We start from the raw sequence: 46,016 nt of genomic DNA, 5'->3' as shown, positions 1-46,016 counted from the left end.
GTCCGTTCCCGCTCCCAAGTTTCATCAAATTCCGCCGCGTAGCACTCACTGAGCAGGTCTGCGAGCATTGTCCCAAACAAACTCTACGACCTGCTCGCTTCTCAAACTGGCCTAACTAGACAGTGCCCCACTGGGCAAGTTATCAAGAAGGGGGAATATTTAGCCGTCTCTACGGTGACGGGTACAGACAATTCATCGATGAGGGGCTCCGGCTAATAACATTCGTGGGACTAACAATCGCTGAAGTTGGTCTAATTTACTCACTTGACTTTTCGCGTGTCTATAGCCAATACCGGAGATACGCTCGGAGCTGTCGAGACGGTGTTGAAGATGGGTTGGAACTAATTGAGCGTCGAATGAATGTCTACGAACAGGCCTTCTCTGAATAAGATAGTAGGACAATCGATAGGTGGTAAATACGATTGGAGACATACCTACCCGAGAGTTTTTGAAACAGGTGTTTGAATCGCGGCATATGCCGAATCCACTCTTTTCCACATACACACAGGGCGAGAACCGGGTTACATCAACGGTTATCGCCGTTCTTGAGCACGTCAACAACCAGTTAGCGGAAGATATTCTGGAAGCACTAACCGACGAATCCGACTTGTCACTCGTCTCGTTCGATAATCAAGTGACGGGCGTTGACTCGGTGCCGGATGCGGCAATCAAGAGTTCGACCGCGCTCTGGTTCGAGACGAAGACGAGCCGGGACGCTGTAGACAAAGAACAACTTGAGAACCATCTTCATGCACTCAACGAGGACGAGGCGGAATTACAGCGTCTCATCGTCTTGACGCCTGATGCTCGGTTCCCTGATGAGGTGGCTGAAATCAAAGACGAGCGTATCGTATGGGCCAACTTCGACTCACTCATTGACACCATCGAGACGGTGCTTGAGCGAGACGTAGGGAACGCCGAGGCGAGTATGTCCGTCCCCACAGAACGTGAAGCGTTTCTACTACGCGAACTCAGTCGCTTCCTTTACGACGAAGACCTTGTCAGCGGAAAAGAGGATCGCGTGTTGGTCGTCGCGGCTCGCAAGGCATGGCCCGAGTATCAGGAGCACGGTCTATACTTTTGCCAGGCGAATCGATCGTTCAAACCCGTCGACCACCTCGCGTTCTACACTGAGGGCGAAATCAAAACTGCAGTTCCATCAGTAACGGATGCTATCGAGAGTATCGAACTCACCGAGGAGACAGTGCAGAACCATGCAGACCTCTCGCAGCCACAACGTAACCAACTGCTTGACGCAGTCGCGCAGTTTCGCAAGGAGGATTCAGAACGACATGGTGAGACGGAGAAAGTCATCTTCCTACGGGACGGTATCGAACTCGACCGCCCCGTGAAGAACGACAAGACTGCGAGTGATTCTGACCGGACGGTTGCCTTCGTCCAAGGCCACCGCTACGTCTCATTCTCGAAACTCCGGGAGAATCCCGAGTACACTACGGAATTAGAGGATTCAGACTGATTACAATCTTTTGGCGACATTGTCTCGTTGACGGTGTTCCAGAGAACAAATCCACCATCAAGATTAGGTCACTAGCCAACTGACAATTACAAAAGAGCAGAACCGACTATGCGAAAATTCAGAGCACCGATCAAGATTGTTCTCTTCCTGAGTTCATACGTTCCGCTATTCTTCATTATGGCGTTGAAATTCGGCAAGGTTCCTCCACTCCTGATTGCGGGTTACAAAATACCTCTTATCGACTTTCCTTACATTGATTTCCGGCTATACATTTCGTATCTGTCCATCGGGCTTCTGGTGCTTTGTGTATTGTTTACTGCACTTCTGTACCGGATGGTCACAGTTCATTCCGGTCGTGCTACCACTCAAGAGCCAGTTGATAAGTACCAGAAGCGGAGTGAACTGCTTTCGATGTACCTACTAGTCTACGTTTTTGTTTTCGCAGGTCTGAATTTCACGACCCTGCTCGACCTCGGTATCTTCCTAGTGTTCTTCGGTATATTGGGAGTTCTCCAAATCAACTCGGAGATATTGCACGTCAACCCGATGTTGGGGCTTCGAGGATATCAGGTATATGAGGTCACAAGTGACGAGCAGGTGTTATTGGTAATTAGTAAGTCCTCACTTGAGGAAAAAATGATACTCCCTGAGACAAAAGAAGTCGACAACCCCCGAAAAAAGATCGAGGTTGTCTCCCTCGGTCGAACCACATACCTCGCACCATAATATGTCTGGAAAACTGAATCCCGCTGAAAAACTCAAGGAAGCCCGGGAGTTTGCGGTGGGACGAACGGAAGCCGCGTTCTTGCTTGTGCGAAAACAGGGAGACTCCCCGGATGTGGGGAAGCTTCAGCTTGGACGCCCTGTCCAACAGGAGATTGCCCAAACCGTCGCAGACGCCCTCACAGAACAGATTAACGACCTTCGTGACGGTCGGACACGGGCACGTCCCCTAGATGTTGCAAACACAATCAGCGAGGAGACGGTAATACAGTGTGTCAGGATAGAGGATTTGCCTGATTCCGAGCTATTCGAAATTCTGAACTCCAGAGACAATGACGGGACGACGACGTACTCGGAAGAACCTGAGCCGAATTTTCAACTCATCCGCATCAGTGAGCCAGACGGGAAGGTTCTAATTGGGGTTCAAAACTACAGTAACGCGAAATTGGTCGACACGACAAACGAACTCACACTCTGGTATCAAAATGAGGAATACGAGCGTTTTCAGGGGGACCTATTAGTTATCCGTCCGAATCTCAACGCCATCTGCTACGACGGGTGGGTGTTCATTATCACTCCGAAGTCGTTCGAGAGCATGTTCGACATGCGTGAGGAGTACAGAAAGCGAGCGGAGGAAGCTATCGAGGCGTTCGAAGATGCAGGGATCACCTTTGCTGACCGCGAGACGACGACTGGATGGATGCTGAGCCATATCAATATGCTTCGAGGGATGTACGAAATCTATGATAACGGTATTCACGAGGAAGCCTCGCCCGACAAAATCGAGGCCATGATCCAAAAATACAATTTGAATACCCGCTTCTCGCTCGACTACGCTCGTCGAAACGGTCAAATCGAGTTGGGGGTAGATGAATACCAGCATACGTGGAAGCTGATCAAGCTGCTAGCGGCGAAATATGCTGAAGACGATATCATGGGCGAACAGTGGGAAATTGATAGCGGACAGCGGCTTTAGTCGAGGGTGAGAGTAAGAATTAGCGTCATCAGAGTGTAGGTGAATTATGTCCCGTCGAAATCGTTCCGTTTGGCGTGAATGCCCCGAGTGTGGTGAGAATCAAAAGGTGAAACAAGGTGGATGGGCAACGTGCCGAAACTGCGGCGAGAACTTCCACGTATAGCCATCTCTGGGCTGCGACGGAGGAAGAGGAACGTACGAACCTTGATACTTCGAGGTTCGGAACAGTTCAGTTAACATGACTGAGCGAGCGTTCATGGTTCGCGCCGGGAATGACAACGAGTTAGTCGAGGAATTCGAGTCTCGGTCTCTGGTCGCTATCGGATGGGAAGAACTGGGAGATGTGTCCGATGTCCGGTCATACGAGGAGATGAAGGCCCGATTCAATTCGACCGACGAGTATTCCGAGCACAATAGCCGGCGTCTCGCCCAGAACGCGGGGCAGGTGAATCGATTCGCGCTTGAGATGGAGGAAGGGCATCTGGTTCTGAGCTACGACAAGACGGAGCGCGAGTATCTCATCGGGGAGGTCACTAGCGGGTACGAGTGGAAACCAGGTGATCACCCGCCGGGGTATCCACACGTCAGACGTGTCGAGTGGAAGGACACGGTTTCCCGCGATGAGTTTACGACCTCAACGAAGAACACGCTCGGAAGCACGCTGACAGTGTTCTCGCTCGACGACTGCATTGACGAAATCACAGGCGTTCTAAGCGGGGAGACACCCGAAGAGAGCGAGGACGATGAGGACACCGTACCATTCGTCGATGAGGTAGAGAACCAAGCAGACGAACTCATCTCCGACATTCTGGCGAACATGGACCCGTTCGTCTTCGAGGAACTGGTCGCCGCAGTCCTACGAGCGATGGGATACCACGCGAAGAAGACGCAGGACAGCCAAGACCGCGGTATCGACGTAGTCGCTCATCCCGACTCGTTGGGGTTCGAATCGCCGTATATCAAGACCCAGGTAAAGCGCCAACAGAAGAAGGTCGGCTCCCCGGACATGCGTGCGTTCACCGGAACCCTCGGGAATGGTGAACGGGGCCTGTTCGTGTCGACTGGTGGCTACACCAGCGAAGCGCAGGATGCAGCACGGAACGCCGAACAGCGGGTCACACTCATCGACCGGGATGAGTTCATTGACCTCCTGATTGAGCACTACGACGACCTTGAATCCGAATATCAGGCGACAGTACCGTTGAAGCAGGTCTATATTCCATCACAGGATCCACCACTGGAGGAATAGCAAAACGAGTGAGCGGACTATGGATCGAGCGTACTGGCCTCGGGAAACCGTGGATCGAATCTCTGCTAGTACTTTCCAGATCTTTCCCCCCATTTTACAATAACTGGTCTGGAACCGATGAGGTATCTAAATGTTGTCGCCAAGGCAGTTCCACGACCTTACCGAGCAAATGGGGAAGCAATTCACTGAGAACCCGGGAGACTTCGTGACCGAGACGGATTTACAGCTCCTGATGGTTTCCGAGATCCGGAAAGCCCTCAGTGGTTCCTCGGGCGGTAACAATCCACGGTTCAAGATCGATAGTGGCTCAATTTTCAAACAGGCATATATCGACGCTGTTGAGGGCGGATACCACCATGAGGGTATTGACCCCGTTCACACAGAGGTGAGTCTTGAGAAGGGCGAACGGATCGATATCGGTGTGTTCGGTACCACACAACCGACCGCACACTGGGACAACGGTAGCAAGAAATTTGACGCCCAGGACTTCGACGCGCTCTTTGAGCTGAAGTTCGTGAAGAATCAGAAGAAGCCTCCGACAACGACTGGATTCACACCGTATCAGGACCGGAACACCCACTACGGACAGAGAACGCTCCAAAGCGCGATCGACTGGGAGGACATCGGCGTGAAAGAAGATATCGAGGCACTGGGTGAACGAACATCGGTCCCCTATCGAGCGGTGCTAGTGTTCTCGAATTTCAATTACTACTACTACCAGCCAACCCAGAAAGAGGTTAATCACGCTCCGCTGTATGAGGATCTCGGAAACGCAGCGTGGGACATGATGCAGAGGGTTGGGAGCGATATGGATGTTAACGTGCTATACGTCGCACCTGAGTTACCCGGTGCTGGACGCAGTGGGGGCTCTTGCGGAGGACTCGCGTGGATCCATGAGGCCATTTAAATATCAAAACACTTGTAGGTTGACAATGATGGATCTTAGACTCGCTAAAATGATAATGTATGGAGGATAAGACATGACATCAATATATATAGGAAATTGGTATCTGTTTTCAGGGGAGATCGGCGATATTGAACTGCCGAAAGTCGATCCAGAATTTACTTCAGGTCGGTCAGTAGGTGTTTGGCCGATTCCAGATTCTATTTCTACGGATATTCCAAATCCAGGGGATTATGTGATCTTCACGTCTGGTGGTGACATATACGGGATAGGACGGATTGGTGGGATATCAACTCAAGAATCCACCATTGATTATGTCCTGCAACTAGTTGATCAAGATGAAATCTACGAATCCGTTGGAGCCGTAGCTACAATTGTCCAGTACCAAGAAACAGATTTCCAAAGCCGGGGTGGTCGGCCGAATTTGGAAGCTGTCTTCGAGGATGTTGATGCGAATGATTTGGATGAGGCGCTGCCTACAGGATTTCCTCCGGGGAGGAACTGGATACTACAGAAAGTCCCAGATCAGTTCTGGAGCGATCATACCTCCCCAAGCATCCTGCTTGGAAAGGTTCAGGGTATAAATACCTCTGAATTCTATACTGACCCCGGTGGAGGGAGAGGCCCCAATCGAAACAACCCTTCTGATGAATTCGACGACAGTGGAAGTGACTTGATTGTCGATCGAACTGGGACCTTGCTTGAGCAAGCTTACGCGAGTAGATCTTTAATTCAGGATTCTTCTAAATCCAGTCTCCAAATTGCAATTCTGTTATTTGGTATCATTGTGGCATCAGTTTCAGTATTCCGTCAGGAAATCGAATCGGGGCTCGTCAATGTCCAAAATTCCCTGATCTGGGGCGGTTTATTAATTGCGACCGGAGTCATCCTCGCTGCATTCGTATTTATACACACGACTGGGAGTCCCCGGCCATATGCAGAGCAAGTGGCGGACCAACAAAACAGATTGAACGAGAAATTACCGGAGATCAGTGAAGAGGGTGAGAAGCGTCTCACAGCGGAGTTTTCTGACATATATCATGATGTCGTAAATCGGGTTAGAGTTGGAAACAGAATCTTAGGCGGAGTAGTAGGAGCGGCAGTTGGGTTGTCACTGGGAGGAGTCTTCTTGAGTACTTTGTCGATACTATTCCAGGTCGGTATGGAGAAAACAATCACTGGCAAGGCGATTATGGGAATTTCAATTGTAGTCGTTATTCTAATTTTGTATGGATCCTACTTCGCATATGATGGTGTTGAAAAATTTGAACGTGATTGGAGAAAATAACAATTTGAAGAGCGTCTCCTGGAACAACTACCTCTTGAAGAAGAGCAATCTATGAATTAGATATGAACGAAGAAGAAGCACGAGAGGTATTGTCGAGTGCTCTTGAGAGATTCGTCAAAGAGGATACTGACTTACTGAGGTACGATGTAAACGAGAGAAGTATCACCCATAGATTGGCAGTTTACCTTGAAGAAGAGGTCGGCAGAGAATGGGATGTTGATGTAGAATATAATCGCGTGGGGGAGGATGAGGTGAGTAAAGCAGTTTCGATGGAGCACCTCAAAAGTAAAATTCCGGATGACGTTGACCTAGAGGACCTTGGTGCAAAAACAGTCTATCCAGATGTTATCGTCCATATTAGAGGGGAACGCTACGAGAACCTACTGGTAATTGAAGCAAAGAAATCGGGACGGTCAGGCAAATATGACCGCGAGAAAATCACCGCCTACAAAGAGGAGCTGCGATATGAGCACGGGGTGTTTGTTACATTCACAGGAGTCAGACCCAATGGGGACCCCGGATATCACTGTGACTGGCACCCATTCGAAAAGTAGTAAGACAGAGAGAGTGGATTACGGATTGAACGGCGTCTATAGTCCTGCTAAACACATTCACTATGGATAGATTATGAGTCGTGAGTGCCGAGGCCAGCTTTCTGTCCATCCAACTTCGAGTTAGTGTGGACGAACGCAGAGAATCACGTCTGCCACGTTCTGAAAAAGTAGCCAGAGCCAACAGGCGAACAGCGTTCACTTCGAGATGTCGTATCCGCTCGGTAGTTTCGTCCACGAAACCTCCTGACCAGTCGGGAAATTTATACTTTATCAGCTCTCCCGGCATAGACAGAGTGGAACGAAACCAATGACTGCACTCACAGATTCAGACGCTGGGGAGACGGAACGGAAAGTTGCACTCATCACCGATGCTTCGTCGGGTATCGGGAGATCGACGGCTGAGGCACTCGTTCGGAAGGGAGTTCGTGTCGCACTCGCCGCTAGACGGAGCGACGAGCTCCAGGAACTCGAGGACCGTATTGAGTCCGAGGGTGGTACTGCACTCGTCGCTGAGACTGACGTCACCGACGAGGACCACGTACAGGAGACCATAGACCAGATAGAGGATGGATTCGGCCGCTACGTGGTCCGTCTTGGAGAACCAGTGGCGGAGTAAATATCTCGAGACGCTCGGTAAATGTACCCACTGTGAGTCGTGAGTGCTGGAGGCTCTCCACCCACATCCGTTCGAGCGCCCTGCGGTACTTATTTATCAGATGATTTCTATCAGCGAGTGTATGGACGTTCGGAACCTGGCCACGGCGCTCATCTTCCTGCTTTTCGGGCTCGGAGTTCTCGGCGGCGTCGTCTACTCCGAATATCCGAAGTACGAACAGCGGACACAGAGCGTCGCTGTCGATGCGGAAGTCCAGTCGTCGGAATTTTCTAGCTATGCTGGCGGGCCAGATTCAGCGGACCAGGAGTCTCATTCCGTCACCGTCGTGTACACGTACACGTACGAGGGCCAGAAGTACGAGAGCGACAGCGTCTTCCCCGGCGGCACGAACGCGGTCTCGTCGGGGAGCAGGGCCGAGGAGGTCGCGGGGAACTACGCCGCTGGCGACCGGATTACGGCCTACGTCCTTCCGAGCGAGCCCGAGCAGTCGTATCTGCTGGAGAAGGGGCACAACTACTGGAACTATCTGTTCGTCCTCGTCGGCGCGCTCATGGCCTTCGCCGGACTGCGGCATATGGTTCGGACGATTCGTGGTAATACACTGGATGTGTAATCCGGGCCGGTGCTGTCAGTGCGCCGCGCTGCAGTCTGGGACGAGTATCGATTTTTAGTTCCCGGACAGGTCGACTGTTCGACCTCTACCCAATACTGAAGTTTCGGAGTGGAAATATAAAGATTGGATACAAATGGGGTTCAAGAAATTCGTTTACGATCTGTTCGAGTGGCTCTGGATAGTCGTCTCTGGATTCGTCTTACTCGCTATTTACACTGGGAACGCAGAGCCGTACGTCGCTGCGTCCCAACTTCCCGGCGGGGACGCAACGCTCCCGAATATGTACATGTTCGGGACGATTGCGCTGGTGAGTCTCGGACCCCCACTCCTTGCGAAATTGCGCAGCCGGGGTAAGTGGTCGCAGATACGGGACGAGACGTCGCTCACCCTGGAGGATGGCGTGTTCTCGGGCTCGATACACGGGCGACCGGTGCGTGCCCGCACGGAGCGACGGAAGGTCGGTGGCGACTCCAGAAGCTCGAACTACGCTACCTTCACCATCGTCGAAGCAGACCTGGAAGCGCCGACCGCCGAGAGCATGATATTTAGTGTCAAGAGCTCAGACGGTGGGTTGGCGGAGTTCGGTGAGAACATCCCCACGGAGACTACGGTCGTCGACGACGAGTTCGTGGTACTGGGCGAGCCGTCAGACACGCTCGCCAGCGAGATTCTCACGGCGCGAACCAGAGACGCGCTTCGGGCCGCCGAGGATGACAGCGTGAGCATCGGTGCTGCGGAGGAACATATGGTGGACCACATGCCCGATATGTCGGACTCGATCGTCGGGGGGCTGTTCAAGGGGAAGTTCGAGGATGAGTTCAGCAAGCAGTTCGGCGGGACGCCGACGACAGTGGCTATGAACACGAAGGGGCGGCTCGGTGACCCGGACGAACTGGACCGGCGAGCGGAAGCCGTCGCCGCCGTTGCGGACGCCTTCGAGGACGCCAGGGGTGCCTGAACCCTCGTCGGTGTCGCCACACTGCGTGACTCAGCATCCCTCGATGCCCATCGACTCCCCGAAGCGACCCTCTGTCAGTGGGCGGCGGCTGGTCCTGCGCCGCGCCGGCGTCGAGCGCGCCGTTGACCAGAACCATCTGGCTAAGCGCCTGCGCATTGCTCGATAAAGACGGGACGGTAGCACTCGTGTGAGCACTCCAGCGTGAGACGAGCCTCTTTGTGAGCGAGGCGGTGATGGAACACGGCGTCCAGATGCTGGACGAACGGTAACGGAACAAGCGGGCCCGATAGCCGTGCTAAACACAGTCACTATGGATAGATTGTGAGTCGTGAGTGCCGAGGCCGACTTTCGGTTTCTGGTGAAAGGAGAGACTTCGAATGGCCTCGGTCACCCTGACTGATCGTCCAGGCCGGCCAGTGCAATCGCCGTCCCGAGTAGCGCGACGTTTTTCAGAAAGTGGATCTGCTGTTGTTGTTTCTCCTGCGGATCGTCGAGATTCCAGAAGTCGTGCATTACGGGCGTCACGCTCACGAAAAAGGCAGCGATGAACCCTGCGGCGAGTTTCGGAACGCGTCCCAGCACCGTCGCCACGGACCCCACGAGGAGAAACGAAGTCGTCATCGGGACCGACAGGTCGGCCATCGGCGTGCCTTTCGAGTTCGCGTACTCGATCCGCTCGTCGAGGTTCTGAACGTTGTCGAAGGCCATGACCCCGAGAACGACCCCGTACACTGCGCGCCCGAGGGAGAACAGGGATGCGTTGGTTACTGTCGATTCCGTTCCGGCGGTCGTCTCCGCTTCGGTATTGATTGTCAAGCGTTCCGTCTCTGAGTGTTCGGTTTTCCCCACCACACTCGGCCGACGGGTAGCAGACCCTTAGCTCTATGTTGGCGTCGTCGATCCGGGGTCAGCGACAGGCGGAGACGACTCGACTGAGACGGGTCGTGCTACTGCTCCGAACTGAACGCCCGTAGCATGTCTCGCTTGCCCGACTCGCTGTCGACCTGCTCGAAACCGCGTTCGGTGAAGATGCGTTCCCAGTTCCGATAGTAAAGCGGCACGTCGTCGTTGACGTAGTTCACTTCGGGGTCGCCCTGCGGTCGGTCCGTCGCGCCGCCTTCGTTTTCGACGGTGATGAGTAGCGAGTCCGTGATCCGGGCGAGGTCATCGAACACCCACGCGGTGTCGGGATGGAGGTGTTGCAGGGTCTCGACCGAATAGACGACGTCGAACTGACCGTCATCGAAATCGGTGACGGCGTCCTCGATGGCGTCGACACGGAACGTTCCGTCGGCAGCCAGGCCCGGATACATCTCGTCCATCACCTCGAAGGCGTCCGGGTTGATGTCGATGCCGTACAGGTCTTCGAACCCGTTCTCGTGGAGGTGGGCGAGATGCCGTCCCGAACTGCAGCCGAGTTCCAGAACCGCGGCGTCGCGAGCCACGGACGAGTCGAGAACCTCGTGGATCCACTCGCTCGACTCGTTCGGTCCGTAGTGGGCGTAATAGTCCGGCGAGTACTCCCCCTGCTGGTCTTCCCAGAGTCGACGGACCTCGGTAGAATCCATTGGCTAGCCGTAGTACATCACGCGTGAAACGTGCTTGGAATCAGTCAGGGGGCGACTGACGCCGCGTGGACCGAGACTTCCCGTTCGGTAGCGTCGCTCTGCAGTCGGGGTCGAACGAGTACAGCGGAACTGACGCGTTGCTCGCGGTTCGGGTTACGAAGAACAGTACGCTATCGCAGAATCAGTCGATGTGACCTTCGCGGCGGAGCTGGTCCGCGTCCTGGCCGGAGTAGCGCCACTCGATGTTGGCTTTCTCGTCCTGCCAGTCCCACGGTTCGACGAGTACGACGTCGTCCTCGTTGATCCACGTTCGGTATTTCATTCGGCCGGGGATCCGGCCCATCCGGTTCTTGCCGTCCTCACACCGAACGCGGACGTGGTTGCCACCGTTGTGTTCGGTGACGACCGCGAACAGTTCGTCGTCGTCGGGCATCCGCAGGTTCCGCCGCTCTGAATTTTCACTCACTACCGAAGATAGGTTCTCCTCACGTATAAGTCATTGGAGAGTGACGATATCATTTACCACACCCGGCGGAGTCGGCTGAGCAAAGAATGCTTCCGTCGAGAACCGACCAGTGACGGTAGTTCGCGCCTCAACCGTTTAGTCAGTACCATCCACGCCCCAGTTCCGTTTCATAATTCCATAGCCGCTGCGCACTTTCACCCCCGAAGGAGCGGTACTGAAACCTCTCGCACCCGGACGAAGAGGGCACACGAGCGCGTCAAACGTATGTAATCCAAACCACTAGAAGGTGCCATGTCTGACGATCCTTCGACAGAACCCGTCACCGCAGATCGACCCGACAGTCCGATCCACGTCACCGGAACCGACCACATCACGCTCATCGGGAGCAACGAGGAGGAGACGATAGAGTTCTACCGCGACGTTCTCGGAATGCCGCTCGTACTCCGGCAACCGAACCTCGATGACCCGGACTCGACGCACCTGTTTTTCGACACCGGCGATGGCCGCATCATCACCTTCTTCGTCCGCGACGACCGGCAGTCGAACCCGCAGCCGCACCGCCACCGCGCCGGGTCGGTCCATCACCTCTCGTTCAGCATCGACCCCGAGCGCTTCGGCGAGGTCAAGCAGGCACTGAACGATGTGGGCCGCGGCTACAACGAGTTCGACCGCGGTATCTTCCACTCGCTGTACACGCAGGACCACAACGGCATGGTGATCGAACTGTCGACCGACAAGTACGACATCCCGAACGACCGCCGCGGCGAGGTGCTGGCGACCGCCCAGCGACTCCGCGTCGAGGATGGGTCGGACTTCGCCGAGGAGGAACATCTCGCGGCCGCGCTGGACGAACTCGGCATCGACAGCGACCCTGTCGAACTCCCCGACGCGCCGACCGGGTCGGGGGTGGAGTAAGTCCCCCAGCGCGTCGAATTCAACCCGAACAAAGCGCGATCTCGAACGATTCCCGTTCCGAACGGTTCATCTCGAACGGTTCATCTCGAACGGCGGATACCTCCACGAAATCGTCGAATGGGTCAACGAGCGCAGTGATTAGCGGTCGTTCGAGACGGGTGAGCGGTCGCACGGCGTCGGACGGGCGATAGCGTCCGTCGACCGAAAACCATTGCCGTTCGTCGCCCCACTCTCGTCGTGATGCGACTCGCACGGATCCGGACTGACGACGGCGTGCTGACTGGCGAGTACGAGGACGGGACGGTCCACACCGACGGCGAGAGCTACGACGTCGGCGACGCCGTCGAACGCGGCTCAACGGACGCTCGTTCGCCCGCGTCTCGCGGAGGTTCCGCCGGAACGAGTTCCCGCGACCGCTCGGTCGCTGACACGCCCGAATCCGACGCGGCCGAACTGCTCGCTCCCTGTGACCCGACTGCGGTGTACTGCATCGGTCGCAACTACGCCGCGACGCTGGACCAGATGGACTACGAGCGCCCGGAGCAACCGGACTGGTTCATCAAGCCGCCGGCGTCAGTGCATCCGCCGGGCAACCCGGTCGCGTACCCGTCGTGGACCGGCGAACTGACCTACGCCGGCGAACTCGCCGCGGTCATCGACCGGGAGTGTACGGACCTGGCTCCCGGAGACGTGGACGATGTCGTCCGCGGATACACGATACTGAACGACCTCGACGCGCTGGACCAGCCCGGACGGACCGCCCGGAAGGCGTTCGACGGGTCCGGTCCTCTCGGCCCGTGGATCGAGACGGATGTCGACCCGTCGGGCCTCGATATGACGACCCGCGTCGGCGGCGAGTTGCGTCAGGAGGCAAACACCGAACTGATGCTGTTCCCGCCGCGGGAGACGATAGCGTTCCTCTCCGAGCGGTACACGCTTTGGCCCGGTGACGTGGTCGCGTTCGGCAGTCCGGCCAACCCCGGCCTGGTCGAACCCGGCGACGACGTCGAGATCTGGTACGAGGGGATCGGAACGCTTCGAAACGCCGTCGTCGGGGGCGAGTAGAGCTGTACAGAGGTATCAGTGCGCGGCGTAGACGGGACGCTACTCTACCGGTGCAGTCATCGCAGAAGAGATGAGACACGAACCGTTCGCGGTCGCCTCATAGGACTGACGTAAATCAATTCGGTAGTTCGCCGACACGGGGTCGGCGAATACCGGAAGCAGTTACAACGGCCCTCTCAGTCGTCGCTTTCGCTCGGGACCCGACGGGGGTATCCGTCCTCGTCGGGACTTTCGGCGGGCGTATCCGCCTCGCGCTGGTTGCGGAGTTTCGCTACCACGTCGTAGCCGAAGATCAGCGTTCCGATGATTATCAGCGTGTCACCCGGCAGTCGGGCCCAGAACAGCCACTGGATGATGTCCTGGTTGTAGAACGCCAGGCCGCGTGCGGTCGCGTAGTTCTCGACGAACGCGGTTTCGAGCTGCAGGAAGCCGACGGGCAGGACCGACACGAACACCATCAGGGCGAGGCCGACGTTCCACGCCCAGAACGCCCATCGCAGCCGACGGCCGCTCCAGTCGGCCGTCGATATCTGGAGCATGTAGATCGCCATGCCCAGAGCGAGGAAGCCGAACGCGCCGAACATGGCGGCGTGTGCGTGCCCGACGGTGAGGTACGTACCGTGTTCGTAGTAGTTGATCAGCGGGAGGTTGATGAAGAACCCGAGGACGCCCGCGCCAACGAAGTTCCAGACGCCGCTCGCGATGATGAACATGAACGGGAGCTTGTACGGGAACTCTTTCCCGCTCGCGTCGAACGTCCGATACTGGCCGAGTGCCTCGTAGAGGATGAACACCAGCGGGATCAGTTCCAGCGTCGAAAACGCGCTGCCGATGGGAACCCACATGTCCGGCATGCCGACCCACCAGTAGTGGTGTGAGACGCCGATGACGCCGGTCCCCATGACGAGGAGCGATTCGACCAGGACGGCTTTCTCGGCGGAGCGGTACGAGAGCAGGTTCATCGACACCAGCGTGAACGCGACGACGGCGACGATGAAGAACTCGAACGCGCCCTCGACCCACATGTGGACGACCCACCAGCGCCAGAACTCGGTGACAGCGATGTTGGTCGTCGGCGTGAAGAGGAACCCGGCGGTGAACAGGAGCCCGATCGATCCGCCTGCGTAGAGGATCATGTGGGCGAGTCCGTACCTGGATTCCTCCACAAGGAGGGGCTTGAGTGCTCGCGCGACCAGAACCGCCCAGAGGGCGAACCCGACGAGCAGGCCGGCCTGCCAGAACTTCCCGATCTCGAGGTACTCCAGTCCCTCGTTACCGAATATCCACCAGAGGTCGCCGCCGATGTACCCGTTCGCACCGAGCCAGACGCCTGCCAGTCCGCCGACGGCGACGACAAGCAGCGCGCCCAGGAGTCCGCGGACGTAGGTCTGCTGGCGTTTCGGCTCGTAGCGGGTCACCAGCGCCGGCAGGAACAGCCCCGCGGCGATCCACAGCGTCGCGATCCAGAGGATCGCAAGATCGAGGTGCCACGTCTTGGCCATCGAGAACGGCAGCACCTCGACGATGTTCACGCCGAAGAGCGTTGTCACGCCGAAGAAGGCGTCCCGTTCGACGTAGTAGTGCGCGAGGAGTCCGCCGAGAGCGACCTGTCCGACGAACAACAGCGCGGCCACGGGGATGAACTTCACCGCGGTCTGCTGGCTCGGGTACAGGTCGAACTCGCCGGGGGACGGAACGTCGAACCCCTCAGTGTCCGGTTCGGGGAGTTCGATCGACTTGTAGAGCCAGACGCCGAACCCCGCACCGGCGACGAGAAGTACCATCGATATCACGCTCCACGTCATCGCGGCCCCGATCGGGTTGTTCCCCGAGAGCGGCGCATAGGGCCAGTCGTTCGTGTACGTGTGCGTGCTTTCCGGACGATCCGTATGCGCCGCCCAGGCGGTCCAGAGAGCGAAGTCAGCGAACTGCGACGCCTCCTCCTCGGAGTCGATCATGCCCGCCGGCACGCCGCGTTCCGAATCGCCCTCGTGGTACCGCTCGACGTAGTCCTGGCGCACCGCCTCGTGGGCGTACGCTTCCGCCTCGGAGTACGGTATCGCGTTCTCCGACGGCTGGTCGTTGCCGAGGTCTTCCGTGACGCGCTCGTCGACGGCCGCGCGCTCACCCGCTTCGAGGTCGTCGTACGCCGTTCCGTACCGCTGGTCGGCGTAGTACTCCTGCATATACTGGGTCTTCAACTCCAGGGCGTCCGCCGTGTAGTCAACGCCGTAGTAAGCGCCGTTACCCAGGATCGACCCGTGGTTCATCAGCCCGTACTGCTGGAAGGCTGCCTTTCCGTCCTGAATATCCGCCGTGGTGGCGACCGTCTCACCGTCCGGTCCGTGAATCCGGTCCGGCATCGGTGGCGCCTCTTCGTAGGCGAACCACGCACCTGCGCCCATCACTGCGAGGTTGAACACGAAGACCACCACGAGGATCTTCGCGAGTGTCTGTCTCTGAACTCTCATCGGTAGTTGGATGTACAGTATCGACACAAAATAGGTGACAGACGATTCTCGACAACTGGGAAGGGAACGAGCGTTCTCAGTACCTCGTTTCGCCGGCGCGGTGTTGCTGCTCGCGGAGGCACGAGCGGACGCTACGGCGTCCTAATCGGGATAACTCGAAGGAGAAGTGCGCTGGCCGAGATTTGAACTCGGGTTGTGACCATGGCAAGGTCACGTGATACCACTACACTACCAGCGCCCGTTGCATTTGCTTCTAATTCTCGGATGTCGTATAAGGCTTCCGGATCTGGACACCTTCGACCCGTCGAACCACGGTACGGTGACACATACGCAAACCGTCGTGAAACCCTACTGAAACCCGTGTGAACGGCCCACAGGACAGATCCGATCCGCTATCCTTTTACGACCCGGACGGAAAACATCGGCACAGTCTAGTGGCGAGGCGTCGAAGCGTCACGGCATGACCGTCAGCGTACTCGTGCCGTCGTCTCTCGTCCGGGAAGCCGAAGACAAACGCGAGGCAACTCGCAAGATCGGTTACGTCGCCCGCGCGGCGACGGTGTTCCGGGCGGACCGCCTGACCGTCTTCCCCGATTCGGAGGGGGAGCGCAGGTGGGGCGGCGGGTTCGTCGAAACCGTACTTCGGTACGCCGCAACGCCGCCGTACCTCCGAAAGGAGGCGTGGGGCAAGCGGGACGAACTGGAGTTCGCGGGCGTACTGCCGCCGCTCCGCGCCGCGTCGCAGACCGGCTCCGGATCCGACGATTCGGGGTCGTTAAGACAGGGAATCGTGACCGAGGTCGGACCTGAAGGGCGCGTACGGGTCAATTGCGGAATGCAACACCCAATTTCGCTCGTCGTCCCTCCCGAAACGGAGGTCAACGAGGGGGAGCGCGTTACCGTCAGGATCTCTTCGAGAGAGCCGGTCCGTGCGAAGATCGTCGACACCCCCCTTCCGGGGCTGTCGGTCGACCGCGCGGACCTTTCGGCAGCGCTCGGCCGTGAGGACGCCGGTGTCCGGATCGCAACGTCGCGCCACGGTGAACCGCTCACCGCTGGCCGACTCGGACAACTGGCCGGTCGCATCGAGGGCGACGGAATGACCGTCGCCTTCGGCGCGCCCGAGAGAGGGCTGCCGGCGATGATCGAGGGCGTGACCGCGGAGGCGGTCAGGTCCTCCCGGACTCCCGACGAGGGAGCCGTTGAGACCGAACCGGCGGACGGGACCGACTCGTCCGCGGTCGAACCAGGCGTACCCGGCCGGTTCGACCTCTGGCTCAACGCGATTCCGAATCAGGGCAGCGAGGTCGTGCGAACGGAAGAAGCAATGTTCGCCGCCCTCGGCTGCCTCACACTCACAGAGTGAGACAACAATGCCACAACCAAGCAGACCACGCAAAGGCTCGCTGGGGTTCGGTCCGCGGAAGCGCGCGGAGAGTGAAGTTCCGCGCTTCAATTCGTGGCCGGACGATGACGGACAGCCAGCGCTCCAGGGTTTCGCCGGCTACAAGGCAGGCATGACCCACGTGGTGATGATCAACGACGAGTCAGACTCCCCCCGCGAAGGGATGGAGGAGACCGTCCCAGTCACCATCGTGGAGACGCCGCCGATGCGCGCCGTCGCCCTGCGAGCGTACGAAGACACCGCGTACGGAAAGAAACCGATAACGGAAGTCTGGACCGACGAGTTCCACGACGAACTCGACCGCGTCCTGGACGTTCCCGAGGAGTACAACGCTGACGCCGCGGAGGACGAACTCCGCGACGCTATCGAGGCCGGCGACGTCGCCGACATCCGCGTCATCACCCACACCGTACCGGACGACGTACAGAGCGTTCCGAAGAAAAAGCCCGACGTGATGGAGACGCGCGTCGGCGGCGGTTCCATCGAGGACCGCGCCGATTTCGCCCTCGACATCGTGGCCGACGGCGGCGCACACGAGATGAACGACGTGTTCCGCGCCGGCGAGTACACGGACGTCAGCGGCATCACGAAAGGGAAAGGTACCCAGGGCCCCGTCAAGCGATGGGGCGTCCAGAAGCGGAAAGGGAAACACGCCCGTCAGGGCTGGCGGCGCCGGATCGGTAACCTCGGCCCGTGGAACCCCTCCCGCGTTCGCTCGACGGTCCCGCAGCAGGGCCAGACTGGCTACCACCAGCGTACGGAACTGAACAAGCGCCTCATCGACATCGGTGACGGCGACGACGCGTCGGTCGACGGCGGCTTCGTCAACTACGGCGAAGTCGACGGCCCGTACGCGCTCGTGAAAGGCTCGGTCCCCGGTCCGGAGCAGCGTCTCGTACGCCTCCGACCGGCCGTCCGACCGAACGACCAACCGCGCCTCGATCCCGAGGTGCGCTACGTCTCTACCGAATCGAATCAGGGGTAAACAATGCAAGCAACAATCCGTAACCTGGACGGCGAGGACGACGGCACGCTCGACCTCCCCGAGGTGTTCGAGTCGGCTTACCGACCGGACCTCATCAAGCGAGCCGTGCTCGCCGCCCAGGCCAACCGAAAACAGGACTACGGCGCGGACGAGTACGCCGGCATGCGAACGCCCGCCGAGTCGCAAGGGAGCGGCCGCGGCATGGCCCACGTCCCGCGCGAGAACGGACAGGGGCGACGCGTGCCCCAGACCGTGGGCGGCCGCCCGGCCCACCCGCCGAAGTCCGAGAAGGATCGCTCGCTAGATATCAACGACAAGGAACGGAAACAGGCAGTCCGCAGCGCCATCGCGGCGACGGCGGACGAAGACGTCGTGGCCGAGCGAGGCCACGAGTTCGACGACGACCTCGACCTGCCGCTCGTCGTGGGCGACTCGTTCGAGGAACTCGTCAAGACCCAGGCGGTCGTCGACACGCTCGAATCCCTCGGCGTTCACGAGGACATCGAACGCGCCGACGAGGGCCGTTCAGTCCGTTCCGGTCGCGGGAAGACCCGCGGCCGCAAGTACCAGACGCCGCGGTCGATCCTCTTTGTCACGTCCAACGAGGCCGGCCCGTCGAAGGCCGCGCGTAACCTCGCTGGCGCTGACGTCGCGACGGCGGCCGAGGTCAACGCGGAAGACCTCGCCCCCGGCGCGGAAGGCGGTCGACTAACGGTGTTCACCGAGAGCGCCGTTGAGGAGGTGGCCTCCCGATGACGGGAGACATCATCGTCCACCCGCTGGTCACCGAGAAGGCGATGAACCAGATGGACTTCGACAACAAGCTCCAGTTCATCGTCGACCTGGACGCCGCCAAGCCGGAGATAAAGGAGGCCGTTCAGGAACAGTTCGACATCAACGTCGAGAAAGTCAACACCCAAGTCACGATGAACGGGAGAAAGAAAGCGACCGTCCGACTCGCCGAAGAGGACGACGCGCAGGAAGTCGCCTCCCGTATCGGGGTGTTCTAACAATGGGACGGAGAATTCAAGGACAGCGACGCGGTCGCGGTGGCTCGACGTTCCGAGCCCCGTCGCATCGCTACAAGGCGGACCTGACGCACAAAAAAGCCGAAGACAGCGACGTGATTTCCGGCACGGTCGTCGACATCGAGCACGACCCGGCCCGGAGCGCACCCGTCGCTGCCGTCGAGTTCGAGGACGGCGACCGACGCCTCATCCTCGTCGCCGAGGGGATCGGCGTCGGCGAGGAGATCCAGATCGGCGTTTCGGCCGAGATCAAGCCGGGCAACACGCTCCCGCTCGCCGAGATCCCGGAAGGGGTTCCGGTCAGCAACATCGAGCGTCAGCCCGGAGACGGCGGCAAGTTCGCCCGCGCCAGCGGGACGAGCGGCGACCTCATCACCCACGACCGCGACGCCGCGGTCGTCCAGTTGCCGAGCGGCGAGGTCAAGCGACTCGACCCCGAGTGCCGGGCGACCGTCGGCGTCGTCGCCGGCGGTGGCCGCACCGAGAAGCCCCACGTCAAAGCGGGGAACAAGTACCACAAGATGAAAGCCCGCGGCACGAAGTGGCCCAACGTTCGTGGCGTCGCCATGAACGCCGTCGACCACCCGTTCGGTGGCGGTGGCCGCCAGCACCCGGGCAAACCGAAGAGCATCTCCCGCAACGCCCCGCCGGGCCGCAAGGTCGGCGACATCTCGTCCCGGCGCACGGGACGCGGAGGTGACAACTGATGTCTGATTCCGAATACCGAACCGGCCGTGAAGGTGAGTTCACCTACCGCGGTCACACGTTGGACGAACTGCAGGACATGAGCCTGGAGGAAGTCGCGGAACTGCTCCCCGCTCGACAGCGGCGAACCATCAAACGCGGCCTCACCGTGCAGGAGGAGAAACTCCGCGAGGAAGCACAGACGAAAGGCGACGAGGAGTCGGCGAACGACCCCATCCGCACGCACCTTCGCGACATGCCGGTGCTGCCGGAGTTCGTCGGGAAGACCTTCGCCGTCCACAACGGCCAGGGCTTCGAGCGCGTGCAGGTCGAACCCGAGATGATCGGCCACTACCTCGGCGAGTTCCAGCTGACGCGGACCTCCGTCGAACACGGTCAGGCCGGTATCGGCGCGACACGCTCCTCGAAGTTCGTGCCGCTGAAGTGATACAATCATGGGAATCAACTACAGCGTCGACGCGGACCCGGACGAGACGGCGAAAGCAATGCTCCGGGAGCGTCACATGAGTCACAAGCACAGCAAGGCGATCGCCCGAGCTATCAAGGGCAAGACCGCCGCCGAGGCCGAGGAGTTCCTCCAGGCGGTCGTCGACGGCGACCAGTCGGTCCCGTTCAAACAGCACAACTCCGGTGTCGGTCACCGGTCGGATATCGACGGCTGGGACGCGGGTCGCTACCCGGAGAAAGCCAGCGGCGAGTTCCTCGACCTCATCGAGAACGCCGTTGCCAACGCGGACCATCAGGGGTTCGACGGCGAGGAGATGGTCATCGAGCACGTCGCCGCCCACAAGGTCGGCGAGTCCCAGGGACGCAAGCCCCGAGCGATGGGCCGGGCGTCCGCGTGGAACACGCCGGAGGTCGACGTCGAACTGATCCTGGCGGAGGAGGGTGACGAATAATGGCAGACGAACACCAGTTCATCGAAGACGGCCTGCAGCGCTCCCAGATAGACGAGTTCTTCGCGGACGAACTCGGTCGCGCCGGCTACGGCGGGATGGACGTCGCACACACGCCGATGGGTACGCAGATCGTCCTCAAGGCCGAGAAGCCGGGGATGGTCATCGGCAAGGGCGGCGAGAACATCCGGAAGATCACCACGGCACTCGAGGACCGATTCAACCTCGAAGACCCGCAGATCGACGTTCAGGAGGTCGACGAACCCGACCTGAACGCCCGGATCGTCGCCGACCGCCTGGCGAACGCGCTCGAACGCGGCTGGTACTTCCGGAAAGCCGGCCACACCACGCTCGAACGCATCATGGATGCCGGCGCACTGGGTGCCGAGATCGTCCTCTCGGGCAAAGTGACCGGCGCGCGCTCGCGCGTTGAGAAGTTCAACGACGGGTACATCAAGCACAACGGTGAGCCCGCCGAGACGATCGTCGACCACGGTCAGGGCGTCGCGGTCATGAAACTCGGCACTATCGGCGTGGACGTCAAGATCATCCCGCCGGAGGCTCAGCTCCCCGACGACTTCCGCATCGAGGAGGACGCCGACATCGAAGACCTCGTTCCCGAAGACATCGAGGCCGACGAGGGCGTCGAAGCCCTGCTCGACGAGCCCGAGGAGGGCGAGGTCGCGGAGGACCTCGGCGAGGCCGAGGCCGAAACCGACGAGACCGCCGAGCCCGACGAAGAAGTCGTCGAGGAGGAGGTCATCGAGGAGGCTGCGGAGGCCCCGACCGAGGAGTTCGAGGACGAAGACGTCGAGGTCCCCGGTGGCGAGGAAGAAGACATCGCCGAGGAACTCGAAGAACTCGACGAGGAAGTCGAGGAGGAGGCCGACGAGCTGATGGACGAGATGGACGACGCGGAAGCGGAGTCCGACGACGAAGACGAGGGAGGTGACGCCTGATGGCTATCCTCTACACCGAAGAGATCCGCGAGATGACGCCCGCCGAGCGTGCCAGCGAGCTTGAGGAACTCGAAACCGAGCTTCTCAACGCGAAGGCCGTGCAGGCAGCGGGTGGTGCGCCGGAAGACCCCGGTCGCATCAGCGAGCTGCGGAAGACGATCGCTCGCATCAAGACGATCCAGCACGAAGAAGACGACGACACGGACGCAGAATAATGGCACTGACACCAGAGACGCTCCCACGACACGAACTCAACGGCCTCCTCGTGGAGGTCGTCGACGCCGCGAACCCCGACCTCGTCGGGATAGCGGGGCGTGTCGTGATCGAGACGACGCAGACGCTGCATATCGAGAGTCGCGACAACGGGGCGTCTCAGGTGCGACAGGTGCCGAAACAGGACTCGACGTTCGAGTTCACGCTTACAGATGAAGCCGCCGCGTCCGAGAGGACTGCGGGGACTGCGTCGGAACCGGGTCGTCCCGACGAGGACGACGAACGTGCCGAGGGGCACGCAGACGGTGCCAACGGGCACTCCGGCAACGACGCGGCCCACGTTACGGTGGATGGAGCACGACTGCTCTCACAACCCGCCCGACGAAGCGAGAACACAGGAGATTCATTATGGCGATAGGACTGAATGTACCGGAACCGGAGGAAACCTGCTCCGACGAGAACTGTCCGTTCCACGGAACCCTTTCCGTGCGCGGCCAGATCCTCGAGGGAGAGGTAGCCTCCACCGACATGGACAAGACCGTGATCGTCGAACGAGAGTACGACGTCACAGTGCCGAAGTACGACCGTTTCATGAAGCGACGGTCGCGCGTTCCGGCCCACGCACCCGAGTGCCTGGGTCTGGAAGTAGGCGACACGGTCCGTATAGCAGAGACACGACCACTTTCGAAGACGAAGAGTCACGTCGTCGTCGAGGAGATCCCAGCGGAAGCCGGAGCTGCCGGCGAGGGAGGTGACGACTGATGGAAGCACTCAAGGCTGACGTGACGCAGGGACTGGAGAAAGGTTCCCTGCTGACCTGTGCCGACAACACGGGTGCGCGCGAGGTGAAAGTCACCAGCGTGTCGGGGTACTCCGGCGCGAAGAACCGCCACCCGAAAGCCGGCATCGGCGACAAGATCACGGTTTCAGTCACCAAGGGGACGCCCGAGATGCGTCGCCAGGTGCTCGAGGCCGTCATTGTTCGTCAGCGCAAGGCGATCCGTCGACCCGACGGCACCCGCGTGAAGTTCGAGGACAACGCGGCCGTCATCATCGACGAGAACGAGGAGCCGCGCGGGACCGAGATCAAAGGCCCCATCGCGCGGGAAGTCGCAGAGCGATTCGGAAGTATCGCGAGCACGGCGACGATGATAGTATGACACGACAACCACGCAAACAGCGAAACCAGAGCGCGGAAGCGTCGCTCCACGAGCGACACAAGCAGGTCCACGCGACGCTGTCGTCCGACCTCCGCGAGGAGTACGACACCCGGCGCGTTCGCGTGAACGAAGGCGACACCGTCGAGGTCATGCGCGGCGACTTCGCAGGCGAAGACGGCGAAGTCGTCAACGTCGACCTCAAGGACGCCGCCGTTCACGTCGAGGACGTCACTCAGGAGAAAGCCGACGGCGAGGAAGTGCCGCGGCCGCTCGACGCGAGCAACCTCCGCGTGACGGACCTGAACCTGGACGACGAGCGCCGAGAGGCGCGTCTGGAAGGTGATAGCGAATGACGAAACACCAGAAACGACTGTCAGTTCCGAAGTCCTGGCCGGTCGAACGCAAGACGGAGACGTTCACGACGGCGGCCGGCGCAGGCCCGCACGGCAAGGACGGCGTACCGCTCGTCATCCTTCTGCGGGACGTGCTCGGCTACGTCGACTCGAAGAAGGAAGCACGCTACGCCCTGAACCAGGACGCAGTTCTGGTCAACGGCGACGCCGTCTCCGACGAGAGTCGACCGATCGGGATGTTCGACATCCTGGCCTTTACCGAGCGCGAAGAGTTTTACCGCGTCTTCCCCGACGAGGGCGGTCGGCTCTCGCTGACCCCCGTCGACGAGGAAGCCGCCGGCAGCAAACTGAGCAAGATCGAGGACAAGCAGCAGGTCCCCGGCGGGGAGACGCAGGTGAACCTCCACGACGGACAGAACCTGAGCATAGACGCCAGCGAGTACAGCGGCGGCGACTCGATCGTCGTCGACAACGACACCAACGAGGTCGTCGCTCACTTCCCGTACGAGGAAGGGGCGCTCGTGACGGCCGTTCGCGGTCAGCACGCCGGCGATATCGGCGAGATCGCGGAGATTCAGGTCACGCCCGGCAGCGGTTCGAACAACGTTGTCGTCGAAATGGACGACGGTTCCTTCGAGACGATCGAGGAGTACGTCGTCGTCATCGACGAGAACTTCACGGGCGACGACTCGGACGGAGGTGACGCAGAATGAGCGAGGCAGACGACGCCGAGTTCCACGAGATGCGTCGCCCCCAGACCGAGAAGGTCGTCGTCCACATGGGCGTCGGCGAGGGCGGTCGAGAACTCGCCAAAGCAGAGGAGATCCTCGAAGAGGTCACCGGCCAGCAGAGCGTTCGAACCCAGGCGAAGGCGACGAACGCCGACTTCAACATCCGGAAGGGCGACCCCATCGGCGCGAAGGTCACCCTTCGCGGCGAGGACGCCGACGAGTTCCTGGAGAAGTCGCTGCCGCTCGCGGACGTCTCCGCGTCGCAGTTCGACGACACCGGTAACTTCAGTTTCGGCGTCGAGGAACACACTGAGTTCCCGAGTCAGGAGTACGACCCGAGCGTCGGGATTTACGGGCTGGACGTCACTGTCAACCTGGTGCGTCCGGGCTACCGCGTCTCCAAGCGCGACAAGGCCACCCGCTCGATCCCGTCGAGCCACCGCCTCGACGAAGGCGATGCAGTCGCCTTCGTGGAGTCGGAGTTCAACGTGGAGATCGACCAATGAGTGAAAGTGAGAACGAAGCCGACGCTACGGGCGAGCACGCCACAAAGCGCACCGAGCAGATGGAGCAGTGCCAGCGCTGCGGGCGTAAGCAGGGCCTCGTCGGCAAGTACGACATCTGGCTGTGTCGACAGTGCTTCCGCGAAGTTGCCCGGAGCATGGGCTTCAACAAGTACCGATAACAATGGCAGGAAACGATCCATTCAGTAGCGCGCTTTCGGGGCTTAACAACGCCGAGAGCGTGGGACATCTGACATACGAGGTAGAACCCGCCTCGAACGAGATCGGCAATGTACTCGAGGTCCTGTACGACCGCGGGTACGTCGACGGCTTCGAGTTCGTCGAAGACGGCAAAGCCGGTAAGTTCGAGGTCGAATTGAAAGGCGCCATAAACGACTGTGGCCCCGTCAAGCCCCGCTACTCCGCGGGCGCGGACGAGTTCGAGAAGTGGGAGAAGCGGTTCCTCCCCGCCCGCGACTACGGTGCGCTCATCGTGACGACGAGTCACGGCGTAATGAGCCACTACGAGGCCCGCGACCAGGGCATCGGCGGCCAGGTCATCGCATACGTCTACTAACAATGCCGCGAACAGAACTACAGATCCCGGACGAGGTAAGCGCCGAGGTAGACCACCTCGACATTACCGTCGAGGGACCCGAAGGTAGTATCACGCGACGCCTCTGGTACCCCGACGTGTCGGTCTCGGTCGACGGCGACACCGTCGTCATCGAGAGCGACGAGGACGACGCCCAGACCATGTCGACGCTCGGCACGTTCGAGAGCCACGTCGAGAACATGTTCCACGGCGTCACCGAGGGGTGGGAGTACAAGATGGAAGTCTTCTACTCTCACTTCCCGATGCAGGTCAACGTCGAGAACAACGAGGTCGTCATCGAGAACTTCCTCGGCGAGAAAGCGCCTCGGCGAACGCCGGTCCACGGCGACACCGAGGTCGAAGTGAACGACGAGGAACTCGTGCTCCGCGGCCCCGACATCGAAGACGTCGGTCAGACCGCCGCGGACATCGAACAGACCACGCGCGTCACGGACAAGGACGCCCGCGTCTTCCAGGACGGCGTGTACATCACCGAGAAGCCGACAGGAGGTGCCTGATAGATGGCAGACGAAGAACCAGAGGAACTCGAAGACATCAGCGGCGTCGGCGCGAGCAAGGCTGACGCCCTCCGAGACGCCGGCTTCGATTCGGTCGAAGACGTGAAAGGCGCGAGCCAGGACGAACTGGCTCAGGCGGACGGCGTGGGTAACGCGCTCGCCGCCCGTATCAAGGCCGACGTCGGCGACCTCGAAGTCACCGAGGAGACCGAGGCGGAGATAGAAGACGAGACCGAGGAAGAGGCGGAAGCCGAAGAGGAGGTCGAAACCGAACTCCAGCCTCGCGGTCTCGCAGAGAAGAAACCGGACCTGAGCGAGGAAGAAGAACGGCTGCTTACCGAGCGCAAGCGCGTCGGTAAGCCGAAGTTCAACCGCCAGGACCACCACAAGAAAAAGCGCGTGTCCACGTCGTGGCGACGCCCCCGCGGTACGCTCTCCAAGCAGCGCCGCGGCATCAAAGGCAAGGGCGACACCGTCCAGGCCGGCTTCCGAACGCCGACCGAGGTGCGCGGCAAGCACCCCAGCGGCTTCGAAGAGGTACACGTTCACAACGTCGACGACCTCGAGGGCGTCGACGGCGACCGCGAGGCGGTCCGCATCGCCTCGAAGGTCGGTGCTCGCAAGCGCGAGCGGATCGAAGAACAGGCCGAAGACCAGGACATCCGCGTACTCAATCCGACGTACGTGGAAGTCGAGGTGACAGACGATGAGTGACCTATCCGCACAGAAGCGACTCGCGTCCGACGTGCTGGATGTCGGGAAGAACCGCGTCTGGTTCGACCCCGAGGCCCAGGGCGACATCGCGGAGGCGATCACCCGCGAAGACATCCGCGAGCTCGTAGACCAGGGAACGATTCAGGCAGAGGAAAAGCAGGGCAATTCGCGGGGTCGCGCACGCGAGCGCCAGAAGAAGCGCTCGTACGGCCACCAGAAGGGCCCCGGTTCCCGGAAGGGGACCGCCGGCGCTCGACAGGACCCCAAAGACGACTGGCAGGAACGGATTCGCGCACAGCGTGCTAAACTGAAGGAACTCCGCGCCGAGGGCGAGATCACGTCCTCGCAGTACCGAGACCTCTACAACAAGTCTCGCGGCGGCGAGTTCCGGAGCGTTCAGCGCCTGTTGAACTACATTGACGACCACTACGGAGACCAATAATGGCGACAGGACCACGATACAAGGTGCCGATGCGGCGCCGCCGTGAGGTCCGGACAGATTACCATCAGAGGTTGCGCCTGCTGAAATCCGGGAAACCCCGGCTTGTCGCTCGCAAGAGCAACAAGCACACTACGGCGCAGCTGGTGACCCCCGGCCCCGACGGCGACGAAACGATCGCGAGCGCACACTCCAGCGACCTGGCGGAACACGGTTGGGAGGCTCCCACGGGGAACCTGCCCGCCGCGTACCTGACCGGGTTTCTCGCTGGCAAGCGCGCGTTAGACGCGGATGTTGAGGAAGCGGTTCTCGACATCGGCCTCAACACGGCGACACCCGGAAACAAGGTGTTCGCCATTCAGGAAGGTGCGATAGACGCTGGCCTCGAGATCCCTCACAGCGATGACGTGCTCGCTGACTGGTCGCGTAACCGCGGCGAACACATCGCCGAGTACGCCGAACAGCTCGACGAGCCGCTGTACAGCGGGGACTTCGACGCCACCGAACTGCCGGAGCACTTCGACGAAGTGCGCGAAACACTCCAAGAGCTATGAGCGGCGATAACTACAACGATAGCGGCTGGGAACCCGTCACCCGGCTCGGAAAGCAAGTACAGGAGGGCGAGATCACGACGATGCAGGACGCCCTCAACTCCGGTCTCCCGCTGAAGGAGCCGGAAGTCACCGACCAGCTCCTGCCGGGGTTGGAAGACGAAGTGCTGGACATCAACATGGTCCAGCGAATGACTGACTCCGGACGGCGCGTGAAGTTCCGCTGTGTCGTCGCCATCGGCAACCGCGACGGGTTCGTCGGGTACGCCGAGGGTCGCGACGACCAGGTCGGTGCCGCCATCCAGAAGGCGATCGGTATCGCCAAGCTGAACATCATCAACGTCTCCCGCGGCTGCGGGTCCTGGGAGTGTGGCTGTGGCCGTCCGCACACGGTTGCGCTACGCGCCACGGGCAAGGCCGGCAGCGTCGAGGTCGAGCTCCGGCCCGCCCCGCGCGGTCTGGGTCTCGCCGGCGGTGAGACGGTCCGTAACGTGCTGGAACTGGCCGGGATCGAGGACGCCTGGACACGCAGCTCCGGGAACACGCGCACCACGGTCAACTTCGCGAAGGCGACGTTCAACGCGCTTCGCAACACGGCCGAGGCGCGCGTCCCGCAACACGCCTTCGAGCAGCGAGAGGTGATCGAATAATGAAGGCGGTCGTTCAGGTCCGCGGCGAAGTCGACATGAACAACGACATCCAGGACACCCTGGAGATGCTCAACATCCACGCGGTGAACCACTGCGCTCTAGTGCCGGAAACCCCCACGTACGAGGGGATGGTGACGAAGGTCAACGACTACGTCGCTCACGGGCAGCCGAGTCAGGAGTCCGTCGAGACGCTGCTGCGTACCCGAGCGGAACCGCTCGAAGGGGACGCCGACGTCGACGACGAGTGGATCGACGAGAACACCGAGTACGATGACATCACCGCTCTCGCGACCGCTCTCGTCGACGAGGAGACGACCCTCCGAGACGAAGGCCTCGCGCCGGTGCTTCGCCTGCACGCCCCGCGGAAGGGCCACGAGGGCGTCAAGAAGCCGACCGCGGAGGGCGGCCAACTCGGGAAACACACGACCGAGGAGATAGACGACCTCCTCACATCGATGCGATAACAATGACCAGTAAGAAACGACGCCAGCGCGGCTCTCGAACGCACAGCGGCGGTAGTCACAAGAACCGCCGCGGCGCCGGCCATCGGGGCGGGCGCGGGCGCGCAGGCCGCGACAAGCACGAGTTCCACAACTACGAACCGCTCGGCAAACACGGCTTCAAACGGCCGCAGTCCGTTCAGGAGGAGGTCCTGACTATCGACGTCCAGAAACTCGACGAGGACGCCGTCGTCTACGCGGCGGACGACCTCGCCGAGGAGACCGACGGCGGCTACGAACTCGACGTACGCGACATCGTCGAGGACGGGTACGAGGCCGACGCGGTGAAGGTACTCGGTAACGGACAGGTCCGCAACGAACTGACGGTCGTCGCCGACGCGTTCTCCGCGAGCGCTCGCGCGCTCGTCGAGGAAGCGGGCGGCGAGGCCGTTCTCAGCGACCGCGCCGAAACGGCCGACGACGAACCAGAAGACGTATCCCAAGCCGACGAAGACGGAGAGTAAGACATGGGATGGAAGGAGGCTGCCGAACCGGTCCTTACCCGCATGCCCTCTGTGGAGCGACCGGAAGGGCACGTACCGTTCAAACGGAAACTAGGCTGGACCGCGGGCGTACTGGTGCTGTATTTCTTCTTAACGAACGTACAGCTGTACGGTCTCGCGACCGGCGGTGGCGGTGACATCTATCAACAGTTCCGGTCGATCCTGGCCGGGTCGCAGGGGTCGGTCCTGCAAGTCGGTATCGGACCGATCGTCACTGCGAGCATCGTCTTGCAGTTGCTCGGCGGTGCGAATCTGCTCGGACTAGACACCGACGACCCGCGCGACCAGATCCTGTATCAGGGTCTCCAGAAGGTGCTGGTCCTCGTCATGACGGTCCTCACTGCCGCGCCGATGGTGTTCACCGGCGGCTTCTTGCCCGCGGGAACGATCAATCTCGGCGGTACGTCGCTCGGACCGGGTGCCGTCCAGTGGGTCATATTCGGCCAGATCATCGTCGGCGGTATCCTCATCCTGTTCATGGACGAGATCATCTCGAAGTGGGGCGTCGGCAGCGGGATCGGCCTGTTCATCATCGCTGGCGTGAGCCAGCGACTGATGGGCGGTCTCATCGGCTCGAACGGCCTGCTGATGAGCTGGTACGATATCGCCGTCGGCGAGACCGCAATCGGTCCCATCGCCGGTCAGGGTCTGTACGCGCTGATCCTCGGCGAGGGCCAACTGCTCGCGCTGCTGACGACGTTGCTCATCTTCGCAATCGTCGTGTACGCGGAAAGCGTCCGGGTCGAGATACCCCTGAGCCACGCTCGCGTGAAAGGCGCACGTGGTCGCTTCCCCGTCAAACTCATCTACGCGAGCGTCCTGCCGATGATCCTCGTCCGCGCGCTGCAGGCGAACCTGCAGTTCCTCGGACAGATCCTCCAGAGTACGATGGAGATGCCATCGTGGCTGGGTGTGTACGCCGACGGCCAGCCGGTCGGCGGCCTGTTCTACTACATTGCACCGATCCAGCGACCGGAAGACTGGATGTGGTGGTCCGGAGTCACACAGGAAACCTGGCAGGTGCTCATCCGCATCGGCATCGACCTGACGTTCATGATCGTCGGCGGAGCGATATTCGCCATCTTCTGGGTCGAGACGACCGACATGGGCCCCGAAGCCACGGCGAAGCAGATCCAGAACTCCGGGATGCAGATCCCCGGCTTCCGACAGAACATCGGCGTCATCGAGAAGGTGATGGAGCGGTACATTCCGCAGGTCACCGTCATCGGCGGCGCTCTCGTCGGACTGCTCGCGGTCATGGCGAACATGCTCGGCACCATCGGCGGCGTCTCCGGTACCGGGTTGCTGCTGACGGTCTCTATCACGTACAAGTTGTACGAGGAGATCGCAGAAGAGCAACTCATGGAGATGCACCCGATGATGCGCCAGATGTTCGGGTAGAACAGGCCCCGGCCCGTTCGGAGTTGGTCGGCGGGCATTTCCGCCCGACCACGGCGTTTCGCTTTTTCTTTCACGAGACGAGTCGTATCGTTCACGGTGACTGGCGAGTCTCACTGTTGGTTTCGCGTTTCTCCGCGTCACGGGCGAACTGCCGGATCTCGTCGAGACAGTCTCCCTCGGCGTGAACACCGAGTATCCCGTACTGAGGTCGGACAGCTCTGACCCGGTTCCGACACCGAACGGAACGGTGTGGCTGTGTGAAGACGACAGTCGCGACGTTCTGTTTCTGTAGCTTTGCTCTCTCCACCACACACTCAGGACACCGACGCCCACGACCGGGTAAGCGACTGCGAGTACCGCGGTCCGGTCGAACCCTCGGTGACCCATTCGAATCGGCCGAACTGGGGACCGTCACTGATGACGTACTCGAGGGCCTGCGGATTCAGATCCGGAAGAGTGGGCAACGTTCACGCTCCACGTTGCGTGCAAGTAACAGTATGTTCTACCCCGTTCTGACCGCACCTTGCTGCTCCTGGCGCTCGCTCGGGACTCGAACAGTCCGGACGTTACGGCTCGGTAGAAAAGGGATCGACTCGGCCGCTACCTCGACTTCGCCTCGAACAGTTGGCGGTACAGTTTCCGCTGTGCGGCGCGCAGGTGGTTGTTGAACGTCGGTTGGGTGATGTCCATGCTCGCTGCTATCTCGCTGCCGGTTCTGGTCCGGGGGTTCTCGAAGTAGCCGCTGAAATACGCCGTCTGTATCGTCTCTAACTGACGCGCTGTGAGTTCGTCGGTCAGCGTGGCATGGAACTCGGTCTGAGTTCGTTCCGGCCGTTCACGGGTTCGTTTGGCGGTGACTTCCGCGGCCGGGCATTCGGCTTTGAACGCAGAGACGAACTCGCGGATCTCGGCGTCGGCGGCGACGTGCAACGAGACTATCGCGTCGTCGTCCGTCACCTGAAACTCATTGATCCGGCCGCCGTGTGCCAGAACGGTATCGACCAGGCTTTCCGAGGTCAGTTCTGCCTCGAACAGACAGATCTGTTTCCCGTCCTCAGTTCGGTCCGAAAGGAGTTTGAGCCCGTCGACGGGCAAACTGGAGACGTAGTCCCGAACGACGCCGGGGGAGATGCCGCAGGTCGTGAAAAAACCGCGTACTCTGCCGTTTGCCTGCGGAACAGCGTATTCGTAGGCGAACTCACAGCCGGTTTCGTCCACCAGTTCGACGATACCGTTGTCGGTGTCCGAGAGGGAGAACTTCAGCTCCGTCACCTCGTTACTGACAAGCGCCTTCTTGCTCTCGACGGCATTGATAGCGTACGCGATGGTGTCGCTCAACTCGTCGAGGACGGTCCATTCGAGGTCGTCGAAGACGCCTGCCTGGTCGGCGTAGAGGGTGAGAACGCCGAACAGCGTCTCCTCGTGGACCAGCGGTAAGGAGATGACAGCGTGAAAGCCGCGACTGAGCGCCGCCCGTCGCCACGGCTCGAACGGCGGGTCTTCGAGTATCTTGTTTACGATCTGGGGCGTCCCTGTTCTGGCTGCCCGGACTGACGGGGGGCCACCCTCGGTAGAACCACCGGCATCTATGTGAACTGCATCGAGATAGCCGTTCTTCGCGCCGGCAGAAGCGTTCGGCGTTAGCTCGCCGGTCACCGGGTCGTGCTTTGCGAACCACGCGAGTTCGTACGGACCGGCGTCCGTCAGTTCGCGACAGACGACGTCGACGATCTCGGCACGCCCCGACGCGCTGACGAGCGCCTGGTCGATCCGCCGGATGGTCGTATTGATCCGTCGAAGCCGTTCGAGCGATCCGTTCTGTTCTTCGAGGCGGTTCTCGCGCTCGTGCAACTGCTGTTCGCGGTTGGCTCTGTCCAGCGCCGCGTTGACGTTGCCTGCGACGGTTTCGACGAATTCGAGGTTGGCCTGGCCGAACCCGCCGTTCCCGGTCGAACCGGCGAGTAACACGCCGTGAGTACCAAGCGGAAGGGCGACGACTTCCGTGACCCGTGGGTGGAGTACCTCGTCGGTCTTGCGGAGTGGGTCCAGCGTTTGCTTTCGATTGTTCTCGGCGAACGCCTGCCAACCGATCCCTTGCCCCGTGTCGAACGCGGACGTCGCCCGAACCAGATCCGCTGCGTGGTCGGTCGACGCTTCGGGCTCCAGCGATCCGTCCGCGGGATCGTACAGCGCGACGCTCGCGACGGTAAGATCGAGGTGATCGCTTGCAGCGTCGATGACGTAGTCGCTTACCTCCGCGGCCGTCTTGGCGTTCATCAACTCCTGTGTTAGGTCGTTGAGCGCCGCCAGCCGGTCCTCCCGCTGTGTCCGTTCGAGTTCGTTGCTCAGCCACTGGCCCATGAATTCGAGGAACGTGTACTCATCGTCGGTGAACGTCCCGCTGTGTGAGTCTTTGGAGGCAAAACACAGCGTTCCGTACGTGTCCTTCCCAGCAGTGACGGTGGTTCCCAGATACGCGTCGAGTTCGTACTTCTCGTACGCAGGGTCTCCTTTCCATCCCTGGGACGGCGCGTCCGTCACGCCGAGGGGATCACTCGAACCGAGTAGGCGGTGACAGTAGGTGTCTTCCAGAGTCGCTACTGACCCCGGCTGGATCTCGTCGTGGGATCCGACAACGTCGACTACTTCGAACGTCTCGTCGTCGACCCGCGCGAAGAACCCGATGTCGAGGCCGAACCGCTCGCGCCCCACCTCCAGCAGTGCAGTCATTTTCTCATCGAACGAGAGGTCCGGGTCGGACATCGCATCGTACAGGGTTCGGAGGGACCGCTCGCGAGCCTGGAGCGTGGTCCGCGCCTCGGTGCGGTCACCGAGCGTCCGCATCATCTGATCGACCTCGCGATCCGGCCGTTCCGGGCCGAAGAACTCCTCGGGCGGCGTGTAATAGAAGTTCTGGCAGACCATCCCGTCGTAGATCAGATGTGGGTGGGATTTGACGATGTCGCGGATGATCTCTGCCGGGAACCGCTTTCGATTGTACTGACACAGCGCAATGCAGTTCTCGTCGGGAATGAGTCGGTTGAGTTTCCCCTCGTACTCGATCAGGTCGTCCATTTCGGGATCGTCGCCCAAGATCCACGTCATCTCGCCGGTGATCCGAAGCGCTTCGTACTCCTCCTGGGCCGCATCGATAGTCTCCGAGAGGAACTCGATCATCTCGTCCGGGTCGAACGACCCGTCCCGGAGATAGGTATCTTGCTTCGAATGGATCGTCAGCGCCCCGGATTCCAGCGCGGCGTCGACGTCGACGCCGCCCTCCCGTAACGCGGTCATCACGTCCTCTTTCGAGTTCTCGTCGACGATGTACAGGCACCGCTCGTCGCGTTCGAGCCCCTGGCGCGTAAACGGCACCGCGGCCGCGAACTGCTCCGTCTGGTTCTCGTAGATGAGCGCCAGATGGTCGTTGGACTCGTGTCCATCGAGTTCCTCGACGGGCCCGCGGAACTCAGAACTCGATTGAAGGGCTCGTAGACCGCTTTCGAGACTCAGTACGTCAGTACGATCGGCATTCTTTGAAGTTAGCATGGTGTAGAGTGGTCGAAATCAGCACGTCCTCGCCGCAGGTCGGACCGGGTCGTCGAAGGACCAACGTCACCCGTTCACTGCGGGGGTTTTCAGTGTGCGGACAGATGACTCGATGAACGGCACGGAGCAGTGAATTGGATCCGACATCTAGTTTTGTTGTCCGGTTCGGTCCGCACACGGGAAACGGGTTACTACCTTCGTTCAGTAGATGGGGAAATGAGCTATTAGGGGATAAACGCAGCGCCAACTGTCGAACAGAGACGATCTTACGGTCGAATAGCTCCTCGAAAGATGAGGCGTCAGATCGGGCCACTTATATCTATATCGACATTTCAAACCGAGGAGAAAGCGGCCTCCCGCCGGTGACGAACACGAGGGATCGCCGCTGACGGAGAGTAGTAGAGTTATTACGATGGGTGGTCACGGTCAGATAGATGGTCGAACCTGTCCTGAAGTGGGCGGGCGGCAAACGCCAACTTCTCTCGGAGATAACCGCTCGCTTCCCGGTCGATTCCGACCGTTACCACGAACCCTTCGTCGGCGGCGGCGCGGTGTTTTTCCACGTCGAACCCGACGGCGGGACGATCAACGACATCAACGAACGACTGGTCAACTTCTACCGGGTCATCCGCGAGTCGCCGGACGCGCTCGTCGCGGAGAACCGGACGCACGAACACTCGGACGACTACTACTACGATGCCCGCGACGAGTTCAACGAACTTCACGGGGTCGCCGAGAAAACCGAGACACAGTCCGTTCGCGAGGCGAGTCTCCTCCTCTATTTGAACCGGACCTGCTTCAACGGCCTTTACCGCGAGAACGCCGACGGGGAGTTCAACGTCCCAGTCGGCCGGTACGCGAATCCGAACTGGGTGCAGGCGGAGCGTATCCGTGCGGCGAGCGAGACGCTAGACGGCGTGACGATCAACAACGACGACTTCGAGTACGTGCTGACGGAAGCGACTGCGGGAGATCTCGTCTACTTCGATCCGCCCTATCAGCCGGTTTCGACCACCGCGAACTTCAACGACTATCACGCCGACGGGTTCGACAAGGACGACCAGCGCCGCCTCCGCGACCTAGCCGCGGCGCTCGACGACGAGGGCGTCCACGTCGTCGTCTCGAACTCCCCACCGGTTGCGGACCTGTACGAGGACCTGCCGGCGTTCGAAGTGGACGTGGTCAATGCGACCCGGGCGATAAACAGCGACGGCGACGAGCGCGGCGAGGTAGCGGAAGTTCTCATCACGAACGTACCTCAGGCAACCCGACGGCGCACCACGCTGTCGGAGTTCTAACCCGCGGCGTCCGAGTCGCGACACCCGTGACGACAGCGCGATGATCTCTCTGCCGTTCGAGGTAGACCACTGGACCGCCTTTCGGAGTCGGCTTCCGGTCGGACGCCGCGTCAAAAAAGTCCGCTCAGCCGTCGTCGGCTACAACAGCAGCGTGACTATCGCCAGGATGATGAAGACGACGATGAAGATCCGGGCGATCTCCATGCTGATCCCGGCGACACCCCGCGATCCGACGACGGCGGCGATGATGGCGAGGACGAAGAACACGATGGCCCACTGCAGGAACTGGCCGCTGAACTGCAGCGGAACCGTGAGCGCGCCACTCATCGGGCCACCCCTCCCGTAACGCATGCAACTGTGAGCATACACCCGTGTTACCAGAGAAGCGTCCTTTGTTATGGCCGTCTTAGCCGGAGAAATCCCCGATTAGGCGTTCAGCCGAACAGCCGTTCGCGTGGGGAAGAGCGCGTACGTAGTTTCCGAGTCGCCTTCGTCTCTGCCGGACACGAACGATAGCCTGTCGGTGGGTTCATATCTCCACCACCCAGGCGCGGTACTCCTCGGAGAGGTCGAACGCGTCGACGAAGGCTCGGTCGACGAACTGCGCGATACGGTTGGTGTCGCCGCGCCCGACGATCCGAACGTTCGTGCCGTCCGCCTCCTCGGGCCGGGTGACTTCGTCGATCGTGAATGAGGGGAACTCGCCGAGGATATCCTTCAGTCGGTCCAGTTCGTCGTCGGTGCAGTCCGTATTGATCCGGTCCTGACTCACCTGGACCCACGGCGCGAGGTCGTCGGGATCGGTCTCCGCCTCTATCGTGAGGAAGGCGCTGTCTCGCTCGCGGTGTGCGGTGATCGCGTCCGCGAACAGTTTCCGGCGCTCGGCTGGCGTCGCGGCGTCGAACACGGTCATGCGTGACCGTACGAGGGGCGGGGACGAAAAACGCCCGGCGTCTCGACGGCACCCGATGTCGGAATCCTTCAAACATTTACCGTGGGAGAGTGAAGTCGGACCATGAGCAACCCGAACATCCTGATCCTCGGTGCGCCGGGGGCTGGCAAGGGGACGCAGAGTAGCAACATCGTAGAGGTGTTCGGCGTCGAACACGTCACCACCGGCGACGCCCTCCGCGCGAACAAGGACATGGACATCAGCCACCTGGACACGGAGTACGACACGCCGCGCGCGTACATGGACGCCGGCGAACTCGTCCCCGACGAGGTCGTCAACGAGATCGTCAAGACCGCACTCGACGAGGCCGACGGCTACGTGCTCGACGGGTATCCGCGGAACCTCGCGCAAGCCGAGTACCTAGACGAGATCACCGACCTCGATGTGGTGTTGTATCTGGACGTCGACAAGGACGAACTCGTCGACCGGCTCACGGGCCGGCGCGTCTGCGACGAGTGCGGCGCGAACTACCACGTCGAGTTCAACCCGCCGGCAGAAGAGGGCGTCTGCGACGAGTGCGGCGGCGAGTTGATCCAGCGCGACGACGACACCGAGGAGACCGTCCGCGAGCGAATCAACGTGTACGAGGAGAACACGGAGCCGGTTATCGAGCATTTCGAGGAGGAAGGTGAACTCGCTCGGATCGACGGCGAGCAGACGCCCGACGAGGTGTGGGACGACGTTCGCGATACGGTCGAATCCGAGGCGTAGTGGAGACGGTTGGGTTCGTCGTTCGGAACGTAAACGGCGGTGTCTCCCGCCCGATCTGATCCACTGTTCTCGCGGGCGCAAGGTAAAAGGTTGATTACAGACCGACTCTTAGACTCCGACAATGGCACGGACAGCGGAGAAAGTAGAGTCCCTCATCGAGGAGGACGTGACGATGGCCGACGCCATCGCGGCGGTTCGCCGCGAGACGAAGGCCAACGGGGGCGAGGTCGAGTGGGGCGACGTTCGCGGCGACCTCACGAGCGGCCAGTGGGGCCGCCTCATCGAGAAGGGAATACTCGTCAGCGGCGACGAGGGGTTCGAACTCGCCAACCCCGGGGCCGTCGACGAAGTACTCGACGAGGACGGAACGGTCACCACAACGGTCGACACCGATGTGGGTTCGGAGACGAGCGACGGCTCGGACTCCGACTCTAGCTGGTCCAAGTACGACAAACTGGCCGGCGTCGCCGCACTCGGCATGATGGTCGGGTACTACTACTCGCCGGTTCGCGACGCGGTCGGGGGAGCTATCGACGTGTTGCTCTCGCCGTTAACCCAGACGATGCCGTTCTACGCGGTCATCCTCTCGATAGCGATGCTCACCGGCCTGTACTCGACGCTGTTGCAGTCGAACCTGATGAACATGGAGAAGATGTCCGAGTATCAGGAACAGATGCAGGCGATCAAGGAGAAACAGCAGGCCGCGAAAGAACGCGGCGACGACGAGGCTCTGGAGAAGATCCGTGAAGAGCAGATGGACGCCATGGGCGACCAGATGGGAATGATGAAAGAGCAGTTCCGTCCGATGGTGTGGATCTTCCTGCTTACCATTCCCTTCTTCCTGTGGATGTACTTCAAGATCAGCGACCCGGCTATCGGCGACGCGACTATCGTCATGCCGATGCACGGCGAGGTGAGCTGGAAGGAAGGTGTCGTCGGTCCCATGCAGGCGTGGATCGTCTGGTATTTCCTCTGCTCGATGGGGTTCACCCAGCTGATCCGGAAATCGCTGAACCTGCAGACGACACCCTCGACCTGAACTCGCTCGGCGGAGCCGAGTTCACAATCCCTTTTACTACCTACCGCGGACATAGGGTATGTTACTAACCGTCTCCGGCCCTCCCGGGAGCGGAAAGAGTACGAACGCCGAGCGACTCGCCGACGAGTTCGACCTCGAACACGTAAGCGGCGGCGACATCTTCCGGTCGCTGGCCGACGAACGCGACCTCTCGCTGGCCGAGTTCAACGAACTCGCGGAGGAGGACGACCAGATCGACCGCGACCTCGACCGCCGCCTGCGCGAGATCGCCGTCGACCGGGACGGCGTCGTGCTCGAATCGCGGCTGTCGGGCTGGCTGGCCGGTGACGAGGCCGATCTCCGATTCTGGCTCGACGCGCCGCTTTCCGTCCGCGCCGACCGCATCGCCGACCGCGAGGACAAGTCCGCCGACCGCGCACGTGAGGAAACCGAGACGCGCGAGGAGAGCGAGGCCCAGCGCTACCGGGAGTATTACGGTATCGACATCGCGGACCTCACGATCTACGACGTCTCGCTGAACACCGCACGATGGGACGAGGACCAGGCGTTTCGGATCCTCTCCGACGCGGTCGACGCGTACGAACCGGACGGCGACGAGGGCAAGTACCCGGTCACCGGCGTCACGTACGATTTCTGATGACGCTTCGTCCGCCACCCGACGACCGGACGCCCGCCGAACTGCTCGAGTTCGGCGTCGTCAACCTCGATAAACCGCCGGGACCGTCGGCACACCAGGTCAGCGCCTGGGTCCGCGACATGGTCGCCGACCGGGTAGGCGAGGACGTCGTCGACAAGGCCGCCCACGCGGGAACGCTCGACCCGAAAGTGACGGGCTGTCTACCGACGCTGCTCGGCGACGCGACCCGCCTCGCGCAGGTCTTTCTCGAAGGGGCGAAAGAGTACGTCGCCGTGCTCGAAGTCCACGACGCGGTGCCGGCCGACGTCGAGGCCGTCGCCGCCGAGTTCGAGGGACCGCTGTACCAGAAACCGCCGCGCAAGAGCGCGGTCGTGCGGGACCTGCGCGTCCGCGAGGTGTACGACATCGAGGTGCTGGAGGCGACAGACCGCCAGGCGCTCCTGCGCGTGCGCTGTGAGAGCGGCACGTACGTCCGCAAACTCTGTCACGACCTGGGGCTGGCGCTCGGGACCGGCGCGCACATGGGTCATCTCCGCCGGACGGCGACGGATCCGTTCGATGACACGGGTCTCTCGACGCTACACGACCTGGCAGACGGTCTCGCGTTCTGGGCGGACGACGGCGACGAGGGACTTCTCCGTGACGTGGTCGAACCGGCCGAGCACGCCCTTGCGCATCTGCCGAGCGTCACTATCGCACCCAGCACGGCCGAGGAGGTGGCAAACGGCGCGCAGGTGTACGCGCCCGGCGTCATCGACGCCGACGACGCCGCACGCGAGGACGGGACGCTCGTCACCTGCTACCTCCCGAACGGTAGCGCCGTCTGTCTCGGTCGGGCGGTCGGCGAGTTCGATGCCGACGAGGGGACCGCCGTCGAACTGGAGCGCGTTCTGGTTTAGCTGAACCGAGGCGCTATAGTAGTCACTGAAAGTCAATGCACACCAGATCGCACGACAGCGATGCGATCAGCGTGTAAACCGTTTCTGTGACTACTCTCGGTTTCGGGGCGTTCGCATAGCAACATCCCGACGGTCGGTTGATATGTGAACTCGGCATTTCATTAGCATCCCGACCGATTCACGGGTATGTCGATCGCTACCAACGGTGACGTCGACATCTATTACGAGGTCGACGGCCCGGCCGACGCCGAGACGGTGGTCCTCGTGGAGGGACTGGGCTACGGCCGGTGGATGTGGCAGTGGCAGCGCGAGGCCCTCGCCGAGCGGTACCAGACGATAGTGTGGGATAACCGCGGAACCGGAGACTCCGACGCGCCGGACGGGCCGTACACTGTCGCGGAGATGGCGAGCGACCTAGAGGCCGTCCTAGACGACCGCGGAACCGAGAGCGCGCACGTCGTCGGCGCGAGCATGGGCGGGATGATCGCCCAACGGTACGCTCTTGACCACGACCGGGCGGCGACGCTCTCCCTGATCTGTACGAGCCCGGGTAGGGACGAGGCCGTGGAAGCGTCAGAGGCGGTGCAGCGGCGGATGGTCGCCGAACCGGATGGGTACGACGAACGGGAGGTGATCCGTCACCGAATGGCCCCGGCGATGACCGACGAGTTCCGCAAGGCGAACGACGACCTGCTGGAGCGGATCGTCGACTGGCGACTGGCGGGCGACGCCGTCGAGGCCGCGCGCGAGGCGCAACTCGCCGCGGTCGGAGCGTTCGACGTAAGCGACCGGCTGGAGGAGATCGAGATCCCGGCGCTGGTCGCACACGGCACCGCTGACCGGGTCGTTCCGTTCGAGAACGGCGAACTGCTCGCCGACAGCCTCCCGAACGCCCGCTTCGAACCGTTCGAGGGCGGGCCGCACCTCTTTTTCATCGAGCAGTCGGAGGCCGTCAACGAGACGCTTCTCGGGTTCCTGGACAGCCACGTATGACGGTCCACGACCACGGCGAGCGACCGTACGATTGGGTCGGGGCCTGGAGCGAGCGAAGGGCCGCACTGTCGCCGGACGCTGTCGGTCTGACGGATGCGACGACCGGCGAGTCGTACACGTACGCCGACCTCGACGCGCGGGCCAATCGGACCGCCAGACTGCTCGGCGAACACGGCGTCGGGAAGGGCGACCGCGTCGCCGTTGTCTCCCGGAACCGTGCGGAGCTCGTCGACCTCTTTTTCGCCGGGGGGAAGGCCGGATCGGTGCTCGCGCCGCTCTCGCACCGCCTCGCACCGGCCGAGATGGACGAGTTACTCGACAGGGTCGACCCGCACCTCCTCGTCGTGGAAGAACCGTTCCTCGGGCAGGTCCGCGAGGCGGTCGACAGCGAAGTGCCGTGCGATCTGGTAGTGTTGTCGGCGGGCGACGACACAGTTACCACTGATGAACCGGCGGAAGCCGGGGCCGCAGACGAGATCGCGAACCCGCCAACCGCAGACGACCCGGCCTACGCCGACGCGCTTCCGACGGACGACACGCCGGTCGACGGCCCGGAGTTGTGGTTAGACGACCCCTGCATGTTTCTCCACACCGGCGGGTCGACGGGAACGCCGAAGGAGACGGTGTTGACCCACGGAACCGTCGCCTGGAACTCGTTTAACACCATCACGGCGTGGGGACTTCGAGCCGACGACGTGACGCCGATGGTGTTTCCCATGTTCCACACCGGGGGCTGGAACGTGCTGACGATACCGCTTTTCCACCTCGGCGGAACCGTGGTCATCTGTCGGGACGTCGACCCCGAAACCGTCCTCACGATGATCGAGGGCGAGGGGGCGACGCTGTTTGTCGCCGTGCCAGCGGTGTTGCGCATGATGGCCGAACACGACGACTGGGACGCGACTGACCTCTCGTCGCTCCGGTTCGTCAAGAGCGGCGGCGGTCCCTGTCGCGACGCGACGATCCGGGCCTGGCGCGACCGGGGCGTCGATCTCTCGCAGGGGTACGGCCTCACCGAATGTGGTCCGAACAACTTCACCATGCCGGACGGATGGCCCGAGGGGAAGACGGGGACCATCGGCAAGCCCGTGATGCACACTGACGTCCGAATCGTCGACGAGAGGGGCGAACCGGTCGATGACGGAGCGATCGGGGAACTCGAACTCGCCGGACCGCACGCGGCCGACCGGTACTGGCGCGACGAGTCGGAGTCCCGGGCGACGTTCGGAGAACGGGCGAGCGACGGCGACGACGCCTTCGGCTGGGTGTCGACCGGCGACCTCGCGCGGGTCGACGAGGACGGGTACTACAGCATCGAGGGGCGGAAGAAGAACATGTTCACCAGCGGCGGGGAGAACATCTATCCGCCGGAAGTCGAGGACGCCGTGGCGGACCACCCGGACGTCGAGGAAGTGGTCGTCATCGGCGTCCCGGACGACATATGGGGTGCAGTCGGGAAAGCAGTAATTCAGGGGGAGACGACGCTGTCGGTCGAAGGCCTCCGGGAGTTCCTCGACGGCCGCCTGGCGGGGTTCAAACACCCACGCCACGTCGCGTTCGTCGACGAGATGCCGACCAGCGGCCCGGAGAAGATAGACCGAACGGCGGTCGAGAACCGGTTCGGCGGTACTACCACCAAAGATAATTGAGGTCTCGTTTGGTACATCATAGTATGATCGACGTTGGCATGGACATGGAACAGTACGACTGTCCGTTCATCGATACGACGGACGACTACGAGGTCGCGTTTACGGCTGTCCACTGGCAGTTCGACGGTGTCTCGAAGCAACTCGAGACGCGTCTCGCCGTCGACGGTGAGAACCGCGAGGAGTTAGAACAGGGGTTGACTGCGCTTCGGAACCACGAGAACATGCGGGAGTGCTCGCTGTTCTCCAAGCGCGAGGACAACGCCGTGATCCGGACGGTCATCGACCAGACGAACGCGATGAAAGTGATCCGCGAGAACGGCGGCTACATCACCGGGCCGTTCCGCATCGAGGACGGGAGCGAACTCTGGGAAGTCGGGTTCGACGACGACAGGGTCGCCGACGACACGCTCGCCGACCTCGAACGGAACAACGAGTTCACGATCGAATCCCGGGAATCGTTCGAATCCGAAGAACTGTTCGACCTCCTCGACAACGCCGAACCCGCGCTTTCGATGCTGGACGGGTGTCGTGACCTCTCGGCCGTCGAGCGGGAGACGCTGCTGACGGCGGTACGGGAGGGTTACTACGAGGACCCCCGCGCCGTGACGCTCCAGAACCTGGCCGACGAGTTCGGCGTGAGCGACACGGCCATCTCGAAGAACCTCCGCCGCGGCGAGCGAAAAGTCGTCCGGAGCGTCGCGAGAGCGCTCACGGAGTTAGAGTCGTGATGGGACGGTTCGAACAGTACCCTGATCTCTTATCGACCTCCAGTTCCTGTGTGTGACCATGACTGATGCAAACGTAGTGGGCGTCGGCATGACGGCGTTCGGCGTCCACGGATCGACTCTTCCCGACCTGTTCGCCGAGGCCGCACTTCCCGCGCTCGACGACGCCGGTGCGACGGCCGACGTCGTAGACGCGTTCTACCTCGGCAATGCGATGGGCGGGCAGATAGAGGGTGAAAGCCACCTCGCGCCGACGCTCGCGTCTCATGTCGGTCTCGCCGGGGTTCCCTGCCAGCGGTACGAGGACGCCTGCGCGACATCGTCGAACGCGTTCAAAAACGCCGTGCGCGCGGTCGAAGCGGGCCAGCACGACGTAGTTCTGGTCGGCGGCGTCGAGCGGTGCTCGCCGGAGACGGGCAAGGAGACGGACGCGATGACGCGAATCTTTGCCAGCGCCGCACACGGGGCGTACGAACGGCCGACCGGCCTCACGTTCCCCGGCGTGTTCGCCCTGTTGACGAAGCGGCACATGCACGAGTACGGAACGACGCCCGAGCAACTCGCGGCGGTGGCCGTGAAGAACCACCGTCACGGGAGTCTGAACCCGCGAGCGCATTTCGGCTCGGAGACGACCGTCGACGAGGTGCTCTCGGGCCCCGTCGTCGCCGACCCGTTCCGCCTGCACGACTGCTGTCCGTTCTCCGACGGCGCTGCCGCCGCCGTCGTCGCGAGCGCCGACGCCGCCGAGACGCTCAGCGGCGACCCCGTGCGCGTTGCCGGCGTCGGGCACGCGACAGACATCGTTCCGATCGCGGACAAGGCCCACCCCTCTGCGACGCAGGCCGCCCGCGACGCCGCGGGGCAGGCGTACGAGGCGGCGGGCGTCGGACCGGACGACGTAGATGTCGTGGAACTCCACGACTGCTTTACCGGCGCGGAAGTGCTAGCGACGGAGGCGCTCGGCCTCGTCGAAGACGGCGAGGGTGGGCCGGCCGCTGCGGCGGGGCGCACGTCGCTGGGCGGCGAGATCCCGGTCAACCCGAGCGGCGGCCTGAAAGCGAAGGGCCATCCCATCGGTGCGACCGGAGTCGCACAGGTCGTCGAACTAACCGAGCAGTTGCGCGGCGACGCCGACAGGCGGCAGGTCGAGGCGGCCGACGTCGGCCTGGCACACAACCTCGGCGGCGACGCGGCGACGACGATAGTCAGCGTTCTAGAGAGCGTCCCGCGGCGCGACTCCGACCAGCGCGGGGAGGTGGCACGATGAGCGAGAGCCTCGACGACTACCGGTCCGACGGTCGGCTCACGACCGACGGCTGGCGTGCGGCGCTCGAAGACGGCGTTTTGCTCGGCCAGACCTGTGCGGACTGCGAACACGTCACCGCCGCGCCGAAGGCGGCCTGCGCTCGGTGCGGGTCGCGTGACCTCTCGACGGTCCAACTCCCCGAGGAAGGCACGGTGTACTCGGTCAGCAGGATCGAGGTGGCTCCCGCCGGGTTCGACGCGCCGTACCACGTCGGTCTGGTTACGCTCGGCGACGCACGGCTGACGGCACGGCTGTCTGACGCTGCCGAAATCGGCGACAGTGTGTCGTTCCAGGATGCGGTGACGACCCCCGAAGGACCGGCACCGCGTTTCGGCTGATGGGGGTATATGGCCCACCGAATGACAGTTTTCGCCGGCTCTGACCGCGGAGAGCCGTTGCCGGATCGGCCGGGTTTGTATATCAACACCGGTGACTTTGCGGGTTTAGTGCGTGGATTGGTACACGATGACACACACGACTCGACGGTCGTTACTCAAAAGCGCAGGTGCGATAGGTCTCGCCAGCGCCGCAGGATGTCTCTCGGAGGACGGCGGCGGGACGGCGGATCGCTTCGCATCGGCATCATGCAACCGCTTACGACTTCAGTCGATTACTACGGTCAGCAGAGCCTGTGGGGGTTCCTCTCGGGGTTGGCGTACAAACACGACCAGGACCCGCTGTCGGTCGATTCTCCCACCGAGGAGACTATCGAGGGCGACCAGTACGACTACGAACTCCTGATCGAGGACTCGGAGTTCGATGCCGACCAGGCACAGTCAGTCGCCACTGACTTCGTCGAAAACCGCGACGTAGACATCCTGTTCGGAACGGCCTCGTCAGGGTCGGCCAGACGGGTGATCGAGACGGTGGTGAGTAACACTGACACACCCTTCGTCGCCGGCCCGGCGGCCGCCGCCGACATCACGTCCGACAGCCAGTACTGCCACGAGCGCGTGTTCCGGGCGAGCGAGAACACCGCGATGGACGCCCGGAGCGGCGGCCGGTACGTCGCGAACGAAACCGACGTCGAACGCGTGTTCATCATGGCCGCCGACTACAGCTTCGGACGTGCGGTCGCTCAGAACTACCGGACCGTTCTGGAGGGCGAGGGTATCGAGATAGTCGGCGAGGAGTTCGTTCCCCAGGGCTACTCCGAGTTCGAGGGGTTCTACGAAAACGCCGTCGAGGCCGGCGCAGACGCCGTCATCGGCGGGTTCACGGTACAGACACTTCCGCAGTTCCTCAGCACTGGCCTTTCCGGCGATTACGGGCTGCGCATGTTCGGCGGCTTCGCGACGCTCATCTCGAACCAGGCGCTCGGCGGCGTTGCCCAGCGCGTGTTCGGCGAGGACTTCACCGCCGAGGACCTTCGAGACGCGGAACTCGGCCCGTTCACGACACGCTACCACTGGAACCAGTACGACAACGACATCAACAGCGACTTCGTCGACATGTACACCGGAGCGTACGATATCGTTCCGGACCTTTTCACCTCCGGGACGTTCACCGCGGCCTCGTCGATCGTCCAGGCCGTCGAGGAGAACGGGTCGACCGACGCCGACGACGTCGTCGACGCGCTCACCGGGATGACCGTCGAAGACACGCCGAA

54 protein-coding genes, 1 tRNA gene and 2 pseudogenes (1 of these 57 cut by a window edge) are annotated in these 46,016 nt (G+C 61.5%); 48 read left to right on the top strand and 9 right to left on the bottom strand.

Going from position 1 to position 46,016, the window contains the following annotated elements:
- Positions 1-68 (bottom strand): annotated as a pseudogene (locus EYW42_RS13910) (IS6 family transposase); the annotation flags it as partial.
- 407 nt (positions 69-475) lie between these two features.
- Between EYW42_RS13910 and EYW42_RS13905 the strand changes: the two are divergent.
- The 10 genes from EYW42_RS13905 (at position 476) to EYW42_RS13860 (ending at position 9,358) form a co-directional block, all read left to right on the top strand.
- Positions 476-1,477, top strand: coding sequence for a hypothetical protein (locus EYW42_RS13905; RefSeq protein WP_135535901.1), 1,002 nt, complete (start codon positions 476-478; stop codon positions 1,475-1,477).
- Positions 1,478-1,585: 108 nt separating this feature from the next.
- Positions 1,586-2,203, top strand: a complete 618-nt coding sequence (locus EYW42_RS13900; RefSeq protein ID WP_135535892.1) for a hypothetical protein — start codon at positions 1,586-1,588, stop codon at positions 2,201-2,203.
- 1 nt (position 2,204) lies between these two features.
- A complete protein-coding gene (locus tag EYW42_RS13895; protein WP_135535891.1) occupies positions 2,205-3,176 on the top strand; it encodes a Kiwa anti-phage protein KwaB-like domain-containing protein in 972 nt (323 codons plus the stop codon).
- 238 nt (positions 3,177-3,414) lie between these two features.
- Complete coding sequence (locus EYW42_RS13890; RefSeq protein WP_135535890.1) at positions 3,415-4,425, top strand: restriction endonuclease; 1,011 nt, start codon at positions 3,415-3,417, stop codon at positions 4,423-4,425.
- 169 nt (positions 4,426-4,594) lie between these two features.
- On the top strand, positions 4,595-5,332 hold the full coding sequence (locus tag EYW42_RS13885) for a hypothetical protein (RefSeq protein ID WP_135535889.1): 738 nt from the start codon (positions 4,595-4,597) through the stop codon (positions 5,330-5,332).
- Between the two features lie 73 nt (positions 5,333-5,405).
- Complete coding sequence (locus tag EYW42_RS13880; RefSeq protein ID WP_135535888.1) at positions 5,406-6,617, top strand: hypothetical protein; 1,212 nt, start codon at positions 5,406-5,408, stop codon at positions 6,615-6,617.
- Between the two features lie 62 nt (positions 6,618-6,679).
- Positions 6,680-7,171, top strand: coding sequence for a hypothetical protein (locus tag EYW42_RS13875; RefSeq protein ID WP_202613902.1), 492 nt, complete (start codon positions 6,680-6,682; stop codon positions 7,169-7,171).
- Between the two features lie 307 nt (positions 7,172-7,478).
- The gene (locus tag EYW42_RS13870; protein WP_135535887.1) at positions 7,479-7,787 is read left to right on the top strand and encodes an SDR family oxidoreductase; all 309 of its coding nucleotides are present in this window, start codon (positions 7,479-7,481) and stop codon (positions 7,785-7,787) included.
- A gap of 121 nt (positions 7,788-7,908) precedes the next feature.
- Positions 7,909-8,400: a DUF3592 domain-containing protein gene (locus EYW42_RS13865; RefSeq protein WP_161972952.1), complete on the top strand. Its 492-nt coding sequence runs from the start codon at positions 7,909-7,911 to the stop codon at positions 8,398-8,400.
- Positions 8,401-8,533: 133 nt separating this feature from the next.
- Positions 8,534-9,358 (top strand): hypothetical protein, encoded by an 825-nt coding sequence (locus EYW42_RS13860; protein ID WP_135535885.1) that lies wholly within the window; start codon positions 8,534-8,536, stop codon positions 9,356-9,358.
- A gap of 387 nt (positions 9,359-9,745) precedes the next feature.
- On the opposite strand, the gene EYW42_RS13855 is transcribed toward EYW42_RS13860, so the two are convergent.
- The 3 genes from EYW42_RS13855 to EYW42_RS13845 all read right to left on the bottom strand — a co-directional run bounded on the left by EYW42_RS13855 (position 9,746) and on the right by EYW42_RS13845 (position 11,392).
- A complete protein-coding gene (locus EYW42_RS13855) occupies positions 9,746-10,210 on the bottom strand; it encodes a DoxX family protein (RefSeq protein ID WP_135535884.1) in 465 nt (154 codons plus the stop codon).
- A gap of 95 nt (positions 10,211-10,305) precedes the next feature.
- Complete coding sequence (locus EYW42_RS13850; protein ID WP_135535883.1) at positions 10,306-10,926, bottom strand: class I SAM-dependent methyltransferase; 621 nt, start codon at positions 10,924-10,926, stop codon at positions 10,306-10,308.
- Between the two features lie 181 nt (positions 10,927-11,107).
- Positions 11,108-11,392, bottom strand: a complete 285-nt coding sequence (locus EYW42_RS13845) for a translation initiation factor eIF-1A (protein ID WP_135535882.1) — start codon at positions 11,390-11,392, stop codon at positions 11,108-11,110.
- A gap of 291 nt (positions 11,393-11,683) precedes the next feature.
- Here EYW42_RS13845 and EYW42_RS13840 point away from each other — a divergent pair, with 291 nt between their 5' ends.
- Complete coding sequence (locus EYW42_RS13840; RefSeq protein WP_135535881.1) at positions 11,684-12,307, top strand: VOC family protein; 624 nt, start codon at positions 11,684-11,686, stop codon at positions 12,305-12,307.
- Between the two features lie 240 nt (positions 12,308-12,547).
- A complete protein-coding gene (locus EYW42_RS13830; protein ID WP_237561335.1) occupies positions 12,548-13,372 on the top strand; it encodes a fumarylacetoacetate hydrolase family protein in 825 nt (274 codons plus the stop codon).
- Positions 13,373-13,548: 176 nt separating this feature from the next.
- Here EYW42_RS13830 and EYW42_RS13825 read toward each other — a convergent pair whose 3' ends face one another.
- Positions 13,549-15,843: a nitric-oxide reductase large subunit gene (locus EYW42_RS13825; protein ID WP_135535880.1), complete on the bottom strand. Its 2,295-nt coding sequence runs from the start codon at positions 15,841-15,843 to the stop codon at positions 13,549-13,551.
- Positions 15,844-16,010: 167 nt separating this feature from the next.
- Positions 16,011-16,081 (bottom strand) — tRNA-Gly (locus EYW42_RS13820).
- A gap of 222 nt (positions 16,082-16,303) precedes the next feature.
- Between EYW42_RS13820 and EYW42_RS13815 the strand changes: the two genes are divergently transcribed.
- From EYW42_RS13815 to secY, 25 genes are read left to right on the top strand one after another with little or no spacing between them, the layout of a single operon-like run.
- On the top strand, positions 16,304-17,209 hold the full coding sequence (locus EYW42_RS13815; RefSeq protein ID WP_135535879.1) for a putative RNA uridine N3 methyltransferase: 906 nt from the start codon (positions 16,304-16,306) through the stop codon (positions 17,207-17,209).
- 7 nt (positions 17,210-17,216) lie between these two features.
- A complete protein-coding gene (locus EYW42_RS13810; protein WP_135535878.1) occupies positions 17,217-18,233 on the top strand; it encodes a 50S ribosomal protein L3 in 1,017 nt (338 codons plus the stop codon).
- A 3-nt stretch (positions 18,234-18,236) separates the two neighbouring features.
- Positions 18,237-18,989 (top strand): 50S ribosomal protein L4, encoded by a 753-nt coding sequence (rpl4p, locus tag EYW42_RS13805; RefSeq protein ID WP_135535877.1) that lies wholly within the window; start codon positions 18,237-18,239, stop codon positions 18,987-18,989.
- Positions 18,986-19,243: a 50S ribosomal protein L23 gene (locus EYW42_RS13800; protein WP_135535876.1), complete on the top strand. Its 258-nt coding sequence runs from the start codon at positions 18,986-18,988 to the stop codon at positions 19,241-19,243. Before rpl4p ends, EYW42_RS13800 begins: the two co-directional genes overlap by 4 nt.
- 2 nt (positions 19,244-19,245) lie before the next feature.
- Positions 19,246-19,968 carry a 50S ribosomal protein L2 gene (locus tag EYW42_RS13795; RefSeq protein WP_135535875.1) on the top strand — a complete coding sequence of 241 codons (723 nt, stop codon included), beginning with the start codon at positions 19,246-19,248 and terminating at the stop codon, positions 19,966-19,968.
- On the top strand, positions 19,968-20,393 hold the full coding sequence (locus EYW42_RS13790; protein ID WP_135535874.1) for a 30S ribosomal protein S19: 426 nt from the start codon (positions 19,968-19,970) through the stop codon (positions 20,391-20,393). Before EYW42_RS13795 ends, EYW42_RS13790 begins: the two co-directional genes overlap by 1 nt.
- A gap of 7 nt (positions 20,394-20,400) precedes the next feature.
- Complete coding sequence (locus tag EYW42_RS13785; RefSeq protein ID WP_135535873.1) at positions 20,401-20,865, top strand: 50S ribosomal protein L22; 465 nt, start codon at positions 20,401-20,403, stop codon at positions 20,863-20,865.
- Positions 20,865-21,821, top strand: a complete 957-nt coding sequence (locus tag EYW42_RS13780) for a 30S ribosomal protein S3 (RefSeq protein ID WP_135535872.1) — start codon at positions 20,865-20,867, stop codon at positions 21,819-21,821. Before EYW42_RS13785 ends, EYW42_RS13780 begins: the two co-directional genes overlap by 1 nt.
- Complete coding sequence (gene rpmC, locus EYW42_RS13775; protein WP_135535871.1) at positions 21,821-22,036, top strand: 50S ribosomal protein L29; 216 nt, start codon at positions 21,821-21,823, stop codon at positions 22,034-22,036. The genes EYW42_RS13780 and rpmC overlap by 1 nt, the downstream gene beginning before the upstream one ends.
- Positions 22,036-22,452, top strand: coding sequence for a ribonuclease P protein component 1 (locus EYW42_RS13770; protein WP_135535870.1), 417 nt, complete (start codon positions 22,036-22,038; stop codon positions 22,450-22,452). Before rpmC ends, EYW42_RS13770 begins: the two co-directional genes overlap by 1 nt.
- Entirely contained in the window at positions 22,443-22,796 is a 354-nt protein-coding gene (locus tag EYW42_RS13765; protein WP_135535869.1) for a 30S ribosomal protein S17, read from the top strand. The genes EYW42_RS13770 and EYW42_RS13765 overlap by 10 nt, the downstream gene beginning before the upstream one ends.
- Complete coding sequence (locus tag EYW42_RS13760) at positions 22,796-23,194, top strand: 50S ribosomal protein L14 (protein ID WP_135535868.1); 399 nt, start codon at positions 22,796-22,798, stop codon at positions 23,192-23,194. The genes EYW42_RS13765 and EYW42_RS13760 overlap by 1 nt, the downstream gene beginning before the upstream one ends.
- Entirely contained in the window at positions 23,191-23,547 is a 357-nt protein-coding gene (rplX, locus tag EYW42_RS13755) for a 50S ribosomal protein L24 (protein ID WP_135535867.1), read from the top strand. The genes EYW42_RS13760 and rplX overlap by 4 nt, the downstream gene beginning before the upstream one ends.
- The gene (locus EYW42_RS13750) at positions 23,544-24,260 is read left to right on the top strand and encodes a 30S ribosomal protein S4e (protein WP_135535866.1); all 717 of its coding nucleotides are present in this window, start codon (positions 23,544-23,546) and stop codon (positions 24,258-24,260) included. The genes rplX and EYW42_RS13750 overlap by 4 nt, the downstream gene beginning before the upstream one ends.
- Entirely contained in the window at positions 24,257-24,784 is a 528-nt protein-coding gene (locus EYW42_RS13745; RefSeq protein ID WP_135535865.1) for a 50S ribosomal protein L5, read from the top strand. Before EYW42_RS13750 ends, EYW42_RS13745 begins: the two co-directional genes overlap by 4 nt.
- Positions 24,781-24,963: a 30S ribosomal protein S14 gene (locus EYW42_RS13740; RefSeq protein WP_135535864.1), complete on the top strand. Its 183-nt coding sequence runs from the start codon at positions 24,781-24,783 to the stop codon at positions 24,961-24,963. Before EYW42_RS13745 ends, EYW42_RS13740 begins: the two co-directional genes overlap by 4 nt.
- A gap of 2 nt (positions 24,964-24,965) precedes the next feature.
- The gene (locus EYW42_RS13735; protein WP_135535863.1) at positions 24,966-25,358 is read left to right on the top strand and encodes a 30S ribosomal protein S8; all 393 of its coding nucleotides are present in this window, start codon (positions 24,966-24,968) and stop codon (positions 25,356-25,358) included.
- 2 nt (positions 25,359-25,360) lie between these two features.
- On the top strand, positions 25,361-25,894 hold the full coding sequence (locus tag EYW42_RS13730; RefSeq protein WP_135535862.1) for a 50S ribosomal protein L6: 534 nt from the start codon (positions 25,361-25,363) through the stop codon (positions 25,892-25,894).
- 3 nt (positions 25,895-25,897) lie between these two features.
- Positions 25,898-26,608 (top strand): 50S ribosomal protein L32e, encoded by a 711-nt coding sequence (locus tag EYW42_RS13725; RefSeq protein WP_135535861.1) that lies wholly within the window; start codon positions 25,898-25,900, stop codon positions 26,606-26,608.
- A complete protein-coding gene (locus EYW42_RS13720) occupies positions 26,601-27,050 on the top strand; it encodes a 50S ribosomal protein L19e (protein WP_135535860.1) in 450 nt (149 codons plus the stop codon). The genes EYW42_RS13725 and EYW42_RS13720 overlap by 8 nt, the downstream gene beginning before the upstream one ends.
- Positions 27,050-27,601 (top strand): 50S ribosomal protein L18, encoded by a 552-nt coding sequence (locus EYW42_RS13715; protein WP_135535859.1) that lies wholly within the window; start codon positions 27,050-27,052, stop codon positions 27,599-27,601. The genes EYW42_RS13720 and EYW42_RS13715 overlap by 1 nt, the downstream gene beginning before the upstream one ends.
- Complete coding sequence (locus EYW42_RS13710; RefSeq protein ID WP_135535858.1) at positions 27,598-28,248, top strand: 30S ribosomal protein S5; 651 nt, start codon at positions 27,598-27,600, stop codon at positions 28,246-28,248. The genes EYW42_RS13715 and EYW42_RS13710 overlap by 4 nt, the downstream gene beginning before the upstream one ends.
- Positions 28,248-28,712: a 50S ribosomal protein L30 gene (gene rpmD / locus EYW42_RS13705; RefSeq protein WP_135535857.1), complete on the top strand. Its 465-nt coding sequence runs from the start codon at positions 28,248-28,250 to the stop codon at positions 28,710-28,712. Before EYW42_RS13710 ends, rpmD begins: the two co-directional genes overlap by 1 nt.
- 2 nt (positions 28,713-28,714) lie before the next feature.
- Positions 28,715-29,212, top strand: a complete 498-nt coding sequence (locus EYW42_RS13700) for an uL15m family ribosomal protein (protein WP_135535856.1) — start codon at positions 28,715-28,717, stop codon at positions 29,210-29,212.
- Between the two features lie 3 nt (positions 29,213-29,215).
- Positions 29,216-30,652 carry a preprotein translocase subunit SecY gene (gene secY, locus EYW42_RS13695; RefSeq protein WP_135535855.1) on the top strand — a complete coding sequence of 479 codons (1,437 nt, stop codon included), beginning with the start codon at positions 29,216-29,218 and terminating at the stop codon, positions 30,650-30,652.
- Positions 30,653-31,252: 600 nt separating this feature from the next.
- Here the strand turns inward: secY and EYW42_RS13690 are convergent.
- Positions 31,253-34,198 carry an MEDS domain-containing protein gene (locus EYW42_RS13690; RefSeq protein ID WP_135535854.1) on the bottom strand — a complete coding sequence of 982 codons (2,946 nt, stop codon included), beginning with the start codon at positions 34,196-34,198 and terminating at the stop codon, positions 31,253-31,255.
- A gap of 434 nt (positions 34,199-34,632) precedes the next feature.
- On the opposite strand from EYW42_RS13690, the gene EYW42_RS13685 reads away from it, so the two are divergent.
- Positions 34,633-35,496, top strand: coding sequence for a DNA adenine methylase (locus EYW42_RS13685; RefSeq protein WP_135535853.1), 864 nt, complete (start codon positions 34,633-34,635; stop codon positions 35,494-35,496).
- A 138-nt stretch (positions 35,497-35,634) separates the two neighbouring features.
- Here EYW42_RS13685 and EYW42_RS13680 read toward each other — a convergent pair whose 3' ends face one another.
- Entirely contained in the window at positions 35,635-35,823 is a 189-nt protein-coding gene (locus tag EYW42_RS13680; protein ID WP_135535852.1) for a DUF1328 domain-containing protein, read from the bottom strand.
- 202 nt (positions 35,824-36,025) lie between these two features.
- Entirely contained in the window at positions 36,026-36,409 is a 384-nt protein-coding gene (locus EYW42_RS13675; RefSeq protein WP_135535851.1) for a hypothetical protein, read from the bottom strand.
- A gap of 102 nt (positions 36,410-36,511) precedes the next feature.
- Between EYW42_RS13675 and EYW42_RS13670 the strand changes: the two genes are divergently transcribed.
- The 10 genes and pseudogenes from EYW42_RS13670 to EYW42_RS13625 all read left to right on the top strand — a co-directional run.
- Positions 36,512-37,159: an adenylate kinase gene (locus tag EYW42_RS13670; protein ID WP_135535850.1), complete on the top strand. Its 648-nt coding sequence runs from the start codon at positions 36,512-36,514 to the stop codon at positions 37,157-37,159.
- Positions 37,160-37,280: 121 nt separating this feature from the next.
- The gene (locus EYW42_RS13665) at positions 37,281-38,198 is read left to right on the top strand and encodes a DUF106 domain-containing protein (protein WP_135535849.1); all 918 of its coding nucleotides are present in this window, start codon (positions 37,281-37,283) and stop codon (positions 38,196-38,198) included.
- 58 nt (positions 38,199-38,256) lie between these two features.
- Positions 38,257-38,835: a (d)CMP kinase gene (cmk, locus tag EYW42_RS13660; RefSeq protein WP_135535848.1), complete on the top strand. Its 579-nt coding sequence runs from the start codon at positions 38,257-38,259 to the stop codon at positions 38,833-38,835.
- Positions 38,835-39,734: an RNA-guided pseudouridylation complex pseudouridine synthase subunit Cbf5 gene (locus EYW42_RS13655; RefSeq protein WP_135535847.1), complete on the top strand. Its 900-nt coding sequence runs from the start codon at positions 38,835-38,837 to the stop codon at positions 39,732-39,734. Before cmk ends, EYW42_RS13655 begins: the two co-directional genes overlap by 1 nt.
- A 186-nt stretch (positions 39,735-39,920) precedes the next feature.
- The gene (locus EYW42_RS13650) at positions 39,921-40,727 is read left to right on the top strand and encodes an alpha/beta fold hydrolase (protein WP_135535846.1); all 807 of its coding nucleotides are present in this window, start codon (positions 39,921-39,923) and stop codon (positions 40,725-40,727) included.
- Entirely contained in the window at positions 40,724-42,376 is a 1,653-nt protein-coding gene (locus EYW42_RS13645) for an AMP-binding protein (RefSeq protein WP_135535845.1), read from the top strand. Before EYW42_RS13650 ends, EYW42_RS13645 begins: the two co-directional genes overlap by 4 nt.
- A 23-nt stretch (positions 42,377-42,399) precedes the next feature.
- The gene (locus tag EYW42_RS13640) at positions 42,400-43,104 is read left to right on the top strand and encodes a helix-turn-helix domain-containing protein (RefSeq protein ID WP_135535844.1); all 705 of its coding nucleotides are present in this window, start codon (positions 42,400-42,402) and stop codon (positions 43,102-43,104) included.
- Positions 43,105-43,162: 58 nt separating this feature from the next.
- Entirely contained in the window at positions 43,163-44,368 is a 1,206-nt protein-coding gene (locus EYW42_RS13635) for a thiolase domain-containing protein (protein ID WP_135535843.1), read from the top strand.
- A complete protein-coding gene (locus tag EYW42_RS13630) occupies positions 44,365-44,745 on the top strand; it encodes a Zn-ribbon domain-containing OB-fold protein (protein ID WP_135535842.1) in 381 nt (126 codons plus the stop codon). Before EYW42_RS13635 ends, EYW42_RS13630 begins: the two co-directional genes overlap by 4 nt.
- A gap of 127 nt (positions 44,746-44,872) precedes the next feature.
- Positions 44,873-46,016, top strand: a pseudogene (locus tag EYW42_RS13625) (ABC transporter substrate-binding protein); it runs 199 nt beyond the window's last position.

It is taken from the genome of Halostella pelagica, assembly GCF_004762015.1.
Classification (GTDB): Archaea; Halobacteriota; Halobacteria; order Halobacteriales; family Natronoarchaeaceae; genus Halostella; species Halostella pelagica.
This window is presented reverse-complemented; position numbering and strand designations above follow the sequence as displayed.

Excerpts from the sequence above, each read along its gene's own strand:
- EYW42_RS13815 (WP_135535879.1), top strand. The coding sequence starts at position 16,304 with ATGACCGTCAGCGTACTCGTGCCGTCGTCTCTCGTCCGGGAAGCCGAA.
- EYW42_RS13880 (WP_135535888.1), top strand. The coding sequence starts at position 5,406 with ATGACATCAATATATATAGGAAATTGGTATCTGTTTTCAGGGGAGATC.
- EYW42_RS13750 (WP_135535866.1), top strand. The coding sequence starts at position 23,544 with ATGACGAAACACCAGAAACGACTGTCAGTTCCGAAGTCCTGGCCGGTC.
- EYW42_RS13840 (WP_135535881.1), top strand. The coding sequence starts at position 11,684 with ATGTCTGACGATCCTTCGACAGAACCCGTCACCGCAGATCGACCCGAC.
- EYW42_RS13680 (WP_135535852.1), bottom strand. The coding sequence starts at position 35,823 with ATGAGTGGCGCGCTCACGGTTCCGCTGCAGTTCAGCGGCCAGTTCCTG.
- EYW42_RS13870 (WP_135535887.1), top strand. The coding sequence starts at position 7,479 with ATGACTGCACTCACAGATTCAGACGCTGGGGAGACGGAACGGAAAGTT.
- EYW42_RS13700 (WP_135535856.1), top strand. The coding sequence starts at position 28,715 with ATGACCAGTAAGAAACGACGCCAGCGCGGCTCTCGAACGCACAGCGGC.
- EYW42_RS13830 (WP_237561335.1), top strand. The coding sequence starts at position 12,548 with ATGCGACTCGCACGGATCCGGACTGACGACGGCGTGCTGACTGGCGAG.
- EYW42_RS13905 (WP_135535901.1), top strand. The coding sequence starts at position 476 with ATGCCGAATCCACTCTTTTCCACATACACACAGGGCGAGAACCGGGTT.
- EYW42_RS13760 (WP_135535868.1), top strand. The coding sequence starts at position 22,796 with ATGGAAGCACTCAAGGCTGACGTGACGCAGGGACTGGAGAAAGGTTCC.
- EYW42_RS13690 (WP_135535854.1), bottom strand. The coding sequence starts at position 34,198 with ATGCTAACTTCAAAGAATGCCGATCGTACTGACGTACTGAGTCTCGAA.
- EYW42_RS13725 (WP_135535861.1), top strand. The coding sequence starts at position 25,898 with ATGGCAGACGAAGAACCAGAGGAACTCGAAGACATCAGCGGCGTCGGC.
- EYW42_RS13640 (WP_135535844.1), top strand. The coding sequence starts at position 42,400 with ATGATCGACGTTGGCATGGACATGGAACAGTACGACTGTCCGTTCATC.
- EYW42_RS13635 (WP_135535843.1), top strand. The coding sequence starts at position 43,163 with ATGACTGATGCAAACGTAGTGGGCGTCGGCATGACGGCGTTCGGCGTC.
- EYW42_RS13720 (WP_135535860.1), top strand. The coding sequence starts at position 26,601 with ATGAGTGACCTATCCGCACAGAAGCGACTCGCGTCCGACGTGCTGGAT.
- EYW42_RS13850 (WP_135535883.1), bottom strand. The coding sequence starts at position 10,926 with ATGGATTCTACCGAGGTCCGTCGACTCTGGGAAGACCAGCAGGGGGAG.
- EYW42_RS13780 (WP_135535872.1), top strand. The coding sequence starts at position 20,865 with ATGGCAGACGAACACCAGTTCATCGAAGACGGCCTGCAGCGCTCCCAG.
- EYW42_RS13865 (WP_161972952.1), top strand. The coding sequence starts at position 7,909 with ATGGACGTTCGGAACCTGGCCACGGCGCTCATCTTCCTGCTTTTCGGG.
- EYW42_RS13650 (WP_135535846.1), top strand. The coding sequence starts at position 39,921 with ATGTCGATCGCTACCAACGGTGACGTCGACATCTATTACGAGGTCGAC.
- EYW42_RS13655 (WP_135535847.1), top strand. The coding sequence starts at position 38,835 with ATGACGCTTCGTCCGCCACCCGACGACCGGACGCCCGCCGAACTGCTC.
- EYW42_RS13730 (WP_135535862.1), top strand. The coding sequence starts at position 25,361 with ATGCCGCGAACAGAACTACAGATCCCGGACGAGGTAAGCGCCGAGGTA.
- EYW42_RS13710 (WP_135535858.1), top strand. The coding sequence starts at position 27,598 with ATGAGCGGCGATAACTACAACGATAGCGGCTGGGAACCCGTCACCCGG.
- secY (WP_135535855.1), top strand. The coding sequence starts at position 29,216 with ATGGGATGGAAGGAGGCTGCCGAACCGGTCCTTACCCGCATGCCCTCT.
- EYW42_RS13675 (WP_135535851.1), bottom strand. The coding sequence starts at position 36,409 with ATGACCGTGTTCGACGCCGCGACGCCAGCCGAGCGCCGGAAACTGTTC.
- EYW42_RS13785 (WP_135535873.1), top strand. The coding sequence starts at position 20,401 with ATGGGAATCAACTACAGCGTCGACGCGGACCCGGACGAGACGGCGAAA.
- EYW42_RS13665 (WP_135535849.1), top strand. The coding sequence starts at position 37,281 with ATGGCACGGACAGCGGAGAAAGTAGAGTCCCTCATCGAGGAGGACGTG.
- cmk (WP_135535848.1), top strand. The coding sequence starts at position 38,257 with ATGTTACTAACCGTCTCCGGCCCTCCCGGGAGCGGAAAGAGTACGAAC.
- rplX (WP_135535867.1), top strand. The coding sequence starts at position 23,191 with ATGACACGACAACCACGCAAACAGCGAAACCAGAGCGCGGAAGCGTCG.
- EYW42_RS13715 (WP_135535859.1), top strand. The coding sequence starts at position 27,050 with ATGGCGACAGGACCACGATACAAGGTGCCGATGCGGCGCCGCCGTGAG.
- EYW42_RS13825 (WP_135535880.1), bottom strand. The coding sequence starts at position 15,843 with ATGAGAGTTCAGAGACAGACACTCGCGAAGATCCTCGTGGTGGTCTTC.
- EYW42_RS13630 (WP_135535842.1), top strand. The coding sequence starts at position 44,365 with ATGAGCGAGAGCCTCGACGACTACCGGTCCGACGGTCGGCTCACGACC.
- EYW42_RS13745 (WP_135535865.1), top strand. The coding sequence starts at position 24,257 with ATGAGCGAGGCAGACGACGCCGAGTTCCACGAGATGCGTCGCCCCCAG.
- EYW42_RS13735 (WP_135535863.1), top strand. The coding sequence starts at position 24,966 with ATGGCAGGAAACGATCCATTCAGTAGCGCGCTTTCGGGGCTTAACAAC.
- EYW42_RS13685 (WP_135535853.1), top strand. The coding sequence starts at position 34,633 with ATGGTCGAACCTGTCCTGAAGTGGGCGGGCGGCAAACGCCAACTTCTC.
- EYW42_RS13890 (WP_135535890.1), top strand. The coding sequence starts at position 3,415 with ATGACTGAGCGAGCGTTCATGGTTCGCGCCGGGAATGACAACGAGTTA.
- EYW42_RS13740 (WP_135535864.1), top strand. The coding sequence starts at position 24,781 with ATGAGTGAAAGTGAGAACGAAGCCGACGCTACGGGCGAGCACGCCACA.
- EYW42_RS13885 (WP_135535889.1), top strand. The coding sequence starts at position 4,595 with ATGGGGAAGCAATTCACTGAGAACCCGGGAGACTTCGTGACCGAGACG.
- EYW42_RS13900 (WP_135535892.1), top strand. The coding sequence starts at position 1,586 with ATGCGAAAATTCAGAGCACCGATCAAGATTGTTCTCTTCCTGAGTTCA.
- rpmD (WP_135535857.1), top strand. The coding sequence starts at position 28,248 with ATGAAGGCGGTCGTTCAGGTCCGCGGCGAAGTCGACATGAACAACGAC.
- EYW42_RS13895 (WP_135535891.1), top strand. The coding sequence starts at position 2,205 with ATGTCTGGAAAACTGAATCCCGCTGAAAAACTCAAGGAAGCCCGGGAG.
- EYW42_RS13875 (WP_202613902.1), top strand. The coding sequence starts at position 6,680 with ATGAACGAAGAAGAAGCACGAGAGGTATTGTCGAGTGCTCTTGAGAGA.
- EYW42_RS13645 (WP_135535845.1), top strand. The coding sequence starts at position 40,724 with ATGACGGTCCACGACCACGGCGAGCGACCGTACGATTGGGTCGGGGCC.
- rpl4p (WP_135535877.1), top strand. The coding sequence starts at position 18,237 with ATGCAAGCAACAATCCGTAACCTGGACGGCGAGGACGACGGCACGCTC.
- rpmC (WP_135535871.1), top strand. The coding sequence starts at position 21,821 with ATGGCTATCCTCTACACCGAAGAGATCCGCGAGATGACGCCCGCCGAG.
- EYW42_RS13860 (WP_135535885.1), top strand. The coding sequence starts at position 8,534 with ATGGGGTTCAAGAAATTCGTTTACGATCTGTTCGAGTGGCTCTGGATA.
- EYW42_RS13790 (WP_135535874.1), top strand. The coding sequence starts at position 19,968 with ATGTCTGATTCCGAATACCGAACCGGCCGTGAAGGTGAGTTCACCTAC.
- EYW42_RS13670 (WP_135535850.1), top strand. The coding sequence starts at position 36,512 with ATGAGCAACCCGAACATCCTGATCCTCGGTGCGCCGGGGGCTGGCAAG.
- EYW42_RS13810 (WP_135535878.1), top strand. The coding sequence starts at position 17,217 with ATGCCACAACCAAGCAGACCACGCAAAGGCTCGCTGGGGTTCGGTCCG.
- EYW42_RS13765 (WP_135535869.1), top strand. The coding sequence starts at position 22,443 with ATGGCGATAGGACTGAATGTACCGGAACCGGAGGAAACCTGCTCCGAC.
- EYW42_RS13795 (WP_135535875.1), top strand. The coding sequence starts at position 19,246 with ATGGGACGGAGAATTCAAGGACAGCGACGCGGTCGCGGTGGCTCGACG.
- EYW42_RS13800 (WP_135535876.1), top strand. The coding sequence starts at position 18,986 with ATGACGGGAGACATCATCGTCCACCCGCTGGTCACCGAGAAGGCGATG.
- EYW42_RS13770 (WP_135535870.1), top strand. The coding sequence starts at position 22,036 with ATGGCACTGACACCAGAGACGCTCCCACGACACGAACTCAACGGCCTC.